Raw genomic sequence first — 57,671 nt, 5'->3', positions numbered from 1 at the left:
CTGCGCGAACAGCGCCAACTCCTCGGGGGAGACACCGCCTTCGGGACCGACGACCAGCACGATCTCGCCGGAGGCCGGGAGTTCGGCGGCGGCCAGCGGCTCGTCGCCGCTCTCGTGGAGCACGGCGGCGAAGTCGGCCTCGGCCAGAAGTGAGGCAACCCGCTTGGTCGTCGCCGCGTCCGCGACCTCCGGGAAGCGGACCCGGCGGGACTGCTTGCCGGCCTCCCGGGCCGTCGCCCGCCACTTGCCGAGCGCCTTCAGACCGCGGTCGCCCTTCCACTGGGTGATGCAGCGGGACGCGGCCCACGGCACGATCGCGTCGACGCCGACCTCGGTCATCGTCTCGACGGCCAGCTCACCTCGGTCGCCCTTGGGCAGGGCCTGGACGACGGTGATACGGGGCTGCTCCTCGGGCTCCTCGTGGACGCTCTCCAGGTCCATGACGACCAGGCGGTCCTTGCCCTCGGCGGCCTGCACCACGCCCTCGGCCCAGCGTCCGCGCCCGTCGGTGAGGACGACGTCCTCGCCGGGCCGCAGCCGCTTCACGGAGACGGCGTGCCGCCCCTCAGGGCCGTCGAGGACGTACTGGCCGCCCGGGAGGTCGTCGAGAGAGTCGACCACGAACACCGGCGCCGTCATCGGCCCGCACCTCCCGCCGTGTACCCCGACAAGTCCGTCCCGGCGGCCGTGAGTTCGGCCACCAGCACCTCCACCAGCTGCCCGGCGGGCAGCTCCCGGGCCATCCGGTGGCCCTGCCCCGCCCACAGCGCCAGGCCCTGGGCGTCACCCGCCTTGGCCGCCGCCTTGCGCAGCGGTGCGGTGAGGTGGTGGACGTCCGGGTAGGCGGCGGGCGCGTAGGGGCCGTGCTCGCGCAGGAAGCGGTTGACCAGGCCCCGGGCCGGGCGTCCGGAGAAGGCACGGGTCAGTTCGGTCCGGACGAACAGGGGGTTGGTCAGCGCCTGCTTGTGCAGGGCGTGCGCGCCGGACTCGGGGGTGGCGAGGAACGCGGTGCCGAGCTGGGCCGCGCTCGCGCCGGCCGCGAGCACCGCCGCGATCTGACCGCCGCGCATGATGCCGCCGGCGGCGACGACGGGCAGGCTCACCGCCTCGCGCACCTGGGCGACCAGCGACAGCAGCCCGATGCCGGCGTTGTCCGTCTCCGGGTCGTCCCGGTGGGTGCCCTGGTGGCCGCCGGCCTCCACGCCCTGCGCGATCACCGCGTCGGCGCCGGACCGCTCGACGGCCCGGGCCTCCTCGGGGGTGGTGGCGGTGACCAGGACGAAGGTGCCGGCGCGGTGCAGGGAGGCGACGACCTCGCGGCTGGGGACGCCGAAGTGGAACGACACCACCGGCACCGGGTCGTCCAGCAGCACGGCGAGCTTGGCGTCGTAGCCGTCGTCCCGGCCGCAGTCGGGATCGCCGAGCTCCGTCTCGTACCAGGCGGCCTCGCCGGCCAGCTGGTGGGCGTAGACACCGACGGCGGACGGGTCGGCCGTCTCCGGCTGCGGCATGAAGAGGTTGACGCCGAAGGGGCGGCTCGTCAGACCGCGCAGCTGCTTGATCTCCTGGTACATCCCGTCGGCGGTCTTGTACCCGGAGGCCAGGAACCCCAGCCCCCCGGCCTCGCAGACGGCACCGGCGAGCTGCGGCACGGAGACGCCGCCCGCCATGGGAGCCTGCACGATCGGCCAGGGGAAGAGATCGGTCAGTGCGGAGGACATGACCGCATGTTGTCACGTCCTCCGAACAAGTCCGAATCCGGGCTTCCGTCGGCATACGCCAGGAGCATCCGCACCCCGAACCTCCTGGCGACGGCCCCGTCAGCGACCGTTGAACGCGTCCTTCAGACGGGAGAACAGGCCCTGCTGGCCGGGCTGGAACTGGCCCTGTGGCCGTTCCTCGCCGCGGAGCTTGGCCAGCTCGCGCAGGAGGCGTTCCTGGTCGGGGTCGAGCTTGGTGGGCGTGGTGACCTCGACGTGGACGACGAGGTCGCCCCGGCCGCCGCCGCGCAGGTGGGTGACACCGCGGCCGTGCAGCGGGATCGACTGGCCGGACTGGGTGCCCGGGCGGATGTCGACCTCCTCCATGCCGTCGAGGGTCTCCAGCGGCACCTTGGTGCCGAGGGCGGCCGCCGTCATCGGGATGGTGACCGTGCAGTGCAGGTCGTCGCCGCGGCGCTGGAAGGTCGGGTGCGGCAGCTCGTGGATCTCGACGTACAGGTCGCCGGCGGGACCGCCGCCGGGTCCGACCTCGCCCTCGCCCGCGAGCTGGATCCGCGTGCCGTTGTCGACACCGGCCGGGATCTTCACGGTCAGCGTGCGGCGGGAGCGGATGCGGCCGTCGCCCGCGCACTCCGGGCACGGGGTCGGGACCACGGTCCCGAAGCCCTGGCACTGGGGGCACGGGCGCGAGGTCATGACCTGGCCCAGGAAGGACCGGGTGACCTGCGAGACCTCACCGCGGCCGCGGCACATGTCACACGTCTGGGCACTCGTGCCCGGGGCCGCGCCCTCGCCGTTGCAGGTGTTGCAGACGACCGCCGTGTCGACCTGGATGTCCTTGGTCGTGCCGAACGCGGCCTCGTCCAGCTCCACCTCGATACGGATCATGGCGTCCTGGCCCCGGCGCGTGCGCGAGCGCGGCCCGCGCTGCGACGCCGTACCGAAGAACGCGTCCATGATGTCCGAGAAGTTCCCGAAGCCGCCCGCGCCGAAGCCGCCGGCACCCCCGCCGCCCGACTGGGACAGCGGGTCGCCGCCGAGGTCGTAGACCTGCTTCTTCTGCGGGTCCGACAGCACCTCGTAGGCGGCGTTGATCTCCTTGAAGCGCTCCTGCGTCTTCGGATCGGGGTTGACGTCCGGGTGCAGCTCGCGTGCGAGCCTCCGGAACGCCTTCTTGATCTCGTCCTGGGACGCGTCGCGGCGCACGCCGAGTACGGCGTAGTAGTCCGTGGCCACCTACGACTCCGCCAGGATCTGTCCGACGTACCGTGCCACTGCGCGTACCGCTCCCATCGTTCCCGGGTAGTCCATGCGGGTCGGTCCGACCACGCCGAGCTTGGCAACCGCCTCGCCGCCCGAACCGTAGCCCACCGACACGACGGACGTGGAGTTGAGTCCTTCGTGGGCGTTCTCATGACCGATACGGACGGTCACGCCCGGATCCTTCGCCTCGCCGAGCAGCTTGAGGAGCACGACCTGCTCCTCCAGCGCCTCAAGGACGGGCCGGATCGTGAGGGGGAAGTCATGTCCGAAGCGGGTCAGATTGGCGGTGCCGCCGATCATCAGCCGCTCCTCGTTCTCCTCGACCAGCGTCTCCAGGAGAGTGGAGAGCACGGTGGAGACCGTACCGCGGTCCTCGGCCTCGAAGGCCTCCGGCAGATCCTCCACCAGGCTCGGCACGTCCGCGAACCGGCGGCCGGCGACCCGGCTGTTGAGCCGGGCCCGCAGATCCGCCAGGGACGCCTCGCCGAACGGCGCCGGGCAGTCGACCATGCGCTGCTCGACCCGGCCCGTGTCCGTGATCAGCACGAGCATCAGGCGCGCGGGCGCCAGGGAGAGCAACTCCACGTGCCGCACGGTCGACCGGGTCAGCGAGGGGTACTGCACGACGGCGACCTGCCGGGTCAGCTGCGCGAGCAGCCGCACGGTCCGGGCCACCACGTCGTCGAGGTCGACGGCGCCCTCCAGGAAGTTCTGGATGGCGCGCCGCTCGGGCGCGGTCATGGGCTTGACGCCCGCGAGCTTGTCCACGAAGAGCCGGTAGCCCTTGTCCGTGGGGATGCGCCCGGCGCTGGTGTGCGGCTGGGCGATGAACCCCTCCTCCTCCAGCGCCGCCATGTCGTTGCGCACGGTGGCCGGGGAGACGCCGAGGTTGTGCCGCTCGGTGAGGGCCTTGGAGCCGACGGGCTCCTCGGTGCCGACGTAGTCCTGGACGATGGCGCGCAGCACTTGGAGCCTTCGTTCACTGAGCATCGCGCACACCTCCTGGTCCTCCGCCGCTGTGTTCCCTGGCACTCGGCGCGTGGGAGTGCCAGACTTCCCCGGCCCAGTGTACGGCCGTGGGGTACGCACCCGGCAAGGCCGGGCCCGCGCCGACCCGCCCGGGAACGCACCACCGCTAGCGTCGCCGTCATGACGGTGACTTGGGAAGACCTGGGATGGGAGAGGGTGGCGGCCGGGGTGGGGCGCTGCCGACTGCCGGTGTGGGACTGCACGGCGGGGCTGGTCGTGGGCGACGGCGCGGCCCTGATGGTCGACGCCGGGTCGAGCCTCGGCGAGGGCGCACGGTTGCGCACGTGGGCGCAGGAACTCGCCGGTCACCGTGTGACGCATCTCGCGCTCACCCATCCCCACTTCGACCACGTCCTCGGCGCGGGCGCGTTCGCGGGGGCGGAGGTGTTCGGCGCGGTGGGCGTGGAGGCGGTGCTCGCGCGGGGGCGGGAGGCGCTGCGGGCCGACGCGGTGGCCCACGGTCTGGAGGCACGCGCGGCGGAGGAGGCGGTGGACGCGATGGCGCCCGTCCGCCACCAGGTGTGCGGCGAGTGGACGCTCGACCTGGGCGGCGGCCGGCAGGTCCTGCTGGCCAACGTGGGTCCCGGGCACACGGGCCACGACCTGGCGGTGCTGGTGCCGGGCGACCCGGAGGTCGTCTTCTGCGGCGACCTGGTCGAGGAGTCCGGGGACCCGCAGGCGGGTCCCGACGCCGTGCCGTCCCACTGGCCGGCCGCCCTCGACCGGCTGCTCGACCTGGGCGGCGAGGACGCGCTGTACGTGCCCGGTCACGGCGCGGTGGTGGACTCGGCGTTCGTCCGGGCGCAGCGGGACGCGCTGGCGGCCCGTTTCGGCGTGTCGCGCTGATCACGGCCCACGGGATCCTCGTATCGTCGTCAGAATGCGCCAGTACTCCGCCGACCTGACCCCTCCGTGGAAGAAATCGCAGCCGGTACCGGAGGTTCCGGCCGAGCCCGGCCTGGTGGTGGAGGAGCCCGGCACCGGCTTCTGCGGCGCGGTGACCGGCTGCGAGGCGGGCACGGTGACCCTGGAGGACCGCTTCGGCAAGCGCCGGGTGTTCCCGCTCCAGCCGCGCGGCTTCCTGCTGGAGGGCCGCGCGGTGACGCTCGTGAGGCCCGCCTCGGGCCCGGTACGGCCCACCCGTACGGCCTCCGGCTCCGTCGCCGTCCCCGGCGCACGCGCGCGCGTGGCGCGGGCCGGGCGCATCTACGTCGAGGGACGGCACGACGCCGAACTGGTCGAGAAGGTGTGGGGCGACGACCTGCGCATCGAGGGCGTGGTCGTGGAGTACCTGGAGGGTGTGGACGACCTGCCGTCGATCGTCGCCGACTTCGCCCCGGGGCCGGACGCGCGGCTGGGGGTCCTGGTGGACCATCTGGTGCCGGGTTCGAAGGAGTGGCGGATCGCGGAGTCGGTGACGAGCGAGCACGCGCTGGTCGTGGGCCATCCCTACATCGACATCTGGGAGGCGGTGAAGCCGACGTCGCTGGGCATCGACGCCTGGCCGCGGGTACCGCACGGCCAGGACTGGAAGACGGGGGTGTGCCGGGCCCTGGGCTGGCCGCCCGAGAACACGGGCGCGGTGTGGCAGGCGATCCTGGCCCGGGTGGGTTCGTACAAGGACCTGGAGCCGGAGCTGCTCGGGCGAGTCGAGGAATTGATCGATTTCGTGACGACCTGAGTTTTCGCCCCCGCCGCCGCTTCCCGTCCCTGGGGGCTCGGCCGAAGCGGGGGGCTGGGGGCGCAGCCCCCAGAGGTCGGGAATGGGAAGGGGCGGCGGGGGCGAGAACAGCGCGGTCAGTCCACCAGGTCGCGGACCACCGCATCCGCCAGCAGCCGCCCCCGCAGGGTGAGCACCGCGCTCCCCGCCTCGTACGCTCCCTCCTGCAGCAGCCCCTCCGACAGCGCCCGGCGCGACGCCGCGAGCCCGTCCTCCCGCAGCAGCGACAGCGGCACCCCTTCCCGCAGCCGCAGCTCCAGCAGGATCCGCTCCACCCGCCGGTCCTCGTCGGACAGGATCTCCCGCCCGGCCCCCGGCGACCGCCCCGCCGCCAGCGCCGCCGCGTACGCCCCCGGATGCTTCACGTTCCACCACCGCACGCCGCCCACGTGGCTGTGGGCGCCGGGCCCCGCGCCCCACCAGTCGGCGCCCCGCCAGTACAGCTCGTTGTGCAGGCAGCGCCCGGCCTCCGAGGTGGCCCAGTTCGACACCTCGTACCAGTCGAAGCCCGCCGCGGACAGCGTCTCCTCGGCGATCAGGTAGCGGTCGGCGTGCACGTCGTCGTCCGTCATCGGTATCTCGCCGCGCCGGATGCGGCGGGCGAGCTGGGTGCCCTCCTCCACGATCAGGGCGTAGGCGGAGACGTGGTCCGGACCGGCGCCGAGGGCGGCGTCCAAGGAGGCCCGCCAGTCGTCGTCGGACTCGCCGGGGGTGCCGTAGATCAGGTCGAGGTTGATGTGCTCGAAGCCGGCCGCGCGCGCCTGTGCGACGCAGCGCTCCGGGCGCCCCGGCGTGTGAGTGCGGTCCAGCACCTTCAGCACGTGCTGCCGGGCGCTCTGCATGCCGAAGGAGATCCGGTTGAAGCCGCCCTCCCGCAGGGTCGCGAGGTAGGCCGGGTCCACCGACTCCGGGTTGGCCTCCGTCGTGATCTCGGCGTCCGCAGCGAGGCCGAACTCGTCGCGGATCGCGTGCAGCATCCGTACGAGGTCACCGGCGGCCAGCAGGGTGGGCGTACCGCCGCCGACGAAGACGGTGCGGACCTCGCGCGGGTCGTCGCCGAGCACCTTGCGGGCGAGGCGGATCTCGTCGGTCAGCGTCTCCGCGTAGTTGTCGCGGGAGGCGAGCACACCGCCGGTGCCGCGCAGCTCGGTGGCGGTGTAGGTGTTGAAGTCGCAGTAGCCGCAGCGGGTGGCGCAGTACGGGACGTGGAGGTAGAAGCCGAGGGGGCGGTCTGCGGCCCCGGCCAGCGCGGACGCGGGCAGGGCGCCGTCGGCGGGGACGGGTTCGCCGTCGGGAAGTGCGGAGGGCATGCGTTCCATTGTCCCGCACCCGTGCCCTGCGCCCGCTCGTCACTGCGCCTGGAGCACCAGCAGCGCCAGATCGTCCTCCGGGGGGCGGGCCGCGAACTCGTGCACGAGCCTTCTGATGCGCTCGGCGATCAGCTCCGCGTCCAGTCCGGCGCACCCGGCGAGCGCCGCGGCCAGGCCGTCCCCGTCGTCGAACTGACGGGAGCCGGAGCGCCGCTCGGTGACGCCGTCCGTGACGCACAGCAGGGTGTCGCCGGGCCGCATCTCGAAGGTCTCGCTGATGTACGTCGCGTCCTCGACGACCCCGAGGAGGGTCTGCGGCTGCGCGACCGCGCGGACGGTCCCGTCGGGGCCGAGGAGCAGCGGCAGCGGATGGCCGGCGGAGGCGAGGGTGCAGCGGACGCCTCCGTCGAAGGGCTCCAGTTCGCCGTAGAGCAGGGACAGGAAGCGGGTCTGCGGGCCGTCGCCCGGGGCAACCGGAGGGCCGCCGACGGCCACCAGTGCGCGGGCGGCGGCGTCCGCGGCCTCGGTCGCGTCGTCGAGGAGGAGCTGGTTGAGGCGGTCGAGGACGTCGGGGACCCCGTACTGCTCGCGGGCCAGCAGCCGCAGCCAGGGCCGGGCGAGCCCGATGACGACGGCGGCCTCGGGTCCCTTGCCCTGGACGTCGCCGACGGCGAAGCACCAGCGCCCGTCGCCGGCCGGGAAGAGGTCGTAGAAGTCGCCGCTGGGGCCGCCCTTGTCGCACGGCTCGTAGACGAGGGCACTGCGCACACCCGGGATCTCCGCGACGGCGCCGGGCAGCAGGCCGCGCTGGAGGACGGCGCTGATGGTGGCCTGCCTGGCGTACTGGCGGGCGGCGCCGATGGCGAGGGCCACCCGGCGGCTGAGGTCCTCCACGAGGCCGGTGATCTCGTCGGGGAAGCACGGGGTGCCGGCCCGTCCGATGACGAGGCTGCCCAGCGGCCGGCCGCCGGCGACGAGCCGGTAGGCGAGCGCCGAACCGTGCGCCCCTCGCGGACCGAGCGCCTCGCCCGGCCAGGGGTGCTCGACGGGTCCGGAGCTCCACGGGTCGCGCGGGCGCGGCGGGTTCTTCTCCAGTTCGCAGCGCAGTTCCTCGATGCAGCTCTCGCTGCCGTGCCAGACACGGGCCAGCCGCGATCCCACGGCCGCACCCGGGTCGTCGCTCCAGGCGCCGCGGCCCAGTGACTCGTCCTCCAGCCACACCGCGCACCAGTCGGCGAGCCGGGGCACGATCAGCTGTCCGGTGAGGGAGGCGACCAGGTCCTCGTCGAGCTGTCCGGCGAGCAGGTCGGAGGCCTCCGCGAGGAAGGAGAGGGCACCGCGGCCCAGCCACTCGCGGTCGCGGACACCCCGCCAGTGGGGTCCGGCCGTGCCGTCCCGCCAGTCGGCCCAGTCCGGCCGGTCCTGCCGGTCCGGCGCGTGAGGGCCGTCGCGGTCGTCCGGTGCGGCCGGCGTGCCCGGGCGGTTGTCCGGGGCAACCGGTGGGTCGAGAGCCACCGGTCCCTCCGGGACGGCTGGTCTTTCAGGGACGGCTGTTGCGTGGGGGTGGCCCTTGGGGACGGGCAGCCCGTCCGGGCGGGTTTCCGAGCCGGACGGACGGGTCGCGGCGGGCGATCCCTCCGGGCGGGCTTCGGCGGCGGCCGAGCCGGGTGAACCGTCCGGACGAGCCACCCCAGCGGCCGCGGCGGGCGATCCGTCCGGGCGAGCCACCACGGCGGCCGAGCCGGGTGCACCGTCCGGACGAGCCACCCCAGCGGCCGCGGCGGGCGATCCGTCCGGGCGAGCCACCACGGCGGCCGAGCCGGGTGCACCGTCCGGACGAGCCACCCCAGCGGCCGCGGCGGGTGAACCCTCCGGACGAGCCACCCCAGCGGCCGCGGCGGGTGAACCCTCCGGGCGAGCCACCCCAGCGGCCGCGGCGGGTGAACCCTCCGGGCGAGCCACCACGGCGGCCGGGTCGGGTGAACCCTCCGGGCGAGCCACCACGGCGGCCGGGGCCTCCGCGGCGGGCGGTCCGTCCGGTGCCCCCGCGCGGGCCTCCGGGGTGGTGGCCGGTGCCTGCGGGGCGGCGTCCCGGCTCCCGGGGCGCCGCCGGCCCCGCCGGCCCTTCCCGGCCCGGGTGTCCTGCCGGTCCGCCCGGCCCCGCGTGCCCTGCCCGTTACCGCCGGCCGCGGGCGGCTGCGGCGCAAGGATCTCCGCGACGCGCAGCTCCCGGTCCAGGGCGCGCTCCTCGGCGTACGTCTCGATCTGCTCCGCGACCGCCTCGCCCTCGGCCGGCAACCGCGCCCAGACCGTCTTGGTGCCCGTGCGGTACGTGATGCCCCACGCCTCCGAGAGCGTGGCGACGAGCCGCAGCCCGCGCCCGTACTCGGGGATCTCGTACGGCGTCTCCGCCTCGGCGCCCCGCGGTGCGCGCGAGGGGTGGTGGTCGGAGACCTCCAGGACGAGCGCTCCGGTCTCCTCCAGCCGGCAGACCACCTCGACGTCGGTGCCGGCGTGGACGACGGCGTTGGTGACCAGCTCGCTGACGGCCACCAGGGCGTCGTCGGCGAGGCGGTCGGTCAGGTACCCGGTGCCGGGCAGGCCGCGGCCCGACCAGTCGGCGAGCGCGGCACGCACCAGCGCGCGGGCGCCGCCCGGCGCCAGGGAGCTTCCGGGCAGGACGGCGTGCGCCCGCACGCACTCCCGCGCAGGCGCATGCGAAGGGTGCGCAGGCGTCCCACTGACACAGGAGACGGTCTCCCGTTGCGTCGGAATGGCCCCCATGGACGGCTCCCCGGGCAGTTCGTACGAATACGCGCAGTCGATGCCGACAGAGTGACAGACTGACCGCGCTCATACGCGCCGAGTTACCGAAGTGGGCCGCCATGAGTGAGAACCGTGCTACACGGATGTGCGAAACCCGACCGGAAAGCGGGCGGATCCGACCGCCGGAGCCACCCGCTCCGCCCGCCGGCGGGCCGGTGGCGCCCTAGGCCTCGCGCGCCCCCTCGTACATCTCGTCGATCAGGTGCTTGTACTCCCGCTCCACGACGGGCCGCTTCAGCTTCAGGCTCGGTGTGATCTCACCGTGCTCGACGTCGAGGTCCCGCGGCAGCAGCCGGAACTTCTTGATGGTCTGCCAGCGCTGCAGGCCCTCGTTGAGCCGCTTGACGTAGCCGTCGATCATCTCGACCGTCGCGGGAGCCGCGACGACCTCCGCGTACGGCTTGCCGCCCAGCCCGTTCTCCTTCGCCCACTCCAGGATGGCGGGCTCGTCGAGGGCGATGAGCGCGGTGCAGAAGTTCCGGTCGGCGCCGTGCACCAGGATGTTGGAGACGTACGGGCACACCGCCTTGAACTGACCCTCGACCTCGGCCGGCGCGATGTACTTGCCGCCGGAGGTCTTGATGAGGTCCTTCTTGCGGTCGGTGATGCGCAGGTAGCCGTCGGGTGAGAGCTCGCCGATGTCGCCGGTGTGGAACCAGCCGTCCGCCTCCAGGACCTCGGCGGTCTTCTCCGGAAGCTTGTGGTAGCCCTCCATGATGCCGGGTCCGCGCAGCAGGATCTCGCCGTCGTCCGCGATGCGCACCTCGGTGCCGGGCAGCGGCTTGCCGACGGTGCCGGTGCGGTAGGCCTCGCCGGGGTTGACGAAGGACGCGGCGGAGGACTCGGTGAGGCCGTAGCCCTCCAGGATGTGGATGCCGGCGCCCGCGAAGAAGTAGCCGATCTCCGGCGCGAGGGCGGCCGAGCCGGACACGCACGCCCGCAGCCGCCCGCCGAACGCCTCGCGGATCTTCGCGTACACGAGGGCGTCGGCGACCTTGTGCTTGGCGGCCAGCCCGAAGGGCGCCGTGCGCGTGCCGGTGCGCTGGAAGTTGTCCTGGGTGACCCTGGCGTACTCCCGGGCGACCTCCGCCGCCCGCTGGAAGATCTTGTACTTGGCCGCTCCGCCGGCCCGGGCCTTGGCCGCGACGCCGTTGTAGACCTTCTCGAAGATGCGCGGCACGGCCGCCATGTACGTCGGCTGGACGACCGGCAGATTCTCGATGATCTTGTCGACGCGCCCGTCCACGGCGGTGACGTGGCCGGCCTCGATCTGGCCGGAGGTCAGCACCTTGCCGAAGACGTGCGCCAGCGGCAGCCACAGGTACTGCACGTCCTCGCCGGTGACCAGGCCGGTCGCGGCGATCGCCTTGGCCATGTACGACCAGTTGTCGTGCGGCAGGCGGACACCCTTGGGCCGGCCGGTGGTGCCGGAGGTGTAGATGAGGGTGGCGAGCTGGTCCTTGGTGAGCGCGCCGACCCGCCCCTTGATCAGCTCCGGGTCCTTCTCCAGGCGGGCCGCGCCCCGGCGCTCCAGCTCCTCAAGGGTCAGCACCCAGTCCTCGCCGGTGTCGGCACCGGTCGCGTCGATCACCACGACGTGTGTGAGGTCGGGCAGCTCGCCGCGCTTCTCCTTCGCCTTGGCGAGCTGGGCGGCGTCCTCGGCGATGAGCACCCTGCTCTCGGAGTCGGACAGGATGTACGCCGACTCCTCGGCGTTGGTCTGCGGATAGACCGTGGTCGTCGCCGCGCCCGCGCACATGATGCCGAGGTCGGCCAGGATCCACTCGATCCGGGTGGAGGAAGCCAGGGCCACGCGCTGCTCGGGCTCCACGCCGAGTTCGATCAGCCCGGCGGCGATCGCGTAGACCCGCTCGGCGGCCTGCGCCCAGCTCAGCGACTTCCAGTCGTCCGGGCCCTCGCCGGAGGCCGGCGGCACGGGGTAGCGGTACGCCTCCGCGTCCGGCGTGGCCGCCACGCGCTCCAGGAAGAGTCCCGCCACGGACGGCGGACGGTTCTCGATCAGTGTCTGTGTGTCGCTCACGACATCCTCCGGGCCCGCGACGGTGCGGCTGGCTCAGGTGCGGCTGGGGTTCACTCTCGGGCGGTTGTTTAACTCACGAGTAACTATCGAGCAGGCATCAGGGTAAAGGGCGACCGGCCTGCGCGTAAGACTCCGCGCCCGGTCACTTCCCCCGGAGGACGACCGGGTGCACACGAAGGGGCCCGCCGCACTTTCGTACGACGGGCCCCTGCGCGTCCGTTTTGCCGGGGGTGGGCGGGACGGGTCGCGGTTACTTCTTGCCCTTGCCCGAACCCGCGCTGTCATCGCTGGAGAGAACCGCGATGAAGGCCTCCTGGGGAACCTCCACGGAACCCACCATCTTCATCCGCTTCTTGCCTTCCTTCTGCTTCTCCAGCAGCTTCCGCTTACGGGAGATGTCACCGCCGTAGCACTTGGCGAGGACGTCCTTGCGGATGGCGCGGATGGTCTCGCGGGCGATCACCCGGGAGCCGATGGCGGCCTGCACCGGCACCTCGAAGTTCTGCCGCGGGATCAGTTCCTTGAGCTTGGCGACGAGCCGGACGCCGTACGCGTACGCCTGGTCCTTGTGGGTGATCGCCGAGAAGGCGTCCACCTTGTCGCCGTGCAGCAGGATGTCGACCTTGACGAGGCTGGAGGACTGCTCGCCCGTGGGCTCGTAGTCGAGGGAGGCGTAGCCGCGCGTCTTGGACTTCAGCTGGTCGAAGAAGTCGAAGACGATCTCCGCGAGCGGGAGGGTGTAGCGGATCTCGACCCGGTCCTCCGACAGGTAGTCCATGCCGAGCAGGGTGCCGCGCCGGGTCTGGCACAGCTCCATGATCGCGCCGATGAACTCGGTGGGCGCGAGGATCGTGGCGCGCACGACCGGCTCGTAGACCTCCTGGATCTTGCCCTCGGGGAACTCGCTCGGGTTGGTGACGGTGTGCTCGGTGCCGTCCTCCATGATCACTCGGTACACCACGTTGGGCGCGGTGGCGATCAGGTCGAGCCCGAACTCGCGCTCCAGCCGCTCGCGGATCACGTCGAGGTGCAGCAGGCCGAGGAAGCCGACGCGGAAACCGAAGCCGAGCGCGGCGGACGTCTCCGGCTCGTACACCAGCGCGGCGTCGTTGAGCTGGAGCTTGTCCAGCGCCTCGCGCAGCTCGGGGTAGTCCGACCCGTCCAGGGGGTAGAGGCCGGAGAAGACCATCGGCTTGGGGTCCTTGTAGCCGCCGAGCGCCTCCTCGGCGCCCTTGGACTGGCTGGTGACGGTGTCACCGACCTTGGACTGGCGGACGTCCTTCACACCGGTGATGAGGTAGCCCACCTCGCCGACGCCGAGACCGTCGGCGGGCAGCATCTCCGGCGAGTTGGTGCCGATCTCCAGCAGCTCGTGCGTGGCGCCGGTGGACATCATCCGGATCCGCTCGCGCTTGTTGAGCTGGCCGTCGATGACACGGACGTACGTCACGACACCGCGGTAGGAGTCGTAGACCGAGTCGAAGATCATCGCGCGGGCGGGGGCGTCCTTGACGCCGACCGGGGCCGGGATCTGCTCGACGACCTTGTCCAGCAGCGCCTCGACGCCGAGACCGGTCTTGGCGGAGACCTTGAGCACGTCACCCGGGTCGCAGCCGATGAGGTTGGCCAGCTCCTCGGCGAACTTCTCGGGCTGCGCGGCCGGCAGGTCGATCTTGTTCAGGACGGGGATGATCGTGAGGTCGTTCTCCATCGCCAGGTAGAGGTTGGCGAGGGTCTGCGCCTCGATGCCCTGGGCGGCGTCGACGAGGAGGATGGTCCCCTCGCACGCGGCGAGCGACCGCGAGACCTCGTAGGTGAAGTCGACGTGCCCCGGGGTGTCGATCATGTTGAGGATGTGCGTGTTGCCCTTGTCGTGGGTGGGGGCCCACGGCAATCGCACCGCCTGGGACTTGATCGTGATGCCGCGCTCGCGCTCGATGTCCATGCGGTCGAGGTACTGGGCGCGCATCTGCCGCTGCTCGACCACGCCGGTCAGCTGGAGCATCCGGTCGGCGAGCGTGGACTTGCCGTGGTCGATGTGCGCGATGATGCAGAAGTTGCGGATCAGAGCCGGGTCGGTACGGCTCGGCTCGGGCACATGGCTAGGGGTCGCGGGCACGCAGGGTCCTGATTCTTGAGGCGTCCGCAGTGTCTGCGGTCTCGGGTCGGATCGTCACGTAGCTTCCATGGTCCCACGGGCGCGGACCAGGGACGGGTTTGGGCCACTCAATGGGCCGCTGGTAGTGTGGGGGGCTGTGTCTCATGCCCTCTCAGCGCGAGGCACGCCCCCAAGAAATCACCCGGTCCGGGATCGTGCGGCATCGTGCGGCCCCGTGCCAGAACCTGAAAAGGCTCATTCGTGGCGAACATCAAGTCCCAGATCAAGCGGATCAAGACCAACGAGAAGGCTCGGCTGCGCAACAAGGCCGTCAAGTCCTCCCTGAAGACCGCGATCCGCAAGGCTCGTGAGGCCGCTGCCGCGGGCGACGTCGAGAAGGCCACCGAGTACCAGCGCGCTGCCGCGCGTCAGCTCGACAAGGCCGTCTCCAAGGGCGTCATCCACAAGAACCAGGCCGCCAACAAGAAGTCGGCGCTGGCTCAGAAGGTCGCCGCCCTCAAGGGCTGAACCGCTTATCTGGTCTGACCGCCGGAAGGACCCAGAGCGGGCCCTCTCTCATCCGCTCCCGACCGGCACCCCGGGTCCATGCGCGGCCTGCGTTCGCCACGCGGGCATGGATCCATCAGCTTCATCCGAGGTCCCGCCGTCCCACCCCTCCTCGGGGTGGACGGCGGGACCTTCGGCATGTCCCGGCCTCGTTCCCGGAACCGGCGGGCACGGGTCCGCTACGACCAGAAGTCGTTGCTCGCGTCGATGTCCTCGACGCACTCGTCGAGGTCCGTGACCTTGTCCCCGACGATCCGGAAGACGATGCACCCGGTCTGGTCCAGGCGCCTGCCGTTCCGCTGGGCGGTGAACCGGCTCACGCCGACCGCGTGGCCCCGGCCGTCGACGGCGATGCCGCTCAGCTCGACGCGGAAGGTGCCGCCGGTCTCCTCGGCGAGCCGCCGGTACAGCTCGATGATCGCGTCCTGGCCCTTGTAGTCGCCCGACAGCGGGTGACTGCCGGGCACATGGTGCGTGGCGTCCTTCGCCATCAGCTCCCGCAGAGTGTCCATGTCCCCGCGCGAGAAGGCCTCGTAGCCCTTGCGGACGAGTGCTGCGTGGGGGTGTTCGGCCATGTCGATCGCCACCCTTCTACTGCGTGGGCGATGTCAGCTGATACCTCCGATTCTCCTCCCCCGCACAGTCCCGGCGGACGACCCACCGGGCCCGCCGAGGGCCGTGCGGCACTGTCCGACGGCACGCGGTCAAGGGCCCGCGGCCTGTCCGACGGTACGCGGTCAAGGGCCCGCGGCCTGTCCGACGGCATGCGGTCGAGGACATTCCGGCCCGTCCGACGGCACACGGTCCAGGGCGTCCCGGCCCGTCCGACGGCACTCGGTCGAGGGCGTCCCGGGCTGTCCGGCGGCACGGGGCACGCGCCCCATCCCATCCGACGGCACACCGGTCGAGGGCGTCCCGGGGGCGTCCGACCGTACACGGCGGGCACCGCGGGGCCCGCCGTGCAGGGCGGGCGACGGGGTGCAGAGCAGGGGCTAGGTCCGCCCGCGCGACCGGGCCGCCCTGGCGATGGTCACGACCGCCTTTTCCAGGGCGTACTCGGGGTCGTCGCCTCCGCCCTTCACGCCGGCGTCCGCCTCGGCGACCGCGCGGAGGGCCACGGAGACACCGTCGGGCGTCCAGCCGCGCATCTGCTGCCGGACGCGGTCGATCTTCCAGGGCGGCATGCCGAGCTCTCGGGCGAGGTCGGCGGGCCGTCCCCCGCGCGCCGACGACAGCTTCCCGATCGCCCGCACGCCCTGGGCCAGCGCGCTGGTGATCATCACTGGCGCCACCCCTGTCGCCAGCGACCAGCGCAGTGCCTCCAGCGCCTCGGCCGCCCGCCCCTCCACCGCCCGGTCCGCGACCGTGAAGCTGGACGCCTCGGCCCGTCCGGTGTAGTACCGCCCGACGATCGCCTCGTCGATCGTCCCCTCGACGTCCGCGGCCAGCTGGGACACCGCCGACGCCAGCTCGCGCAGGTCGCTGCCGATCGCGTCCACCAGTGCCTGGCACGCCTCGGGCGTGGCCGAACGCCCGGCCGTGCGGAACTCCGCCCGCACGAACGCCAGCCGGTCCGCCGGCTTCGTCATCTTCGGGCAGGCCACCTCCCGCGCCCCCGCCTTGCGCGCGGCGTCCAGCAGGCCCTTGCCCTTGGCGCCGCCCGCGTGCAGGAGCACCAGGGTGATCTCCTCGGCGGGCGCCGCGACGTACGCCTTCACGTCCTTGACCGTGTCCGCGGACAGGTCCTGCGCGTTGCGTACGACCACGACCTTGCGCTCCGCGAAGAGCGACGGGCTGGTGAGCTCGGCGAGCGTGCCGGGCTGCAGCTGGTCCGGGGTCAGGTCGCGCACGTCCGTGTCGGCGTCGGCGGCCTTGGCGGCGGCCACCACCTCCTGCACGGCACGGTCGAGCAGCAGGTCCTCCTGGCCCACGGCGAGGGTCACCGGGGCGAGAGGGTCGTCGTTCGCAGTCTTCCTGGCCATCGCGACAAGCATCCCACGCACCACTGACAACGCCCCGCCCGCGTGGGCGCTACGGCTCCTCGCGCCAGCCGTCCCACTCCGCCGCGAACTCGTCCAGCGCGCCGGGGTCCAGCCGTTCCCCCTCGTCCCGCAGGACGAGGAGCCACTGGGCGTCCTCGGCGTCGTCCTCGCCGGCCAGGGCGTCCCGGACGAGCTGCGGCTCCTCGTCGACGCCGAACCGCTCGCCCAGCGCCTCCGCCGCCTCCTCCGCGGCCTCGCGGTCGGGCAGCACCAGCACATGTCTCACGTCACTCACGGGAGCCATTGTCGGGCACCGCGCGGGCAGCGAACCTGCCAGGTCAGCCCTTCGGGCCGGTCAGCCCTTGGGGACGATCTGCACGTCCAGGTCGATCCTGATGCTCGGCCCCACCACCGCGATGCCCCGGGCCAGCATGGTCTGCCAGCTCACCGTGAAGTCGTCGCGGTGCAGTTCCGTGGTGGCCCGGCAGGCCGCCCGCGTCTCGCCCTCCATGCCGTTGCCGAGCCCGAGGTACTCCGCGTCCAGCGTGACCGTGCGCGTCACGCCGTGCAGCGACAGCGCCCCGGTGACGGCCCACCGGTTGCCACCCCGGTGCACGAACCGGTCGCTGTAGAACTCCAGGGTCGGGAACCGCTGCACGTCCAGGAAGTCCGCCGACCGCAGGTGGTCGTCGCGCATCTTCACGTTGGTGTCGATGGACGCCGCGTCGATCACCACGTGCATCGCCGACTGCTCCATCGAGTCGGCGATCCGCACCGCGCCCGCGAAGGAGTTGAAGCGGCCGTGGATCCGGGCCAGTCCGATGTGCCGCGCGGTGAATCCGATCGAGGAGTGCGCGGGCTCGATCTCCCAGTCGCCCGGCGCGGGCAGCTCCGGCGGCTGGGCCACCTGCAACGTCACGTCGCCGAGCGAGGCGAGCGAGTTCTCGGTGACCGTGGCGACCGCCCGGTACGGCGTGTATCCCTCGGCGGACACGGCGAGCCGGTACTCGCCCGCCGGTACCGCGGTCACGAAGGAGCCGAAGGGGTCCGTCCCGCCGCCGACCACCTTGCGGCCCATGGCGTCGCTGATCGCGAACTCCGCGCCCGCCACCGGTTCGCTGACCGGGTCGAGCACCCTGCAGCTCAGCACCCCGGCGTTCGGCGGCGTCCGAACCGCTGCCAGGGGCCCCGTCCGCTGCATCCGCTTCGTTCGGTTCCCCAGCCAGCGGCCGATCATCTGCGACACCCTCTGCACGACGTTGAAACGTGAAACACCTTGCGGAGATGCATTCGATCACCATTGGGGTTTTCGAGGCAACACGAGCCCACATCGCGGGAATCCAGCGCATGTGCCGGTACTACGCACCAGTAGCACCCTGTGGCCCGAATTGGCCGAGCCCGTCGCGGTTTCTCACGGCCGGCACACGGCAGAGCCCGATGCCGAAGCGGTCCCGGTACGCCGCGAGCACCTCCTCGTCCGTCCCGAGCGTGCGCTCCTCCCGCCGTCCGTCCGCGGTCGTCAGCGTGAGTCTGCGGCCGCTGAGCGTGATGCGGCCGCCGTCCTCGGTGACGCGCGAACAGACCAGCGACTGAAGGAAGTGGGACCGGGGCGAGGTGCTGTGCCACCACGCCCCGGCCACGAAGTCGTCGAGCACCCGCGGACGCGGCTCCACCCGGTACACGCGCTTTCCGCCGCGCAGCACGTCCAGGTCCGCGGCCCGGGCCGAATCGTGCGCGCCCCGCACCCCGGCCGCGTCCGGCCCCGCCTCCACGATCCGGAACGTGCCCGCGGGGTCCTCCTGCTCACCCCGCTCCCCGAACGCCAGGGGCAGGTGGCTGTGCGCCCCGAAGCCCACGTCGGCCAGCCAGTCGCCCCCGTCCACCGTCCGTACCAGAAGCGCCATGTGGTCGTACGGGATCCCGAGCCGGTCCCCGTCTCCGTACACCCGTGCCGCGACCAGCGTGACCTCGTAGCCCAGGGCGGTGAGCAACGCCGCGAAGGCTCCGTTGAGTTCGTAGCAGAACCCGCCCCGCCGCGCGCCCACCACCTTGTCCAGCAGCCGCTCCTCCTCCAGCACGATCTCCTCGCCAAGATGGACGGACAGGTTCTCGAACGGCACGGTCCGCAGATGGCGCAGGTGCAGCTCGCGCAGGGCGTCAACGGTGGGCCACGCCGGGTACTCGGCTCCCAGACGACGGAGATAGGCATCGACCTGTGCGGAATTCATGGGCTCAGTCTCCCGCCACCCGCAGCGCGTCGCCCGCGCCCACGACCGCCAGCGCCCCGTCCCGGTCCGTGCGCAGCACCGCCGCCCCGTGGGCGTGCAGCGCCGCGACCGTGCCGGGCGCGGGATGCCCGTACGGGTTGTCGTCACCGCAGGAGATCAGTGCCAGCCGCGGAGCCACCCGGCGCAGGAGCCCGGGGTCCTGATGGGCCGAGCCGTGATGGGCCACCTTCAGGACGTCCACCCGTTCCAGCGCCGCTGCCGCGGGGGAACCCGCCAGTTCCCGCTGGGCCGGGGGTTCCAGATCCCCGAGCAGCAGCAGGCGCAGTCCGGCCGTGCGGACCAGCAGGGTGACGCTGGCGTCGTTGGGCCCCTCCACACCGGGCACCGCAGCCGGCACCCCGCTCGGCCCCGGGGCGGGTGGCGGACCAGGCCACGGTGCGGGCGGCGGAACGGATGACGGCTCGGGCGGCGGGGCGGGCGGAGGCCACACCACCTGCCAGGACAGCGCGCCGGACCGTCGCTGCTCCCCCGCGACGGCGTGCCGTACGGGGATGTGCCGTGCCGCCGCCTGGCGGCGCACGAACTCCGCCTGGTCCGCGGGTTCCTGAAGCCCGGTCGTCTCGATCGCGCCCACCGAACGTCCGCGCAGCACCCCGGGCAGTCCCGCCACGTGGTCGGCGTGGAAGTGGGTCAGCACGACGAGCGGGATCCGGGTGACGCCGAGCGCGCGAAGACAGCGGTCGACGAGCGCCGGATCGGGCCCGGCGTCCACGACCACACCCGTACCCGGGCCCGCCGCGAGCACCATGGCGTCACCCTGCCCCACGTCGCACATGACCAGCCGCCAGCCCGGTGGCGGCCACCCCGTGACCACCCGGGTCAGGGGCGGCGGCTGCACCACCGCGAGCGCCAGCAGCACCGCACACACGCCGCACCACCCGGGGTGCCGCAGCAGCCGGCGGCCGAGGAGCAGCACGCCCACCGTGAGGAGGGCGAGCAGCACGGCCCCGGTCCAGCTGCCCGGCCAGTCCACTCCCGCGCCGGGCAGCGCCGCCCCCGTGCGGGCGATCCCCGCGATCCACTCGGCCGGCCAACTGGCGCACCAGGCGACCCCCTTGGCCACCGGCATCGCCACCGGTGCCGTCGCCAGCGCCGCGAAGCCCAGCATCGTGGCCGGCGCGACGGCGAACTCCGCGAGCAGATTGCACGGCACCGCCACCAGGCTCACCCGGGCCGAGAGCACGGCGACCACCGGCGCGCACAGGGCCTGCGCGGCGGCAGCGGCGGCCAGTGCCTCGGCGAGCCGGGGCGGGACCCGGCGCCGGCGCAGCGCCGTGCTCCACCGGGGCGCGAGCGTGAGGAGGGCGCCGGTGGCCAGCACGGACAGCAGGAAGCCGTAACTGCGGGCCAGCCACGGGTCGTACAGCACCAGCAGCAGCACCGCCGTCGCCAGCGCGGGGATCAGGGATCTGCGCCGCCCGGTGGCGAGGGCGAGCAGGGCGACGGCTCCGCAGGCCGCGGCCCGCAGCACGCTCGGGTCCGGCCGGCACACGACGACGAATCCGAGAGCGAGCGCCCCACCGAGCAGCGCGGTCGTCCGCAGGGAGAGGCCGAGGCGGGGTGCCAGGCCCCGGCGCTCGCTGTGCTGGGCCAGTCCGGGCGGGCCGAGCAGCAGGGCGAGCAGGATCGTGAAGTTGGCCCCGGACACGGCCAGCGTGTGCGCGAGGTCGGTCTCCTTGAACGCCTCGTCCAGCTCCGGTGTGATCCGCGAGGTGTCGCCGACGACCAGCCCCGGCAGCAGTGCCCGCGCGTCCGCGGACAGACCGTCGGTGGCCTCCCGCAAGCCGGCGCGCAGACGTCCCGCGAGCCGCTGCGGCGCCGACGGCCCGGCCACCACCTCCGGTGCCTCCCGGCCCCGCACCCGCAGCACGGCGGCGATCCGGTCCCCGCCCACCGCCGGGGGTGCGGACCGCGCGACGACACGCAGCCGCGTGGTCGGCAGCAGCCGGAGCCACGGCGAGGTGCCCGGCGCACCGCCGGTGATCCGCGAGGCGTCGGGACCGGCAGCCGGTCCCCGCTCCGCCGCCTGCGCACCCACGTCGACGATCAACAGCACCGGAGTCCGTGTCGCCACGGCCGTGCCGCCCGCGTCCTCCACCCTCCGTACGTCGGCCTCGATCAGCACGGCGGGCGGCGCGGCGCGGTTTCCCCGGACGCGAGGCCGGGTGAGGCGTGGGTCGGCGGTGACCTCCACCTCCGCGGTGACGGTGGTGTATCTCCGCGCCAGCTCCGGCAGGGGCCCGCGGCGCAGGTCCGCGCCGTGCAGCGTGGCCGACGCGGCGGACGCGGCGATGCAGAGCAGTACGGTGGCGGCCGAGGCCCGGGCCAGTCCGCGCGCCGCGCGCCGCCCTGCCGTCAGCAGCACGCAGGCGGCCGCGAGGCAGACGGCCGCGGCCCCCATGGCCCACCCCGGCGACGCGTCCACCGCCAGGGCGGCCGTCCCCCAGGCCGCGAGCGCGGGCGGCACGAGCCGCAGATCCGCCGGGCCCTCCTGCCGGGGGCGGGCGGCACCGAGCCGATGCCCGGACGCGGCGTGCACGGCCGCGCGGGCGGCGGGCGGCGGACGGCCGTCGAAGGCGGCAGGATCCTGGCCGGCCGCCGGGGCGACGGAGGCCGCTCCATCGGAGGCGTCGGGGAGCCGCGTCATGGCCGTACGAGGTTGCGGAGGTCGGCGAAGCGGCGCTCGCCGATGCCGTTGACCTCGCGCAGCTCGTCCACCGAGCGGAAGCCGCCGTGCCGTGTGCGGTAGTCGATGATGTGCTGGGCCAGCACGGGTCCGACGCCCGGCAGCGTGTCGAGCTGGTCGGCGGTCGCCGTGTTGAGGGAGACCGGAGTGGCGGCTGCCGCTCCCGCCGCCGGGCCGGCCGGCCCACCGGGGGCGGGGGCGGCCGGGCCGGGTCCCGCGCCGGGGGCGGGAGCGGGCGCGCCGACGATCACCTGCTCGCCGTCCACGAGGAAGCGGGCCCGGTTCAGTCCGTCGGTCTTCGTGCCGGGGCGGACACCGCCAGCGGCGCGCAGGGCGTCCGCGACCCGTGAGCCGGCCGGCAGCCGGTGGACCCCGGGCTCGCGGACCCTGCCCCCGACGTCCACCACGATCTCGGCGCCGGCCGTGGTGCTCGGTGCCCCGGTCGGCGTGGCCGGGCCGGTCGCCGTGCCGGTGCCCCGCCCGTCCCCGCCGTACTCCGGCGCCTCCCGCACCACCTCGGGCGCTGCCACGGGCTGGGTCCGGCCGGTCCAGTAGTGCTGCACGGCGAAGACGGCGGCGACCACGAGCAGCACGGTGAGCGCGACCGCGCTGCGCCGCTCCATCCCGCACCTCGCCTGCAGCCACAGCGGCATCCGCTCCCGCAGCGCCGGCCCGACCCGCTCCCGCCAGGTCCCCACCACACCCTCGGCCTCGCCGTCCGTCCCACAGCCGGCGGTGACGTCCGCCCCGCGACCAACGGCACCACCCGGCCCGCGATCACCGAGGGCACTCCTCCCCCGATCGCGGGCCACCCCCGCCATCCCCGTCGCGCCTGGGACGGCGCCCCCGGCTCCCGGGGCGTCGGGCGTCCGGGTGGGTGGGCCCGTCCCCGACTCCGCCCGTTCTCCGAGAGGTTGGGAGCGGTCCGTGAAGAGGGCCTCCGCGCGGCGGCGCAGTTCCTCGGCCGGCGTCCGGCGGTGCCGTGACCGGTCACGGCGATGGCCATGACCATGGCCACGGGCATGCCGGCGGGTACGGCCGTCGGAGGCCGGACCGCGGCCCGGCCCGCTGGTCGCGGTCGCTGTGCGTGAACGTGATCGAAGAGCCATGCGCCGAGGATCCGGCACCTCGGCCGACCCGCGATGATCTTGGTCGATTCCCGGGGACTACCGGCGGGTTGTGGACAACCTTCTCACCCCTACGGGTGACGGACGCGCCCGCCCGTCCCACCTCACCGCGCAGAGACGACGGCCCCCAGCAGCCCAGGCCCCGTATGGGCGCCGATCACCGCTCCGACCTCGCTCACATGCAGGTCGACGAGGCCGGGCACCCGGTCGCGCAGACGCTCGGCCAGCGCCGACGCCCGCTCGGGGGCGGCCAGGTGGTGGACGGCGATGTCGACGGGGGCACTGCCCGCCCGGTCGGCGACGATCTCTTCCAGGCGGGCGATCGCCTTGGAAGCCGTCCGCACCTTCTCCAGGGGTTCGATCCGGCCGTCCTCCAGCTGGAGCAGCGGTTTCACCGCGAGCGCGGAACCGAGCAGCGCCTGCGCGGCCCCGATCCGTCCGCCGCGGCGCAGGTAGTCGAGGGTGTCGACGTAGAAGTAGGCGGAGGTGCCCGCGGCCCGCTTCTCCGCGGCCGTGACGGCTTCGTCCGCCGTGCCGCCCGCCTCCGCCGTCTCCGCCGCGGCGAGCGCACAGAACCCCAGGGCCATCGCGATCATCCCGGTGTCCACGACGCGGACCGGGACCGGTGCCTCGCGCGCGGCGACGACCGCCGCGTCGTGGGTGCCCGAGAGCTCGGCGGAGAGGTGGAGCGAGACGATGCCCTCGGCGCCGGACTCGGCGATCTTTCGGTACGTCTCGGCGAAGACCTCGGGGCTGGGGCGCGAGGTGGTGACGGGGCGTCGCTTCTGCAGCGCCTGGGCCAGGGAACGGGTCGAGATCTCGGTGCCCTCCTCCAGCGCCCGGTCGCCCAGGACCACGGTCAGGGGTACCGCGAGGATGCCGTGCCGCTCCATCGTCCGGGCCGGGAGGTAGGCCGTTGAATCGGTGACGATCGCGACATGGCGGGACATGAGCTGGAGGTTACCTGGCGTAGCGCCCGTAGGGCAGCCCGGCCCCGCGGACCGGGCGCGATGCCCGCCGCGCTCAGGTGGTGTTCTCCGGGCGGGCCTTCTTCTGCCAGGGGTACACGGGGCGCGGGCCGGGTGGGGTGATCGCGGGCCGCGTCGGTTCCTGCGCCGGCTCCGGCCGGTCGGTCCCGGGCCCGCTCCGGCGGGAGGCCGGCCCGTCGGCGGCCGGCGTCTCGGGCCAGGGCGGCGGCGCGGCGGCGGGTTCCGTCTCCGTCCAGTGCCGCAGGGCGCCCGCCTCGACGTCGATCTGCGCACTCAGCGTGTCCAGGTCGTCGTCCGCGAATCGGCGCGCCCGGTCGCGGGCCGCCCAGCGCAGGGCGTCCGCCGAACGGGTGATGCGCTCGGTGCGCTCGCGCAGGCCGGGGAGCCGGTCGCCGAGTGCGGCACGGTCGGGTTCGGACTCCAGTCGCCTGAGTTCGGCGTCCAGTTCGTGCCCGTGGGCGCTGAGCCGTTCGAAGAGGGCGAGGGACTCCTTGAGGGACTCGTCCTCGGCGACGCCCGCGTGCAGCGCGTCCTGCGTGGCCCGCATCGAGGTGCGCAGCGTCAGCCGGAGCTGTGCGAGCTCGGCCGCCGGGCCCATCTGGACGAGGGACTTGGCGCGCAGCGTGTGGTCCTCGACCGTGCGGCGGGCCTGGGTGATGCCGCGGTCCACGCTGCGCTTGGCGGCGCCGACGGCCTTCACCGTGGCATAGGCACCGAGCACGAGGGCGAGCACGAAGAGCAGGGCGAAGACTGCGATCACTGCTTCCACGAAGCTCCTCCTCGGACCGTCCGGTCCGCCGGCTGCGGCGGACCGCGGCACACACCGCGCCGCTCTTCCACGGTAAACGCAACGGGCAGGCCCGGAGTTCCGACAGAACCCCGAACCTGCCCGTAGGGGACTACCCCCAGCTCATCGGCGCCGTGGCCGGACCGTCACGCCGGGACGATGTTCACCAGCTTCGGCGCCCGCACGATGACCTTGCGGATCCCGGCCCCGCCCAGCGCGGCCACGACCTTCTCGTCGGCCAGCGCCGCCTTCTCCAGCTCCTCCTCGGAGATGGACGGGGAGACCTCCAGGCGCGCCTTGACCTTGCCCTTGATCTGGACGACGCAGGTCACGGTCTCGTCCACGACATAGGCGGGGTCGGCGACCGGGAAGTCCTGGTGGACGACCGAGTCGGTGTGGCCCAGCCGGCGCCACAGCTCCTCGGCGATGTGCGGGGCCAGCGGCGCGACCATCAGGACCAGCGGCTCGGCAACCGACCGCGGGACCGGACCGCCCGACTTCGTCAGGTGGTTGTTCAGCTCGGTGACCTTGGCGATGGCGGTGTTGAAGCGCATGCCCTCCAGGTCCTGGCGCACACCGTCGATCGCCTTGTGCAGGGCACGCAGCGTGTCCTCGTCGGGAGCGGCGTCCGACAGCGCCGCCTCGCCGGTGCTCTCGTCCACGACGTTGCGCCACAGCCGCTGCAGCAGCCGGAACTGGCCCACCACCGCGCGCGTGTCCCACGGCCGGGAGACGTCCAGCGGGCCCATCGCCATCTCGTACAGGCGCAGGGTGTCGGCTCCGTACTCGGCGCAGATCTCGTCCGGCGTGACGGCGTTCTTCAGGGACTTGCCCATCTTGCCCAGCAGCCGGGAGACCTTCTCGCCCTGGTAGTAGTAGGCGCCGTCGCGCTCCTCCACCTCGGCGGCCGGCACCGCGATGCCGCGGCTGTCGCGGTAGACGTAGGCCTGGATCATGCCCTGGTTGAACAGCTTGTGGAACGGCTCCGCCGAGGAGACGTGGCCCAGGTCGTACAGCACCTTGGACCAGAAGCGCGCGTACAGCAGGTGCAGCACGGCGTGCTCGGCGCCGCCGACGTACAGGTCGACGCCGCCGTGCGGCTGCCCCTCGCGCGGGCCCATCCAGTACTGCTCGATCTCCGGGTCGACCAGCTTCTCGGAGTTGTGCGGGTCCAGGTAGCGCAGCTCGTACCAGCAGGAACCGGCCCAGTTGGGCATGGTGTTGGTCTCGCGGCGGTACTTCTTCGGGCCGTCGCCCAGGTCCAGGGTGACGTTGACCCAGTCCTCGTTGCGCGACAGCGGCGTCTCGGGCTGGGTGTCGGCGTCGTCCGGGTCGAAGGTGCGCGGGGAGTAGTCCTCGACCTCGGGCAGCTCCAGCGGCAGCATCGACTCGGGCAGGGCGTGGGCGATGCCGTCCTCGTCGTAGACGATCGGGAAGGGCTCGCCCCAGTAGCGCTGGCGGCTGAACAGCCAGTCGCGCAGGCGGAAGTTGACGGTGCCCTCGCCGGTGCCGGTGCGCTCCAGCCACTCGGTGATGCGCGCCTTGGCCTCGACGACGCCCAGGCCGTCCAGGGAGACGCCCTCACCCGAAGAGTTGATGATCTTCGCGTCGTACGACGCGAAGGCGTCCTCCCAGGCCGAGGTGTCCGTGCCGCGGCCGTCGGTGGGCTCGACCACGCAGGTGATCGGCAGCTCGAAGGCGCGCGCGAACTCGAAGTCGCGCGTGTCGTGGGCGGGGACGGCCATGATCGCGCCGGTGCCGTAGCCCATCAGGACGTAGTCGGCGATGAAGACCGGGATCCGCTCGCCGTTGACGGGGTTGGTCGCATAGGAGCCGATGAAGACGCCGGTCTTGTCCTTGGCCTCGGCCTGGCGCTCCACGTCGGACTTGGACGCGGCCTGCGCACGGTAGGCGGCGACGGCCTCTGCCGGGGTGGCGTGACCGCCGGTCCACACGTCGTGGGTGCCCTCGGGCCAGGCGTCCGGGGTGAACTTCTCGACCAGCGGGTGCTCGGGCGCCAGCACCATGTAGGTCGCGCCGAACAGGGTGTCCGGGCGGGTGGTGAAGACGGTGATGCGCTCGCCGTCGATCGGGAAGTCGACGCGGGCGCCCTCGGAGCGGCCGATCCAGTTGCGCTGCTGCAGTTTGATGGCCTCGGGCCAGTCCAGCTCGTCCAGGTCCTCCAGCAGCCGGTCGGCGTAGGCGGTGATGCGCATGTTCCACTGGCGCAGCTTGGCCTTGAAGACGGGGAAGTTGCCGCGCTCGGAGCGGCCTTCGGCGGTGACCTCCTCGTTGGCCAGCACCGTGCCCAGACCGGGGCACCAGTTGACGGGCGCGTCGGAGGCGTAGGCCAGGCGGAACTCGCCCAGGACGTCGGCGCGCTCGGCGGCGTTCAGCTCGTTCCAGCCGCGCCCGGGGTGGCCCGGGATCGCCCGCTCACCGGATGCGAACTGGGCGACCAGCTCGGAGATGGGGCGGGCCTTCCTCGCCTCGTGGTCGTACCAGGAGTCGAAGATCTGCAGGAAGATCCACTGGGTCCACTTGTAGTACTCGGGGTCGATCGTGGCGAACGACCGGCGCTTGTCGTGGCCCAGGCCCAGCCGGCGCAGCTGGGCCTTCATGTTCTCGATGTTGGCCTCGGTGGACACGCGCGGGTGCGTGCCGGTCTGCACGGCGTACTGCTCGGCGGGCAGGCCGAAGGCGTCGAAGCCCAGGGTGTGCAGGACGTTGTGGCCGGTCATCCGCTGGAAGCGGGCGAAGACGTCGGTGGCGATGTACCCCAGGGGGTGGCCGACGTGCAGGCCGGCACCGGACGGGTAGGGGAACATGTCCATGATGAACTTCTTGGGCCTGGCGACCAGCTCCGGGTCGCCCGCCAGGTCACCCTTCGGGTTCGGCGCGGCGTACGTGCCCTCGGCGTCCCAGAAGTCCTGCCAGCGTGCCTCGATCTCGGCGGCCATGGCGGCCGTGTAGCGGTGCGGCGCGGCAACCTCGGAAGTCGCCGCGGGGTTCGTCTCGCTCATGATCCTCAAAGCTCCATCGATCGTCTCTGCCAGCGCTGCGACATTCAGGAAATGAAAAATCCCCTCGCACAGGAGGGGACGCCGCGCCGATTCCGACCACGAATCACCGGTGGTCGGTACTGATCAGCGCGGCTCGCTAAGCAGAAGGCGTACGGCACGCATGGCGTCAGGGTACCGCAGTCGCCTCGGAGGCTGCGACGGGCTTCCGGACCGGGTGGAACCTGAACCAAGGCCAAAGGTTACTTCGCGTAACGGCCACTATGGGGCATCACAACGACCGCATTGTCATTTGATAACAACGCAATAACTCAAACCTCGTACCCACGGGTATGGCGCCACTTAGAGTGCGGCAGCGGGACCGCTTTACCGAACCGCTCGGAGTCGCCCCCATGAACCCTCCCCTGCAGCCACCCCCCGGCAACCTCCCGCTGCCACCCCGCACCGCGACACGGGGAGGCCGGCCGTGACGACGGACAGCACGGCGGACGACTCGTTCGCGGCGTTCCTCGACTTCGGTGCCGGCGTCCTCGCGCTCGTCTGCCTCAGTTGCTCGGTGATCTGGGGACTCGTCGCGCAGGACCGGATCCTCCTCGACGCCCGCCGGCGGATCCTGGCCCAGGCGGTGCACCGGACCACCGCGGTCGCCTCGATCCTCTTCCTGCTGGTGCACATCGGGATCAAGCTGGCGCTGGAACACACCACCTGGGTCGCCGCGGTGATCCCCTTCGGCCTCCTGGCCACGGACGACGAGGCTTTCGGGGGCAGGGCCTTCCTGATCGGCCTGGGCACCCTGGCCGGACTGCTCATGCTGTTCGTGGGCGTCACCGGCGTCCTGCGCAACCGCTTCGCCTCCCCCGCGCCCGTCGCCGCCCGCTGGCGGGCCATGCACATGCTGGCCTACCCGGCCTGGTGCGCGGCCCTCCTGCACGGCCTCTACGCGGGTCGCGCGGCCAAGCCGCTGTTCACCTTCCTGTACGGCCTGTCCGTACTCGGCGTCATGGCGGCCCTGGCCCTGCGCGCGGCGCCCCGGCCGGTCAAGCGCAGGGTCGCCGACACCGTCACCGGGCTGTTCGCGACCGCCGGGACACCCGCCCGCGAGGAGCGCCTGGAGAGCCGGGCCGGGGCGACGGCGGGGTCCGCGCCGCCCGGCCGCGAGGACCGACGGGGCCCCCGGCCCGGCACACCGTCCCCGGCCGCGCCGCTGTACGAGCCCGCCGAGCGCCTCGCGCCCCAGCGGCCCGCGGGCGGCTTCGCGGCCGCCTACCGGGCCGTCTCCGGCCCCTCGCGCGCCAGCCGGCGGCCGCCCGCGGCCGGGCCGGCCACGCCGACGCAGCCGCCGCCGGACATGCGCCCGACCGAGGCGATACCCCTCGTCGACGGCGGCAACGGCACCTCGGGCAGCTGGCCGATCCCGTCGCCGCCGCCGGTCGGCGAGGCACCCCCCTCGGCCTACGACCCGCTCAACGACACCGGTTACACCGTCCCGGTCACCGGCGGCCCGGGCACCCCCGGGTACGGCGGGAGTGATGTGTACGACACCGGTGAGACGAACCCCCTCCACGGCACGTACATCCCGAACGACACGTACAACAGCGGTCCCGCCACTGATTCAACCCCCGGTGCGCTCTACGACCCGTCCCACGACTTCGGCGCACCGGGCTCGGGCGAACCTTGGAACACGCCTTCCGGAGGCCACAAGTGAACGAGGCCCTGCCCGACGTCCCCGAAGTCCGCGTCGTCGGCCTTCCCCAGCTCACGTCGGGTTTCGACCTTGTCGAAAGACTGGATCTGCCCATGCACCTGAAGGTGCACGGGCCGCTCGAACCGTTGGGCGGCGAGCAGCTCGCGCAGCTCGCCGAACGCATCAACCTCAGGGGCCGCGGAGGCGCGGGCTTCCCCTTCCACAAGAAGCTGCGCTCGGTCGCCGAATCGGCGATCAAGCGCGGCGTACGCCCGGTCGTCGTCGTCAACGGCAGCGAGGACGAGCCGGCCTGCCGCAAGGACACGGTGCTGATCAACCGCGCCCCGCACCTCATCCTGGACGGCGCCCTGCTGTGCGCCGAGGCCCTGGGCGCCCGCACCCTCGTGGTCGGGGTCACCCGGGAGTCCACGCAGCGCTCCATGGAGGCCGCGCTCGCCGAGCGGGGCCTGAGCAACGGACGCCGCTCGGCCCTCCGGGCGCGCGTGCAGCGCAATCCGGTGCGGATGGTCACCGGCGCGGCGGCCTCGCTGATCCGCTCCATCGACGGCGGCCCGGCGATCCCGCCCGGCCGCAAGATCAGCGCGTCGAAGAGCGGCGTCGGCGGCGCGCCGACGCTGCTGTCCAACGCCGAGACGTTCGCCCAGCTGGCGATCGCCGCACGCATCGGCCCCGAGCGGTACGGCAACACCGGCCTGTACGACGAGCCCGGCACCGTCATGCTGACGGTCTCCGGCGCGGTCGCCCGCCCCATGGTGATCGAGGTCCCCACGGGGGTGCCGCTGCGCTACGTCCTCCAGCTCGCCGGCGCCCCGCCGGTGACCCAGGGCGTGCTGACCGGCGGCTACCACGGCAAGTGGATCGACGCGGCGACGGTCGACGAGGCGATCGTCTCCCGCAACTCCCTGCAGCAGGTGGGCGGCTCGCTCGGCGCGGGCGCGATCCTGCCGATCGGTCAGGACACCTGCCCCCTGGGCGAGTCGCTGCGGGTGGCCCAGTGGCTGGCGGAGGAGAGCGCGGGCCAGTGCGGCCCCTGCTACCTCGGCCTGCCGGCCGCCGCGCGCGGCCTGGAGGACGTGCTGAACGGCGGCGGCCCGGCCGCCCTGGAGGCGCTCAAGCAGGTCGCGGGCAACGTCAAGCGGCGCGGCGCGTGCTCGCACCCGGACGGTTCGGCGATGTTCCTGGAGTCGACCCTCAAGGCGTTCACGGACGACCTCGCCGCCCATGTCCTCGGCAACGGCTGCGGGCGGCCCGTGACGGGCGTGCTGCCACTGTTCGAGGGGGGCAGGGCCCCGACGGGCGTCCCCGGCGGCGGTTCGGAGGAGAACGGGCCCAGCCGCCAGAAGATCTACGTCGACTGGACGCTGTGCCGCGGGCACGGGCTGTGCGCGGACATCCTGCCGGAGGTCTTCCAGCTCGGCGCCGACGGCTTCCCGACCGTGGCGCAGGCCGACGTGCCGCGCTTCGCGGAGGCCAAGGCCGTGCGCGCGGTGCGCCGCTGCCCGGCCCTCGCCCTGCGCATCGAGGAGGACACGCGCGCGCAGGCCCCGTCCTCGCGCACCAACCTGCCGGTCCTCTCCCAGGGCCGCGGACGCCGGGCACTCGGGCGCTGACACGAACAAACCCCCGGATCATCGATCCGGGGGTTTCCCTGTGGAGCTAAGGAGAATTGAACTCCTGACCTCCTGCATGCCATGCAGGCGCTCTACCAACTGAGCTATAGCCCCTTGCGGTCTCGCGGCTCGGCCGCTTGTCGTCCGCTCCGCCGGTTTTCCCCGGCGGCGACGCCAACATTACACGGTCCACCGGGTCCAGCACCAAATCGTTTCCACTATGTCCGATTTGTGGCAAAAATTCTTCGCCTAGGCCGTCACGAACGAGTAGAACCGCTTGAGCGTGCAGTGCTCCTCCAGCAGCCGGCCGTAGATCGGCTCGCCCTCGAGTTCGCGGTAGGTCTCGATCGGGTCGCCCTTTATGATCAGCGCTCGCGCGCACTCCTCGCACCAGTACTGGTAGTCCGGGTTGACCGGCTCCATGTCGCGGACGATCGGCGTGCCGCTGCCGCACCAGTCGCACTTCCGCCTGTGTGCACCCATCGATCAGCTCCAGCTGTGGCCGCAGGCCGTGCACACGTACGAGACCCCTCCGTTGTCACCCAGGACCTGGGCGACGTGCGCGGAACCGCAGGAAGGGCAGCTGAGGCGGGTGACCGTGTCCCGTGTCACCGCTGCTTCGAGGAGGTGCTCGACCTCCCCGAGCCCGCTCGCAGGCATCGTTACTCCTCCCGTCGGGCCGCGCCCCCTTCCGGCCGTTTGATTCTGCCACGGACGGACCAACACGGTCAGCGACGCCTCAGTACCAGTCCGGACACGGAGCCTCGCGGAGGTATACGCCCCGCGGGCGCCGGATGCTCAAGCGGGCACAACGAAAGATCCCGCCCCCCGGAGGGGACGGGATCTTCCTGTACCTGTGGAGCTAAGGAGAATTGAACTCCTGACCTCCTGCATGCCATGCAGGCGCTCTACCAACTGAGCTATAGCCCCTGGTGTTCTTCCGTTCTTCCCGCTCGGCGGGGCGAACAAGAAGAACTTTAGCCTGTGACCAGCCGGAAAGTGAAATCCGGGCCCGGGGGCCTGGTGGCGGCCCGGCCGGCCGCTCAGTCGTCGTCGCCCAGCACCGGCTCCGGGAGCGTGCCTGCGTTGTGCTCCAGCAGGCGCCAGCCGCGGGCGCCTTCGCCGAGGACCGACCAGCAGCAGTTGGTCAGGCCGCCCAGGCTCTCCCAGTTGTGCGGGTCCAGGCCGAGGAGACGGCCGATGGTGGTGCGGATCGTGCCGCCGTGGCTGACCACGACGAGCGTGCCGTCCTCGGGGAGCTTCCCGGCGTGCCCGAGCACCACGGGGGCGGCGCGGTCGGCGACCTCGGTCTCCAGCTCGCCGCCACCGCGGCGAACCGGCTCACCGCGCTTCCACGCCATGTACTCCTCGCCGTACCGGGCGATGATCTCGTCGTGCGTCAGCCCCTGCCAGACCCCCGCGTAGGTCTCCCGCAGCCCCTCCTCGAGGGTCACCTCCAGACCGGTGAGGGCGGCCAGCTCGGCGGCCGTGTGCGCGGCCCGCTTCAGGTCGGAGGCGACGATCGCGTCCGGCCCCAGGTTGGCGAGCAGCCTGGCGGCGCGCCGGGCCTGGGCGACACCGGTCTCGGTGAGCTCGACGTCCGTGGAGCCCTGGAAGCGGCGCTCCACGTTCCAGGAGGTCTGGCCGTGCCGCCAGAGGATGACGCGGCGGCCCCGGCCCGCCTTCCGGGCCGTCACCTCACCCGTGGCGCTCATCGCCACTCCCCGCCGGTCTCCGTCGCCTCCTCGGCGGCCTGCAGCCTCGCGTGCTCCTCGGCCTTGCCGCGGGTCGCCTTGGCGTCGGCGGGCAGCTCCAGCTCGGGGCAGTCCTTCCACAGCCGCTCCAGGGCGTAGAAGACGCGCTCCTCGCTGTGCTGGACGTGCACGACGATGTCGACGTAGTCGAGCAGGACCCAGCGGGCCTCGCGGTCGCCCTCGCGGCGTACCGGCTTGGCGCCGAGCTCCTTGCTGAGCCGCTCCTCGATCTCGTCGACGATCGCCTTGACCTGGCGGTCGTTGGGTGCGGAGGCCAGCAGGAAGGCGTCCGTGATGGAGAGCACATCGCTGACGTCGTAGGCGATGATGTCGTGCGCGAGCTTGTCGGCGGCCGCCTGCGCGGCGGTGTTGATGAGTTCCAGAGAGCGGTCGGTCGCGGTCACTGCGTGGCTTTCGGTCGGCGGTCGGTTGACCTCAAGGGTCTCACGACCGCCGACGGCTCCCCATGTGATGAACGACGTGACGGACGATCCGGCCCCTACGACGCCGGTTCGTAGTCCTGGCCGAGCACCACCGCGACGTTCGCGTTCGCCGAGACCTTGCCCTGGGCGACGGCGCCGGCGGGCAGGCCCAGGGTCTTGGCGACCTCGGTGGCGTTCTCCTTGTCCGCGGCGTCGGCGTAGAGCACCTTCGACGTGGGCTGGGCGGCGGAGGCGGTGCCGCCCTCCAGGAAGGTGAAGCCGCCGTTGAGGAGGACGACGCGGGCCTGGGCGGCGCGGTCCTTCACACCGGTCGCGTTCTGGACGGAGACGGAGACGGCCGCGTCCTTGTCGGGGCTCTTCGCGGTCCCGCCGAGGATGTCCTTGACCACCGTCTCACCGGTCTCGGCGCTCAGCGAGCCGTCGTCCTCGACGGGCAGCAGCTCCGTCCCGAAGTCGCCGCCCTTGGCGTGGTCGGCGAGCCCGGCGAGGAAGGAGCCGAGGTCCTTGTCGGTCAGCGGCGGGTCGAGGATCAGCCCGAGGGTCTGGATCGTGGTCGTCGCGGCCTGCGGATCGGACGACAGCTTGCGCAGCACGCCCTGCATGACCTGCCCGAACCGCTCCAGCTGGGCGTTGGCGGACTCGCCGGAGGCGTGGTGGGTGGCGTAGGCGACGGCCATCTTGCCGCTGAGGGTCTGGTTGTCGCCCTTGCGGACGAGGGGCGCGGCGCCCTTGCCCTTGGCCTCCGGGTCGGGGACGTCCGTGTCGGTGTCGACCTCGATGTTGCCGACGAGGTCGACGAGGATCTGGAGGTAGGGGGTGTCCAGCCGCCAGGTGCCCTCGATGGCGGTGCCGAGGACGGAGTCGAGCGCGGTGCGGGTCGCGTCCGGTCCTGCGTCGTCGACCGATTTGGCGAGCGTGGTCGTGGTGCCGTCGTCGCCGGTCAGGCCGAGGGAGTTGGGCAGCAGCACGGCGGTGCCGCGCTTGGTGGTCGTGTTGTCGACGAGCAGCACCGTGGAGGTGCCGCCCTGCTTGGTGTCGTGCAGGTGGACGGCGATCACGTCGCGCTTCTGGGCGCCCGCGGCCGTCGCACCGCCCTTGCCGGAGTCGGAGGAGGACAGGCCGGGGAGCTTCCCGGCGTACCAGAGGTAGCCGACGCCGCCGGCCGCGACCAGGGCCAGGACGACGACCAGGGCGATGACGCGGCTGCGGGCGCGGCGCCTGGCCTCCTCGCGGCGCTCGGTGCGGTTCTCGGTGAACTTCAGCCAGTCGATGACGTCCTCGGAGTCGTCGGTCGGCTCCTCGACGAAGGCGAACTGCTCGGTCCGGTACTCCGGGGCGGCGGACTCGGGGGCGGGCCGCTCCTGCGGTTCCGCGGGCGGGCCGGCCTGCTGCGGGATGTAGGCGGTCTGCTCGGCGACCCGCGGCTGCCGCCCGCTCGTCGCGGCCTGTCCGTAGGGGTCGTACGGCTGCTGCGCGGCCCGGCCGCCCTGGGGCGTGCCGTAGCCGTCGTACGGGTCGTGGGCGGGGGCGGGCGGCTGCGGGCCGGTGTCGTGGCCGCCCTGGGTGCCGTAGGCGTCGTAGGGGTCGTACGACGGGGCGGGCTGCTGTGCGCCCGTGGCGTACGGGTCGTAGCCGTAGCCCTGCTGCTGGCCCTGCTGACCCTGCTGCGCGTACGGGTCGTACGACTGGCCGGGCCGGTCCGGGGTCTGGCGGTACACCGGTCGGCCGTACTCGTCGTAGCCGACGAGCTCGTACTGGTCGCCCCCGTAGCCCGGGTCGTATCGGTCGTTCACCGGTGCCCCTCTCGGCTCACTCGCCGCGGTACAGCTGGCGCTTGTCGATGTAGCGCACGACTCCGTCGGGCACCAGGTACCACACGGGGTCTCCGTTGGCGACTCTCGCACGGCAGTCCGTGGAGGAGATGGCGAGGGCCGGGACCTCGACGAGCGAGACGCCGCCTTCGGGCAGCCCGGCGTCCGTCAGGTGGTGGCCCGGCCGGGTGACGCCGATGAAGTGGGCCAGGGAGAACAGCTCCTCGCTGTCCCGCCAGGTGAGGATCTGGGCGAGGGCGTCGGCACCGGTGATGAAGAACAGGTCCGTGTCCGGGTTGAGCGCGCGCAGGTCGCGCAGAGTGTCCACGGTGTAGGTGGGGCCGCCGCGGTCGATGTCGATGCGGCTCACCGAGAACTGCGGGTTCTCGACGGTCGCGACCACGGTCATCAGGTAGCGGTCCTCGGCCGCGGAGACCGTGCGGTGGCTCTTCTGCCAGGGCTGCCCGGTGGGGACGAACACCACCTCGTCGAGGTGGAACTGCGCGGCGACCTCGCTGGCCGCCACGAGGTGCCCGTGGTGGATCGGGTCGAAGGTGCCGCCCATGACGCCGAGGCGGCGCTTGCCCGATCGCGCCGGGCCGTTGCCGGGGCCGGTGAGGTGACCGGGCTCCGGGCGGTGCTGCGCACCGGTCGCCGTGTCCTTCGCCGGACCGGTAGGCATGTCCTGCTCTCCCATGCGTGCAGACCCTACCGGCCCGGTCCCGGGGCCCCGGCCGCCAGGTCCTTCGGCCCCGGATTCCGCCGCGTTCAGCGGTCGCGATTGAAACGGGTGGTGATCCACAGCAGAAGCATGAGGGCGACGAACGCGCCGCCACCGGTGAGGTAGGGGCTGAGGCTCTCGTGGTTGCCGCTGTGCTCCTGGCCCTCGGCGGCGAGGGTGACCAACTGGGCAGCAGTGCTGTGGAAGCTCATCTTCGGCAGGACCTATCAGGTGTGGGCGGGATAAAGACGTCGGCTCATCGTATGCGGGCGCTCCGCGGGCGATCACGCCGACTCCGCCGTCGGCGAGGCACCGGGAACCTTCGGCCCGCCTCAGTCGTCCTTCCGCTTGTAGCCCCGCAGCAGGAACCACGCGGTCAGCACACAGCCCACCAGCATCACGAGCAGGACGACCCGGAAGAGATTCCCCGGCCCTTGCTGCCCGGCGGCGGCCGCGGCCTCGGCGAGCCAGGCGGCGCGGGGGATGTACTCCATGACGTGGACTCCTTCGCTGTACTGCCCGTCCACGGTAACTCCGCCTAGGCTGGGCCCTGCTTCGGGGGCGCAAAGGACCGCGCAAGGTTCGCAGAGGGCCATACACACGCACATGGGGGAAGACATGTCCGACGGCCACCAGCACAACGGGCACGAGAGCGTGCCGAGCCGGCAGCGCAGGCGCTTCCCGGGGATCTCCTCACGTGCGTACGAGCACCCGGCCGACCGCTCCGCCCTGGTGGCGCTGCGCAGGCTGAGCGGCTTCGACACGGTCTTCAAGGCCCTCAGCGGCCTGCTGCCCGAGCGGAGCCTGAGGCTGCTGTTCCTGTCCGACTCGGTGCGGGTCTCGGACCGGCAGTTCGCCCATCTGAACGACATGCTGCGGGACGCCTGCTACATCCTGGACCTGGAGAAGGTCCCGCCGATGTACGTGACCCAGGACCCGACGCCCAACGCGATGTGCATCGGCCTGGACGAGCCGATCATCGTCGTCACCACGGGCCTGGTCGAACTGCTCGACGAGGAGGAGATGCGGGCGGTCATCGGGCACGAGGTCGGGCACGCGCTGTCCGGACACGCCGTGTACCGGACGATACTGCTGTTCCTGACGTCCCTCGCCGTCCGGGTGGCCTGGATCCCCCTGGGCAACTTCGCGATCATGGCGATCGTGACGGCGCTGCGCGAGTGGTTCCGCAAGTCGGAGCTGTCCGCCGACCGCGCGGGGCTGCTGGTCGGCCAGGACCTCCAGGCGTCCATGCGGGGCCTGATGAAGATCGCGGGCGGCAACCACCTGCACGAGATGAACGTGGACGCCTTCCTGGAGCAGGCCGACGAGTACGAGGCCGGGGGCGACCTGCGCGACTCCGTGCTGAAGATCCTCAACGTGCTGCCCCGCTCCCACCCCTTCACCACGGTGCGGGCGGCCGAGCTGAAGAAGTGGGCCGCCTCCCGCGACCACCAGCGGATCATGGACGGCCACTACCCGCGGCGCGACGAGGACCGGGACACGTCGGTCAGGGACTCCTTCCGGGAGTCGGCGTCCAGCTACGCCACGCACGTGCGCACCTCGAAGGACCCGCTGATGAAGCTGGTGAACGACATCGCGGGCGGCGCCGGCGACCTCGGGGAGCGGATGCGGCGGGGCTTCGGCGGCTTCACGTCCTCCCCGCCGAGGCCGCCCAAGGGCACGGACGGCCCGGAGGGGACCGCCGGCCCGGAGGACGGGGACGACCGCCCGCCGCGCGACGGGTCCTGACGGACGGCGGGCGTCCGGCCCGGGCCCGGCCGGGCGGAGAGGCCGCCCGGGGCGTCAGACCTTCGGCTGGGCGCCCGGTGCCAGGGCGCCGCACAGGGCCGTGGCGTTGTCCGTGGTGTACGGGTCGGTGCCGGCCGGGCCGCCCGCCTTGGCCGTCTGGCCGGCGAGCAGCGGGCGCAGGTGGTTCGCCGAGTCCTCGGCGCAGGACAGCGGTCCCGCCTGGACGTAGGAGACGGCGAGCCGGGTCTGGCTCAGGCGCAGGTCGTCCCGGTCGAAGCGGAAGTGCAGCTCGCGCCGGACGGTGAACAGCGACACCTCGGCCCGCTCGTCACCGGTGGGCCGCAGGGGGTAGACGGTGGTGTGGTCGGCGACGACCTCCAGGGTGGACGCGTCGCTCTCGGCCACCCGCAGGCTGCCCCGTACGCGGATCGCCTCGTCGGCCAGTTCGACCCTGGACGGGTCGAAGCGCACCAGCCATCCGGTGGGCGCGTGCCGGCCGTCGGCGGCGGGGTGCTCGAAGCTCTCGTCGAACTGGTCGAGCTGCTCCGGGTCCAGCAGCACCCGTACGGAGCGGGTCTCCTCGCCGACCAGCACCTCCGGGTCCAGCGCGGACCGCACGACGTAGTCCTTGGCGGTCGTCAGGGCGTTGAACACCTGGTCGTCCGAGAAGTGCGCGGTGCGCCGGGCGGCGGGCAGCGGCACCCCCTGGGCCCCGGAGCGGAAGTGCGCGGCGGGGCTGTGCGCGTACAGCTCCTCGGCGTCGGCGGCGCCGGGCACCTTCCCCTGCGGGGCCAGCGGGATGACGGTCATCCGCACGAGCTCGGCGGGCTGGCGCGCGGCGGGGCCCTGGTAGGGGTTCCGTACGCCCATGTAGATCGCGGTGCCGAAGGCGACGGCGATGAGCACGATCAGGATCAGTGCCTGCCGGGACAGGTTCCGGCGCAGCGGCGCACGGCGGCGGACGGCGGGCGTGTGGTCGGCCATGCGCTCCTGTGCGGAGTACTCCTGGAGGCGCGCAGCGCGCACGAACGACTCGTCGAAGACGACGGATCGGTACTCGTCCTCTCCGCCTCCGGGGGCGCCCTCGGGTGTCCCCTCAGGCGGGTCGCCAGGCCCTCCCATACTTTGAGAGTAGGTCTCCGAAAGCCCGTATAAACGCCCCGGTACACGACAACTTCGGACAGGTTTTCACCCGCCGCACGGCAGGTCAGGGGCTGCGCGGGATCACCGGGACGGCCGGCTGGGAGTAGTCGGCGGAGGCCGAGGGGGTGACCCCTCCGCCCTGCTCGGGGCCGGTCGAGGCGGGCGGCGGAACCTGTCCCGGGCTGCCGCCCGAGGACGCGCCCCGGTAGACGGCCGTGAAGGCCAGCGCCACCATGCCGATGCCCATCACGAGGGCGAGCATCCAGGCGACGGGCCGGTGCCAGCGGACCTGCTTGCCGTAGGTCCCGGGGGCGCCGTAGGGGCGGTCGAGGGGGTCGATGTCCTCGTCCGGGTCGTCGAGGCCGGGGTCGTCGGGGTCCCGGCCGTAGCCGCCGTAGCCGTCGTCGTAGCGCTCGCGTCTGCCGTGCGCGCGGCGGGCCGCCTCGGCCTCGGATGCCTCGGCCCTCGCCTCGGCCGCGGCCAGCAGGCGTTCGACCGCGGTCGGCTCGTGCACCGCCGCCGCCTGTACGAAGGCCTCGTCGAAGACCACGGAGGCGAACTCTTCGTCCGACACCCCGCGGTCGTGGTCGTCGTCGGGCTCCCAGCCGTCAGGGAACGGCATACCCCCCACGTCCTCCGGCACGGATCCAGAGTAGACCTGGGGGGTCAATTTGGGCAGACGGTATGGAAATTCATCCCGTGGGCGAGATGCCCCGACCGGGTTACGGACGGCCCCGGGGGCGCATGCCGTGCGTTCAGCGCCGTACGTGCCCGTCGCCGGTGACGATGTACTTGGTGCTGGTCAGCTCCGGCAGGCCCATCGGGCCCCGGGCGTGCAGCTTCTGCGTGGAGATGCCGATCTCGGCGCCGAAGCCGAACTGGCCGCCGTCGGTGAAGCGCGTGGAGGCGTTCACCGCAACCGTGGTGGAGTCGACCAGCTGGGTGAAGCGGCGGGCGGCCTGCTGGGAGGTCGTCACGATCGCCTCCGTGTGACCCGAGGTCCACAGCCGGATGTGCTCGACCGCCTTGTCGAGGGAGTCGACGACCGCGGCGGCGATGTCGTACGACAGGTACTCCGTCTCCCAGTCCTCCGGCACGGCCTCCACGACCGTCGCCCGGGAGTCCTTCGCGTAGGCCATCACCCGCTCGTCGGCGTGCACGGTGACGCCGGCGTCGGCGAGGGCGTCCAGGGCGCGGGGCAGGAACTCGGCGGCGATGTCCTGGTGGACCAGGAGCGTCTCGGCGGCGTTGCAGACGCTGACGCGCTGCGCCTTGGAGTTGACCAGGATGTCGACGGCCATGTCGAGGTCGGCCTGCGCGTCGACGTAGACGTGGCAGTTGCCGGTGCCGGTCTCGATGACCGGGACGGTGGACTCCTGGACGACGGTGTTGATCAGGGAGGCGCCGCCGCGCGGGATGAGGACGTCGACCAGGCCCCGGGCGCGCATCAGCTCGCGCACGCTCTCGCGGCTCTCCCCGGGCACCAGCTGCACGGCGTCGGCGGGCAGTCCGGCGCCGCCCACGGCGTCGCGGATCACCCGGACGAGGGCGGTGTTCGACTGGTAGGCGGAGGACGATCCGCGCAGCAGCACGGCGTTGCCGGACTTCAGGCACAGGGCGGCGGCGTCGACCGTGACGTTGGGCCGGCCCTCGTAGATGATGCCGACCACGCCGAGCGGCACCCGCACCTGGCGCAGGTCGATGCCGTTGGGCAGCGTGGAGCCGCGCACGACCTCGCCGACCGGGTCGGGCAGCGCGACGACGTCCCGCACGTCGGAGGCGATGGCGCGGACCCGCTCCGGGGTGAGGGTCAGCCGGTCGACGATGGCCTCGGACGTCCCGGCGGCGCGGGCCCTCGCCACGTCCTGGGCGTTGGCCTCGACGATCTCGCTGGTACGGACCTCCAGCGCGTCCGCGACGGCGAGCAGCGCGTCGTCCTTGGCGGCCCGCGGCAGCGGCGCGAGGTCGGCCGCGGCGGCCTTGGCCCGGTAGGCGGCCCGGGTGACCGGGGACATCGAGTCGTACGGCGAGAGCGTGGTCATGAGGGAAGGGTAGTGCGCCGGTCAGGGGCGTTCGTCGGCCGTCCCACGACCCGAGACACCGCGTGGGCGTGTCTCAGAAGGGGTGAACCCCGACGGGCGTGGCCGGTGCCGGCCCGTATCCCGCGGCGATGCGCTGGTGGTAGGTGACGCGGTCGATGACCTCCAGGCCGACGATCTCCCAGGGCGGCAGCCCGGCGGTCTGCCGGTGCTCGCCCCACAGGCGCAGGGCGACGGCGGCGGCGTCGTGCAGGTCGCGGGCCTCCTCCCAGTACCGGATCTCCGCGTGGTCGTCGGCGTACCTGCTCGTCAGCAGGAAGGGGTGGTCGTGGGCGAGCTGCTCCAGGGCGCGCCGCACCTCGGTGAGCGGCGCCCGGGCGCCGGAGACGCTGAGGGTGACGTGCCACAGGCGAGGGGTGTGCGCCGGCTCCTCGCCCCGGAACCGGTCCCCGGCGGCGACGCTCGTCAGGGTCCGCTCCTCACCGGCACCGGCCGCGCGAGGGCCGGTGCCACCGCGTGAACCGGCACCGCCCCGCGAGCCGGCACCACCGCGGGACACCGGTGTCCCAGGGCGCACTCCGCTCACGACGGCCTCCTTCACGCACGCGCATGCGACCCGGCGGTCGGCCGGGCCCGTCCTGAGGAAAGTTGAGCAGGCGACGGAAGATCGCGGGGCGGTTTTGCGGAACGTCCACCACCGATTCGGGGACGATTCGACCGATTACGGGTGCAGGATCACCAGATCGTCCCTGTGTACGACCTCGCGTTCGTACGCCGGTCCGAGTTCGCGCGCCAGTTCCCGGGTGGAGCGGCCGATCAGGCGGGGGATCTCCTTGGCGTCGAAGCTGACCAGCCCCCGGGCCACCGCACGGCCCTCGCCGTCCCGCAGCTCGACCGGGTCGCCGGCGCTGAACTCGCCCTCCACGCCGGCGATCCCGGCCGGCAGCAGCGACTTGCGGCCCTCCACGACCGCGCGCACCGCCCCGTCGTCGAGCGTGATCGCCCCCTGCGGGGTGGACGCGTGCTGGAGCCACAGCAGCCGGTCGGCCGAGCGCTTGCCGGTGGGATGGAAGTAGGTGCCCGTGTCCCCGCCTACCAGGGCGTCGGCCGCGTGGACCGCGCTGGTCAGCACCACGGGGATGCCGGCGGCGGCGGCGATCCGGGCCGCCTCGACCTTGGTGACCATGCCGCCGGTGCCGACGCCCGCCTTGCCGGCGCTGCCGATCTCGACGTCCGCCAGGTCGGCCGGTCCCCGCACCTCCGCTATCCGCGAGGTGCCGGGCTTGCCCGGGTCGCCGTCGTAGACGCCGTCCACGTCGGACAGCAGCACCAGCAGGTCGGCGTGGACCAGGTGGGCGACGAGGGCGGCGAGCCGGTCGTTGTCGCCGAAGCGGATCTCGTCGGTGGCGACGGTGTCGTTCTCGTTGACCACCGGCAGGGCGCCCATCGCGAGCAGCTTGTCCAGGGTGCGGGAGGCGTTGCGGTGGTGGGAGCGGCGGCTCATGTCGTCGGACGTCAGCAGCACCTGGCCGACCCGGACCCCGTACCGGGCGAAGGACGCGGTGTAGCGGGCCACCAGCAGGCCCTGGCCGACGCTGGCGGCGGCCTGCTGGCGGGCCAGGTCCCTGGGCCGGCGGCGCAGGCCCAGCGGGGCGAGTCCGGCGGCGATGGCCCCGGAGGAGACGAGGACGATCTCCCGCTCCCCGCCGCTGCGCACCTTGGCCAGCACGTCGACGAGCGCGTCCACGCGGTCGGCGTCCAGCCCGCCCGACGCGGTGGTCAGCGAGGAGGAACCGACCTTGACCACGATCCTGCGGGCCTCGCCCGCGGCCTGCCTTGCCCCTGCCACTGTGCTGTCTGTCCTCTCGCGTCGCCACGCGCCGGTCCGCACGCTCGCCAGGCAATCTACGCGAACGGGATGGCCGGCGGCGCCGCGGTCCAGGCTGCGGACAGCCGGGCCACGGCACCTCGTCGTCACGGGGCGCCCGGACAACACCCGCGTGTCGTCGGCAGGTCGGCGGGCGTTAACCCGGATGTCCGATGCGCGACCAGCCTGGAGCGAACCGCAGTGCCCCTACCCGTGCCCCGCCGCCTCCCCCGTCGGCAGACCGTCGTGAAGCTGCTCGTCCTGGGCGGGCTGGCGGCCGCCTTCCTCGCACAGGCCGTGGGCGCGCTGCTGCCGCACGTGCCGCTGCTGCTCGCCGCGACCGCCGGTTCGGTGGCCGCCGAGGGGGTGGTGTACCGCTGGCAACGGGGCATGCTGTCGCTGTTCGCCAAGTCCCACGCCGACCTCACGGTGCGGCACGTGCTGCGGGACCTGCTGCTCGTGGTGGGCCTGCTGCGGCTCGGCGAGCAGGACCGGGAGACGGTCTACGCCCCGCTCGTCGCCGGTCTGCTCGCCTTCTACGGGCTGCACTGCGCCATCCAGGCGGTCTCGGTCCTGGTCCGGCGCAGCCGGACGCTGCCCGTGGTGACCCGGAACATCGACGCCTCGGCGCTGCGGCTGTCCCCGGCGCCGCCCGTGCTGCTGCGCCGTCCCGGACACCGGCTGCCGGTCTTCGGGCTGCCGTCGACGGCCGGACTGCTGGCCACGGCGGCCACCGACGCGCCGGTGTACGGCGCGGCCGGCCTCGCGGTGTCCCTGACGGCGGCGCTGGCCGGCCTCGGCACGCTGCTGCTGAGGCTGCTGCCGGGGCGCCGCCCGGCGGGCGAGCAGGAGGTGCTCGACTGGTTCGAGGGGTGGCTGGCGGAGTACCGGCCCACCGTCGGTCTGTACTTCTCCGGCGGCGCGTCCTCGGCGTACCAGGCGAACATGTGGCTGGAGCCGCTGGCGAGGCTGAAGGGGCGTCCGCTGATCGTGCTGCGCGAGCGGTTCATGGTGCAGCGCATCGCGGCGACCGACATCCCCGTCGTGTGCCTGCCGAAGGTGTCGACGCTGATGCGCCTGGAGCACTCCACCCTGGAGGTCCTGCTGCACCCCTCGAACTCCGGCAAGACCTCCCAGGTGCTGCGGATCCCCACGATCAAGCACGCGTTCGTCAACCACGGGGAGAGCGACAAGCTGTCCTCGTGCAACCCGTACGCGAAGGCGTACGACGAGGTGTGGGTGGCCGGGCCGGCGGCGCGGGAGCGGTACGCGCTGGCCGAGGTCGGCGTCGAGGACAAGGACGTGGTGGAGATCGGCCGCCCGCAGCTGGAGGCCGTACGGCCGTACGCCGGGCCGCCCGCCGGCCCGTACACGACGGTGCTGTACGCGCCGACCTGGGAGGGCTGGGACGGCAACCCCGGCAACACGTCGGTGGTCACGGCGGGCGAGAACCTCGTGCGGGCGCTGCTCGCGGACCCGGGCGTGCGGCTGCTGTACAAGCCGCATCCGCTGACCGGTTCGGTGGATCCGCGGGCCCGCGCCGCCGACCTGCGCATCCGTGAGCTGGTGCGGGCGGCGAACCGGGAACGGACGGGGCCGCGCCCGCCGGCGTCCGCGGCGGCGGAACTGCAGCGCCGGACGGCGGAGCTGGGACGGCTCACCGCCACCGGTCTGCGGCCCACCGCCGACCAGGTGGAGCGGATGCTGCGTCAGTCGGAGCCGGCACCGGGGCGGGCCGGTGAGGTGGCGCGGGCGACCGCCGCGTGGGAGGAGGCGTACTGGGCCTCGCTGCCCGAGTGGGAGCACCAGGTCGTCACGGACGCCCGGCCCGCGCTCTACTCCTGCTTCAACCGGGCCGACTTGCTGATCAGCGACGTGTCGAGCGTGATCAGCGACTTCCTGGCGAGCGGCAAGCCGTACGCGGTGGCGAACACCGGCGGGCTCACGGAGGACGCGTTCCGCAGGGCCTGCCCGACGGTGGCGGCGGCGACCGTGCTGACGCCGGACGCGGCCGGGGTGCCGCGGCTGCTGGACGCGGTCCGGCACCCGGAGCGGGACGAACTGGCCGGGGCGCGCGCCGCCCTGACGCTACGGCTGCTGGGTCCGGCCGAGCCGTCCTCGCAGGAGCGCTTCGCGCGGGCCGTACGGGCGCTGCGCGCGGCGGCCGGGGAGCACCGGGCGCGGATGGCCCGGCGGCTGGCCGCGGAGCCCACGGCACCCTGGCAGACGGAACTTCCCGCGCCGCGGCACGAGACCGCACCGCTGACCACCACCGCCCCGCCGGAGGGCCCCGGCCCCCGCTAGCGGCACCACCGGCACGCGGGGCGGCAACGCGCGCCGGGGGCGCGGGAAGTGGGGTACGTCACCTCGGGCGTACGGAGTGCCCTCCTGTCGTCTCCGGCCGGCTCAGCCGCGTCGGTGGCACCAGCCCTGCCAGGCCGACTCGATCATGTCGTCGAGGCCGTGCCGGGCCGACCAGCCCAGCTCCTCGCGGGCGCGGTCGGCGGAGGCGACGACGCGGGCCGGGTCGCCGGGCCGGCGGGCGGTCACCTGGGGGGCGACGTCCTCCTGGCCGGTGACCTTGAGGATGCGGTCCACCATCTCCCGGACCGAACTGCCCTCACCGCGTCCGATGTTGAGGGTGAGCGCCGTTCCGGCCGGGGCGTCCGTCAGCCGCCGGGCCGCCGCGAGGTGGGCGGAGGCGATGTCCAGGACGTGGATGTAGTCCCGTACGCAGGTGCCGTCGGGCGTGTCGTAGTCGGCGCCGAAGATCCGCGGGGCGTCACCGGCCTCCAGGCGCTCGAAGACCATGGGAATGAGGTTGAACACACCGGAGTCGGCCAGTTCGGGGGCGGCCGCGCCGGCGACGTTGAAGTAGCGCAGCGACGCGGCGCGGACGCCGTGGGCGCGCGCGGCGGCACTGATCAGCCACTCGCCGATCAGCTTGCTCTCGCCGTAGGGGCTCATCGGCGCGCACGGGGTGTCCTCCGTGACGAGGTCCACGTCCGGCATGCCGTAGACGGCGGCGGACGAGGAGAAGACGAGCCGGTCCACCCCGCAGGCCGTCATGGCCTCCAGGAGGGTCTGCAGGCCCGTCACGTTCTCCCGGTAGTAGCGCAGGGGCTGCTCGACCGACTCCCCCACCTGCTTCTTGGCCGCGATGTGCACCACACCTGTCACAGCATGGTCACGAATGGCCCGCTCCAGGAGGGCCGGGTCCAGCACGCTGCCGACGACCAGCGGCACCCCGGCGGGCACCCGGTCGGCGCTGCCGGTGGACAGGTCGTCGTACACGACCACGCGCTCACCGCCCTCGACCAGCGCGCGCACCACATGCGCGCCGATGTACCCGGCTCCGCCCGTGACCAGCCAGCTCATCCTCATGCCTCCCAGGTCTCCGTCTCTGGGTGCAGACTCGTTCCTGGGCTCGCGAAAATCGAGTCGGGCGCATGGGACGGAAGTCAATAAAAGGGGACAGGGGGGATTGAATGTGAGGAAGTTCTCCAGCCGCTTCCAAGGGACCGATTCAAGCCTCCGGATCCGGCCATTTCCGGCAGTGGCAAGCCACAGACTGTCCGGCTACCGTGCCCGCGGAAACTTCACGTGAATCCTTTACGCTGATCCGGCGGCGCGCTCCCGGCCCACCGGCGCCCGGAGCGCGTTCCGGTACCAGCCCGCGGTCCCGTGGTCAGTTCTCGGAACAGGTTGTAAGGATGCCCAAACTCTCTCTCGTCGTCCCCGTGTACAAGGTGCAGGGCTATCTGCCCGAGTGCCTTGACTCCGTGCTCGGACAGGACTACACGGACTTCGAGATCATCGCGGTCGACGACTGTTCGCCGGACGGGTCAGGGGCCATTCTCGACGAGTACGCGGAACGGGACACGCGGATTCGTGTGATTCACCTCACGGAAAACGTGGGGCTGGGGCGGGCGCGCAACGCCGGACTGGAAAAGGCCGAGGGCGATTACGTCCTGTTTCTGGACAGTGACGACACGCTGTCCGCCGGTGCGCTCACGGCGATATCCGACCGGCTCGAAGCCACCGGCAATCCCGAGATACTCATCTACGACTACGCCCGCACCTACTGGGACGGCAGGATCCGCCCCAACCTGCGGGCGGACCTGCTCAAGAGCGACGACGAGACGCGGACCTTCTCCCTCGCCGAGCGCCCGAAACTGCTCGACCTGCTGCAGATCGTCTGGAACAAGGCCTACCGGCGCGACTTCATCGCCCGTACCGGCCTCACCTTCCCGCCCGGCTACTACGAGGACGCCCCCTGGACGTTCTGCTCCCTGATCAGCGCCGAGCGGATCGCCCTGCTGGACCGCGTCTGCGTGCACTACCGGCAGCGCCGCGAGGGCGGCAACATCCTCAAGACGGTCAGCCGCAAGCACTTCGACGTCTTCGACCAGTACCGCCGCGTCTTCGACTACCTCGACGCGCACGAGGAACTGGCCGAGTGGCGCGGCCCGTTGTTCCGCAAGATGGTCGACCACTACCTGACCATTCTGGAGCGCCCGGGCCGCCTGCCGCAGGACGCGCGGGCGGAGTTCTTCCACCGCGCCTCGGCCGACTACCGCGCCCGCCTGCCCGAGGGCTTCGAGCGGCCGGGCGGCGGCCGCGGCCACAAGTACGGGATGCTGGAGCGCGACGCGTACGCGACCATGGTGAGCGCCATGACCGCGGTGAAGCTCCGCCAGACGGCCAGGACCCGCGCCCGCACCGCCATCAACCGGTCCAAGCGCAGCGCGATGGGCGTCTTCTACCAGTCCCAGCTGAGGATGCCGCTGGACGAGAACCTGGCCCTGTTCTCCGCGTACTGGAGCCGCAGCGTCTCCTGCAACCCCGCCGCCATCGACGCCGAACTGGCCCGTCTCGCCCCGCACGTGCGCCGCGTGTGGGCCATCCGGCCGGACGCCGTGGCCCGGGTGCCCAAGGGCGTGGACTACGTCCGCGTGGGCTCCCGCGAGTACTGGGCGGCCCTGGCCCGTGCCAAGTACCTGGTGAACAACGTCAACTTCGCGGACGCCGTGGTCAAGCGCGAGGGCCAGATCCATGTGCAGACCCACCACGGCACTCCGCTGAAGACCATGGGCCTGGACCAGCAGAAGTACCCGGCCTCCACGGACATGGACTTCGTCAAGCTGCTGGAGCGCTGCGACCGCTGGGACTTCAGCATCAGCTCCAACCGGTTCTCGACCGTGGTCTGGGAGCGGGTCTACCCCTGCTCCTACACCACGCTGGAGACCGGCTACCCGCGCAACGACGTCCTCGTCAACGCCGGCCCCGAGGACGTGCGCCGGGCCCGTGCCGCTCTCGGACTGGCCGACGGCACCAAGGCGTTCCTGTACATGCCGACCCATCGCGAGTACCAGCCGGGCTTCACCCCGCCCCTGGACCTCGCCCGGTTCGCGAAGGAACTCGGCCCCGACGTGACCCTGCTGGTGCGCGGCCACTACTTCTACGGCAGCTCCCCGCACGTCGCCGAACTGCGCCGCACCGGCCGGATCGTCGACGTCTCCGGGCACCCCCGGGTGGAGGAGCTGTACCTCGCCGCGGACGCCCTGATCACGGACTACTCCTCGGCGATGTTCGACTACGCCGTGCTGGACCGTCCGATCATCAGCTACGCCCCCGACTGGGACGTCTACTCCGCCGTGCGCGGCACCTACTTCAACCTGCTCGAGGAGCCGCCGGGCGCGGTGGCGACCACCCAGGCCGAGCTGCTCCGGCTCCTCGCCTCCGGCGAGTACGACAACCCGGAGACCGCCGAGCGCCGGGACGCCTTCCGCCGGCGTTTCTGCGAATTCGACGACGGACACGCAGCCGAACGCGTCGTGCGGCGCGTCTTCCTCGGTGAACGGACGCCGCTGCCCGTCGTCCCGTTCGACGAACGCCCCCACGCCCCGACTCCCGCCCAGGCGCTCGAACTGGTCGAGCGGGCCTGACCTTGATAGGAGATCACCAAGCCATGGCCCCTCGGCTCAGTGTCATCGTCCCCATCTACGACGTGGAGCGTTATCTCCCCGCCTGTCTGGACTCGCTGGCGGCACAGACGTTCCGCGACTTCGAGGTGCTGATGGTGGACGACGGTTCGCCGGACGGCTCCGCCGCCATCGCCGAGGAGTACGCCTCCCGCGACCCGCGCTTCAAGCTCATACGCAAGGAGAACGGCGGTCTCGGCGCCGCCCGCAACACCGGCATGGCCCACCTGGCGCCGGAGTCGGAGTTCCTGACCTTCGTCGACAGCGACGACCTCATACCCCCGGACGCCTACCGGCTGATGGTCGGCAGCCTCGACGAGAGCGGCTCCGACTTCGCCACCGGCAACGTCTTCCACCTCAGGGGCGAGAAGACCTGGCAGGTACCGCTGATGCGGATGCTGGCCGGCGAGGCCCGGGTGGGCACCCACATCTCCCGCTACGCCAAGCTCGTCGCCGACCGCATCGCGTGCAACAAGGTCTTCCGCCGCACCTTCTGGGAGAAGCACGGCTTCGCCTTCCCCGAGGGCCGGCTCTACGAGGACACGCCGGTCACCATGCGGGCCCACTACCTCGCCGAGAGCGTCGACGTCATCTCGGAGCCCTGCTACTTCTGGCGGCTGCGCGAGGGCGAGTCCGCCCCGTCCATCACCCAGCGCCGCACCGACCCGGCGGGTGTGCGCGACCGCGTCACCTCCGTGATGGAGATCAGCGCCTTCCTCGCCGAGCAGCCCGGCGAGACCTACGCCCGGCTCAAGCGCGAGTACGACACCCGTGTCCTGAGGGACGACCTGCGGCTGTTCCTCAACGTGGTGCCGGACGGCGACGAGGAGTACCGGGCGGAGTTCCTGCGCTCGGCCAACCGCTTCCTCGACAGCATCGACCCCAAGCTCGTCATGGACCTCCCGGCCGAACTGCGCGTGCAGTGGCTGCTGGTGCGCAAGCACCAGATGGAGGAGCTGATCGCGCTGCTGGCCGGCCAGCGGCGCCGGGAGACGCCCGAGGTGAGCGGTCTGGTCCGCAAGTACGCCTCCTGGCCCTCTCTGGAAGGTGCCGATCTGCACCTGCCCAAGGAGGCGCTGCGCATCGACCAGCACCTGCGCATGCGCGCCCCACTGCAGCAGGTGCAGTGGTCCGGCGGCAAGCTCGTGCTGTCCGGCAACGCCTGGATCGACAAGATCGACCTGCCCTCCCGCAAGTCCTCGGTCAAGGTGCTCCAGCTGCGCAAGGACCGCTCCCGCCGGCGCATCCTGCTCCCCGCCCGCAACCTGCTGCGGCCCGAGGTCACCACCGACTCCGGTCAGGACCGCTACAACTACGACTGGGCCGGCTGGGAGGTCACCATCGACCCCGCCCGCCTCCGCAAGGGCGGCGAGTGGCAGGAGGCGCTGTGGCACGTGGGCCTCGGCATCTTCTCCTCCGGCCTGGTCCGGCGCACCGCCGTCCACTCCAGCGGCGGCGCGGCCTGCAACTTCCCGCCGTACCACTGGCTGAGCCCGGACTTCCGGCTGCTGCCGTCCATCGAGCGGGGCGCTCTGAAGCTGCGCATCGAGAAGGTCCGCGCCCTGATCACCGGCCGCTCCCTGGAGGGCGACCGGATCAAGGTGACCGGTGAGATCCGCGAGCCGCTGGCCGCCGACGAGCAGGTGGTGCTGCGGGTCAAGAACCAGAAGGGCGCCGAGACGCTGGAGTACCCCGTCTCCGTGTCGCGCGACGGCTCCGGTCAGGCGTTCTCGGTCGAGGTGCCGGTGGCCGACGTGGCGCTGGTCTTCCACGAGGGCGTGGACGCCGAGGCCCAGCCGGAGAAGCGGACCTGGTCCACCGTGCTGGTCGCGACCGACCGGGCGGGCAAGGAGCGCCGCTTCGGCACGGTGATGCAGGAGGGGCTGTCCGACGCCGAGTTCCCGCTGCCCGCGTCGCTGGGCGACCAGGCGCACCGGTGCGAACTGGCCGTGGTGGCGGGTCACACCGGCTTCCTGAAGTTCTCCGGCCGCACCCGGCGCGCCGTGATCGACGGTGCGACCGTGCGCGACGGCCGGATCGTCCTCACCGCGCACGCCGATCCGCGGCTGTCCGGCTCCCGCTTCCTGCTCAAGCCGCGCAACCGCTACGAGGAGCGGTTCGTCGAGACCCGCTGGTTCGACGGCGGCCGCTTCGAGGTCTCCTTCGACCCCTCGACGCTCGGCGGCAACGGCACCGTGCCGCTGCGCGCCGGCCGCTGGAACCTCTTCCTGCGGCCCGAGGAGGCCGACGCCGCCGACGTCCCCTTCGTGGTCGACCGGCTGGCCACCGACGCCTTCCCGGTCCAGGCCGAACTCGGCGGCCGCCGCTACTGGCTGGAGAACCGCTGGGGCGACTTCCCGCAGCTCAACGCGCGTTCCGAGCTGAGCGACCTGGAGCGCGGCCCGTTCCGTCAGCGGCAGCTGCGCCGTGAGGTGTACGAGCCGCTCTTCCAGCAGCCGCTGAAGGACCAGGTCTTCTACCTGAGCTACAACGGCAAGCAGTTCTCGGACAGCCCGCGCGCGATGTACGAGGAGCTGATGCGCCGCGGCTCCGACCTGAAGCACCTGTGGGCGGTCCGCGACGGCCAGGTCGTGCTGCCGGAGGGCATCGAGCGGGTCCGCATGTGGGGCCGGGAGTGGTACGAGGCCCTGGCCTCCAGCCGCTACATCGTCACCAACGCCCACCTCCCCGACTGGATCGAGCGCCGGCCCGGCCAGGTCATCGTGCAGACCTGGCACGGCACGATGCTGAAGAAGATCGGGCACGACATCGACACCCTGCACTTCGACCGGCGCTACCAGGAGAAGCTGGCGCTGGAGGCGAAGCAGTGGAGCCTGGTGGTGTCCTCCAACCGCTTCAGCACGCCGATCCTGAAGCGGGCGTTCTCCTACGACGGTGAGATCCAGGAGGCGGGCTACCCGCGCAACGACTACCTGTACTCGCCCGACCGGGACAAGATCGCCGAGCGGGTGAAGAAGCAGCTGGGCCTGCCCGAGGGCAAGAAGGTCGTCCTGTACGCGCCGACCTGGCGGGACGACCAGTCCCACAGCGCCGGGCAGTACCTGTTCGACCTGCGCATCGACCTGGAAGACGCCCAGCGCCGCCTGGGCGACGACCACGTGCTGCTGATCCGCCGCCACTCCAACGTGGTGGACGCGGTGCCCGGCGCGGGCAACGGCTTCGTGTTCGACGTCTCGGAGTACCCGGACATCGCGGACCTGTACCTCGCGGCGGACATCATGATCACGGACTACTCGTCGGTGATGTTCGACTACGCGCACCTGAAGCGGCCGATGCTGTTCTTCACGTACGACCTGGAGCACTACCGGGACACGCTGCGCGGGTTCTACTTCGACTTCGAGCAGGACTCCCCCGGTCCGCTGATCAACAACTCCAAGGAACTGGTCGACGCCATCCGGGACATCGACCGGGTCCAGGCCGAGTACCAGGAGCGCTTCGACCGCTTCCACCACCTGTTCTGCGACCTGGACGACGGTCACGCCTCCGAGCGTGTCGTCGACCGGATGCTGGAGCAGGCGCGGGAGATCTGACCCGCGCGGAGCGCACAGAGGGCGGGGCCCGGAGGAACGTCTCCTCCGGGCCCCGCCCTCGTTCGTGCCGTGGATGCCGGGGTCAGAGCCGGACGGTCTTCACCGCGAACTGGCTCAGCGCCGTGAAGTAGGGCCGCAGCTCCGTGCGGACGCGCGCCGGGGGCCGCGGCGCGGGCGTCTGGCCCAGCGCCTTGCGGGACTTGCGCACCACCCGGGTCAGCACGGTGGGCGAGGGAGCGGCGGGGCCGCTGATGACCGGACGCGGGAAGGTGAAGACGTTGATCGGCTCCAGCACGTCGGTGGCCAGCTTGGCCAGCGGCACCAGGGGCGCGCCGGAGGCGGGGCGCAGGAAGAAGTCCCAGATGACTTCCTTGTCGTCGGCGTCGCCGTGCTCCCGCACCAGTGCCGGGCAGTCGATGTCCGTCTCCACCCAGCCGTCGCCGGCGACCCGCAGCGGGAAGGACAGCACCCGCTCCTTGTTCCTGCGGTGCACGGCCTCCACGACCGCGCCGTCGGCGGGCTCCGCACCCCACAGCTCGGCCCGCAGGGCGATGACCTGCTGGTCGACCCGGACCGGCCCCACCTCGGCGTGGACGTCACGCCGGGCACTGCGCAGCCGCAGGCCGCCGTCCTCGTGCCGGTGCGGCAGCAGCAGCGCCAGGGACGGCCCCTCGGTGCGGGGCAGTTCGACGGCGAGCAGGTCCCGGGTGTCGCAGCCGTAGCCGTCGGTGCCGAGCGCCACCTCCCGGCCCGTGTGGGTGGCCAGGGACAGCTCCCATACGCCGTGCGGCACACCGGCGTCCCACGGCACCAGGGCGTCGCCCCCCGGGGAGAAGGCGAAACGGAACTCGTCGCCGCCGGCGCCCGCCTTGCGCAGCACCAGGTCGGTCGGGCCCGCGCTGGCCGGCAGCGGGCCCACGGCGACGTGGACCGAGCCCTCCCGGTCCACCCGGGCCGTGGCGTGCCGGGGCAGTTCCTTGCGGGCGAACGCCTCTTCGAGAATGGCCTCGAAGCGCTCGCGGCTCGCCCTCTCGTGGAAGCGTTCGGCGTTGCGCACGGCGGCGGCGGCCATCTTCAGGCGCAGCTCGTCGTCCTGGACGAGCCGCCGGATCGCGTCGGCCATCGCGTCGACGTCGCCGCGCGGCACGAGAAGACCGTCCTCGCCGTCGGTGAGGATGTTGCGCGGCCCGTGGTCGGCGTCGGTGGCGACGACGGGCAGCCCGGCGGCCATCGCCTCGACGACGACGTTGCCGAACGCCTCCCGCTTGGACGGCAGGACGAAGATCGAGCCCTTGCCGAACTCCGGGGTCACCGGGGAGGTCTGGCCCATCAGCAGGATGCTGTTCGACAGCCCCAGTTCCTCGATGCGGGCCCGGAGCTTCTTCTTCTCGGCGCCGTGGCCGTAGATGCGCAGCGTCCAGTCCGGGGCGACGGCGTGGACCTTGGCGAACGCCTCGATCAGGAGGGCGTGGTTCTTGTTGTCGGTCAGGTGGCCCGCGGACACCACGACCTTGTTGGTGCCGGTGGACCGGATCGGGGAGGCGGGAACACAGTTGGGCATCACCGCGAGACGGTTGCGCACCGCGGGCACCTGCTTGGCGATGCTGGCGACCTCCTCCGGCGTGAGGGCCGTCAGGGCGTCCAGGTGCCGGTAGGCCGGGAAGAGGCGCTCCTTGATGTCCGTGGCGTAGATGGCGGGCATCGAGTGCTCCTGGGTGACCTTCAGGTAGTCACCGCGCGCCTGCGCCAGCATGATCGTGTTGCGCGGGCTGGAGCTGACCACCACGTCGGCGTCGGTGGTCTCGAGGTACTCCAGCAGCCGGAGTTCCGCGAGCCTGCTCACCACCGGCGTCTTGGCGCCGGCGTTGAGCGGGTAGATCAGCGGGAACTTGTCGGAGAGCGGGTCGTCCACGTCGGAGACCGGGGAGTGCGGCCGCATGTCGCTCAGCACCCGCACCGACACCCGCGGGTCCAGCGGGAAGTACGACTCGTCCCGTACCTTGCGCAGCGCCACGATCTCGACCTCGTGCCGCTCGGCCAGCGCCCCGGCGAGGTTCTGCGTCGCGCTGACCACGCCCCCCATGTGGCACAGGTCCCGGACGAGAAATGCAATCTTCACTTTGCGGGCTTCTCTCTGCTACGGGGAAACGGCTGGTCCTTCCGCCCCCACCCCTGGCCGACCACAGGCGGCCACATCCTCACCACAAAGTACACACAGCCGTTCGACCGGAGGTCACGGACTCGACACACCTCCGCAACCCTGCGGGCAGCGCTCGCGCGCCGGCCCGCGGGTGCGGTCACCCTGGTAGACGGGAAAAGGCCTAGAAGGGTTCAAAGTCGTCGAACTCGAGCTGCGCCTCGTCCCGTTCGGCCTGCCGGTCCCGGCGTCGCTGGGCGGCCGGGCGCGGGGCCTCGAAGCGGTGGTCCTCGCCACGGCGGCCGAGCATCTCGGCGCCGGCCGTCATCGACGGCTCCCAGTCGAAGACGACCGCGTTCTCCTCGGGTCCGATGGCCACGCCGTCGCCGCCGCGGGCGCCGGCCTTGACCAGTTCCTCCTCGACACCGAGGCGGCCCAGGCGGTCGGAGAGGTAGCCGACGGCCTCGTCGTTGTTGAAGTCGGTCTGCCGCACCCAGCGCTCGGGCTTCTCGCCGCGCACCCGGAACAGGCCGTCCTCCTCGCGGGTGACGGTGAAGCCGGCGTCGTCGACGGCCTTGGGCCGGATGACGATGCGCGTGGCCTCTTCCTTGGGCCGGGCCGCACGGGCCTTGGCCACCAGCTCGGCCAGCGCGAAGGACAGCTCCTTCAGCCCGATGTGGGCGACCGCGGACACCTCGAAGACCCGGTAGCCGCGGGCCTCCAGGTCCGGCCGGACCATCTCGGCGAGGTCCTTGCCGTCGGGCACGTCGATCTTGTTCATGACGACGATCCGGGGCCGGTCGTCCAGGCCGCCGTACTCGCGCAGCTCGGCCTCGATGACGTCCAGGTCGGAGAGCGGGTCCCGGTCGGACTCCAGCGTGGCGGTGTCCAGGACGTGCACCAGCACGCTGCACCGCTCCACGTGCCGCAGGAACTCCAGGCCCAGCCCCCTGCCCTGGCTGGCGCCGGGGATGAGACCGGGGACGTCCGCGACGGTGTAGACCGTCGAACCGGCCGTCACCACGCCCAGGTTCGGCACGAGCGTCGTGAAGGGGTAGTCGGCGATCTTCGGCTTGGCCGCGCTCAGCACGGAGATGAGCGAGGACTTGCCGGCGCTCGGGTAGCCGACGAGTGCCACGTCGGCGACGGTCTTCAGTTCCAGGACGATGTCCTGGAGGTCCCCGGGCTCGCCGAGCAGCGCGAAGCCGGGGGCCTTGCGGCGGGCGGAGGCCAGCGCCGCGTTGCCGAGGCCGCCCCGGCCGCCCTGCGCGGCCACGTAGGAGGTGCCGTGCCCGACCAGGTCCGCGAGGACGTTGCCGGCCTTGTCGAGGACCACCGTGCCGTCGGGGACGGGCAGGATCAGGTCCTGGCCGTCCTTGCCGGAGCGGTTGCCGCCCTCGCCGGGCTTGCCGTTGGTGGCCTTGCGGTGCGGGGAGTGGTGGTAGTCCAGCAGGGTGGTCACGGACTGGTCGACGGTGAGGATCACGTCGCCGCCACGGCCGCCGTTGCCGCCGTCCGGGCCGCCCAGCGGCTTGAACTTCTCACGGTGGACGGAGGCACAGCCGTGGCCTCCGTTACCCGCGGCGACATGCAGTTCGACGCGGTCCACGAAGGTGGTCATGGTTCGGTGCCTCCAGAAAGTACGGAAAGTACAGAGAAGTACGGGAATGTCTTAGCTGTAACACGTCAAAGGCGGACCCTCTTCCCCGAACGGGAAGTGAGGTCCGCCTCGACGAATCGCTCTACGGAAGCCCTGGTCTAAGAGACTCAGGCGACCGGAACGATGTTCACGACCTTGCGGCCACGGCTGGTGCCGAACTGCACCGAGCCGGCCTGCAGCGCGAACAGCGTGTCGTCGCCGCCGCGGCCGACGCCCGCGCCCGGGTGGAAGTGGGTGCCGCGCTGGCGGACCAGGATCTCACCCGCGCTGACGACCTGACCGCCGAAGCGCTTCACGCCGAGCCGCTGGGCGTTGGAGTCGCGACCGTTCCGGGTGGACGATGCGCCCTTCTTGTGTGCCATCTGTTCTCAGTCCCTTACTTCGCAGCCGTGGGGATCTCAGTGACCTTGATCGCCGTGTACTGCTGGCGGTGGCCCTGACGACGACGGTAGCCGGTCTTGTTCTTGTAGCGCAGAATGTCGATCTTCTGGCCCTTGTGGTGGTCCACGACCTCGGCCTGGACCTTGATCCCGGCCAGCACCCACGGGTCGCTGGTCACGGAGTCGCCGTCGACAACGAGCAGGGTCGAGAGCTCGACCGTGTCGCCGACCTTGGCGGTGGAAATCTTGTCAACCTCGACGATGTCGCCGACAGCAACCTTGTGCTGACGACCACCGCTGCGCACGATCGCGTACACGCGGAACTCACTCTCTCGCTCGGGAACGGCACCCCCGCAGTCCAGCCGCCCGGCGACAGACGCGGGCGGCCTCTCCCGGTCACTCGCATGCCCGGGAGGAAGAGGTTTACGGGGATGTGGCGGGTCAGTCGACACGCCGACGGTCAAGAGTACGGGGCCTGCCCCACAAGGGTCAAACCGGGCTCCGGGCCCCGGAGCGCCGGCTCAGCCGCCCACCGACGCGACATACTCGGCGTACGCCTCCTTGATCCGCGCCGGCGGCAGTTCGAGGTGCTCCAGGATCGTGTACCGGCCGGGCCTGGTCCGCGGGGCGTACTCCACGGCCCGGACGAACTCGTCGTCGCCGAACCCGATCTCCTGCGCCACCACCGGCAGCCCGTGCCGGCGCAGCGCCCCGGCCATCAGCCGGGAGCCTTCGTGGTCGCCGCGCAGATGCGTCGCGAAGGCCGCGCCGAGGCCCACCTGTTCGCCGTGGCTGGCCGCGCGCCCCGGGTACAGCAGGTCGAGCGCGTGGCTGATCTCGTGGCAGGCGCCGGAGGACGGCCGTGTGTGCCCGGCGATCGACATCGCGATCCCCGACAGCACCAGCCCCTCGGCCAGTACGGTCAGGAACGCGTCGTCGCCGCAGCCGCCGGGGTGGCGCAGCACGGCCTCGCCGGCCTGGCGGGCCATGGCGGCGGACAGGCCGTCGACCTTCTCGCCGTTGACCCGGTGGGCCAGCTCCCAGTCCGCGACCGCGGAGATGTTGGAGACGGCGTCGCCGATCCCGGAGCGCACGAACCGGATCGGCGCCTCGCGGATCACCGCGAGGTCGACGAGGAGCGCGATGGGCGTCGGTACGCCGTACGAACCCCGGCCCGCGTCGTTGTCGAGGATCGACACGGGCGAGCAGATGCCGTCGTGGGACAGGTTGGTGGCCACGGCCACCATCGGCAGGCCGACGCGCGCCGCGGCGAACTTGGCGCAGTCGATGATCTTGCCGCCGCCGAGCCCCACCACCGCGTCGTAACGGCCGCCCTTGACCGCGTCGGCGAGCCGCACGGCGTCGTCGATGGCACCGCCGTCGACCTCGAACCACTCGGCGCCGGGCAGCGACGGGGACAGCCGCTCGCGCAGCCGTGCCCCGGAGCCGCCGCTGATCGCGACGGCGAGCCTGCCCGACTGCGAGATCCGCTGGTCGGCGAGGACACTCGCCAGGTCGTCGAGGGCTCCCGGGCGGATGTCGACGACGACCGGCGACGGGATGAGCCTCGTCAGTACCGGCACGCGATCTCCCGGCCCTCGGCGAGGTCGTCGTGGTTGTCGATCTCGACCCACTTGACGTCGCCGATCGGCGCCACGTCGAC

Annotated in this window: 46 protein-coding genes, 2 tRNA genes and 1 pseudogene (1 of these 49 running past the window's edge); 9 read left to right on the top strand and 40 right to left on the bottom strand. The window is 72.3% G+C overall.

Annotation, left to right across the window (positions count from 1 at the left end; all coding sequences use genetic code 11):
- The 4 genes from H0H10_RS39045 to hrcA form a co-directional block, all read right to left on the bottom strand.
- Window positions 1–639, bottom strand: partial view of a 16S rRNA (uracil(1498)-N(3))-methyltransferase gene (locus tag H0H10_RS39045; protein WP_188185982.1) — the 5' portion only. The gene continues 105 nt to the left of window position 1, outside the view; the window shows 639 of its 744 coding nt (coding positions 1–639); it begins with the start codon at window positions 637–639; its stop codon lies off the left edge, out of view.
- Window positions 636–1,721: a nitronate monooxygenase gene (locus tag H0H10_RS39040; protein ID WP_188185981.1), complete on the bottom strand. Its 1,086-nt coding sequence runs from the start codon at window positions 1,719–1,721 to the stop codon at window positions 636–638. The genes H0H10_RS39045 and H0H10_RS39040 overlap by 4 nt, the downstream gene beginning before the upstream one ends.
- Window positions 1,722–1,820: 99 nt before the next feature.
- Window positions 1,821–2,957: a molecular chaperone DnaJ gene (gene dnaJ / locus H0H10_RS39035; protein WP_188185980.1), complete on the bottom strand. Its 1,137-nt coding sequence runs from the start codon at window positions 2,955–2,957 to the stop codon at window positions 1,821–1,823.
- Complete coding sequence (hrcA, locus tag H0H10_RS39030; RefSeq protein ID WP_188185979.1) at window positions 2,958–3,974, bottom strand: heat-inducible transcriptional repressor HrcA; 1,017 nt, start codon at window positions 3,972–3,974, stop codon at window positions 2,958–2,960.
- 159 nt (window positions 3,975–4,133) lie between these two features.
- On the opposite strand from hrcA, the gene H0H10_RS39025 reads away from it, so the two are divergent.
- The gene (locus tag H0H10_RS39025; protein WP_188185978.1) at window positions 4,134–4,859 is read left to right on the top strand and encodes an MBL fold metallo-hydrolase; all 726 of its coding nucleotides are present in this window, start codon (window positions 4,134–4,136) and stop codon (window positions 4,857–4,859) included.
- A 34-nt stretch (window positions 4,860–4,893) separates the two neighbouring features.
- Window positions 4,894–5,694 carry a DUF3097 domain-containing protein gene (locus H0H10_RS39020; RefSeq protein WP_188185977.1) on the top strand — a complete coding sequence of 267 codons (801 nt, stop codon included), beginning with the start codon at window positions 4,894–4,896 and terminating at the stop codon, window positions 5,692–5,694.
- A 116-nt stretch (window positions 5,695–5,810) separates the two neighbouring features.
- Here the strand turns inward: H0H10_RS39020 and hemW are convergent, their stop codons facing one another.
- The 4 genes from hemW to lepA all read right to left on the bottom strand — a co-directional run bounded on the left by hemW (window position 5,811) and on the right by lepA (window position 14,029).
- Complete coding sequence (gene hemW / locus H0H10_RS39015) at window positions 5,811–7,043, bottom strand: radical SAM family heme chaperone HemW (protein ID WP_188185976.1); 1,233 nt, start codon at window positions 7,041–7,043, stop codon at window positions 5,811–5,813.
- 39 nt (window positions 7,044–7,082) lie between these two features.
- On the bottom strand, window positions 7,083–9,827 hold the full coding sequence (locus H0H10_RS40410; RefSeq protein ID WP_223181093.1) for a SpoIIE family protein phosphatase: 2,745 nt from the start codon (window positions 9,825–9,827) through the stop codon (window positions 7,083–7,085).
- Between the two features lie 205 nt (window positions 9,828–10,032).
- Window positions 10,033–11,910: an AMP-dependent synthetase/ligase gene (locus tag H0H10_RS39000; RefSeq protein WP_188185975.1), complete on the bottom strand. Its 1,878-nt coding sequence runs from the start codon at window positions 11,908–11,910 to the stop codon at window positions 10,033–10,035.
- A gap of 250 nt (window positions 11,911–12,160) precedes the next feature.
- Window positions 12,161–14,029, bottom strand: a complete 1,869-nt coding sequence (gene lepA, locus H0H10_RS38995; RefSeq protein WP_188185974.1) for a translation elongation factor 4 — start codon at window positions 14,027–14,029, stop codon at window positions 12,161–12,163.
- Between the two features lie 240 nt (window positions 14,030–14,269).
- Between lepA and rpsT the strand changes: the two genes are divergently transcribed.
- Window positions 14,270–14,536 (top strand): 30S ribosomal protein S20, encoded by a 267-nt coding sequence (gene rpsT, locus H0H10_RS38990; RefSeq protein ID WP_010042013.1) that lies wholly within the window; start codon window positions 14,270–14,272, stop codon window positions 14,534–14,536.
- A gap of 218 nt (window positions 14,537–14,754) precedes the next feature.
- Here the strand turns inward: rpsT and H0H10_RS38985 are convergent, their stop codons facing one another.
- The 10 genes from H0H10_RS38985 to leuS form a co-directional block, all read right to left on the bottom strand.
- On the bottom strand, window positions 14,755–15,150 hold the full coding sequence (locus H0H10_RS38985; RefSeq protein ID WP_188185973.1) for a nuclear transport factor 2 family protein: 396 nt from the start codon (window positions 15,148–15,150) through the stop codon (window positions 14,755–14,757).
- Window positions 15,151–15,567: 417 nt separating this feature from the next.
- A complete protein-coding gene (gene holA, locus H0H10_RS38980) occupies window positions 15,568–16,557 on the bottom strand; it encodes a DNA polymerase III subunit delta (protein WP_188185972.1) in 990 nt (329 codons plus the stop codon).
- Window positions 16,558–16,606: 49 nt separating this feature from the next.
- Window positions 16,607–16,852 (bottom strand): hypothetical protein, encoded by a 246-nt coding sequence (locus H0H10_RS38975; RefSeq protein WP_188185971.1) that lies wholly within the window; start codon window positions 16,850–16,852, stop codon window positions 16,607–16,609.
- A gap of 60 nt (window positions 16,853–16,912) precedes the next feature.
- On the bottom strand, window positions 16,913–17,794 hold the full coding sequence (locus H0H10_RS38970; protein ID WP_188186065.1) for a YceI family protein: 882 nt from the start codon (window positions 17,792–17,794) through the stop codon (window positions 16,913–16,915).
- A 121-nt stretch (window positions 17,795–17,915) separates the two neighbouring features.
- Window positions 17,916–18,785, bottom strand: a complete 870-nt coding sequence (locus H0H10_RS38965) for an arylamine N-acetyltransferase family protein (RefSeq protein WP_188185970.1) — start codon at window positions 18,783–18,785, stop codon at window positions 17,916–17,918.
- Between the two features lie 4 nt (window positions 18,786–18,789).
- A complete protein-coding gene (locus H0H10_RS38960) occupies window positions 18,790–21,492 on the bottom strand; it encodes a ComEC/Rec2 family competence protein (RefSeq protein WP_188185969.1) in 2,703 nt (900 codons plus the stop codon).
- Window positions 21,489–22,640 carry a ComEA family DNA-binding protein gene (locus H0H10_RS38955; RefSeq protein ID WP_188185968.1) on the bottom strand — a complete coding sequence of 384 codons (1,152 nt, stop codon included), beginning with the start codon at window positions 22,638–22,640 and terminating at the stop codon, window positions 21,489–21,491. Before H0H10_RS38955 ends, H0H10_RS38960 begins: the two co-directional genes overlap by 4 nt.
- Window positions 22,641–22,762: 122 nt before the next feature.
- Complete coding sequence (locus tag H0H10_RS38950) at window positions 22,763–23,608, bottom strand: DegV family protein (protein ID WP_188185967.1); 846 nt, start codon at window positions 23,606–23,608, stop codon at window positions 22,763–22,765.
- Window positions 23,609–23,681: 73 nt separating this feature from the next.
- Window positions 23,682–24,416: a hypothetical protein gene (locus H0H10_RS38945; protein WP_188185966.1), complete on the bottom strand. Its 735-nt coding sequence runs from the start codon at window positions 24,414–24,416 to the stop codon at window positions 23,682–23,684.
- Window positions 24,417–24,580: 164 nt separating this feature from the next.
- The gene (leuS, locus tag H0H10_RS38940) at window positions 24,581–27,457 is read right to left on the bottom strand and encodes a leucine--tRNA ligase (protein ID WP_188185965.1); all 2,877 of its coding nucleotides are present in this window, start codon (window positions 27,455–27,457) and stop codon (window positions 24,581–24,583) included.
- A 463-nt stretch (window positions 27,458–27,920) separates the two neighbouring features.
- On the opposite strand from leuS, the gene H0H10_RS38935 reads away from it, so the two are divergent.
- Window positions 27,921–29,159: a ferric reductase-like transmembrane domain-containing protein gene (locus tag H0H10_RS38935; protein WP_188185964.1), complete on the top strand. Its 1,239-nt coding sequence runs from the start codon at window positions 27,921–27,923 to the stop codon at window positions 29,157–29,159.
- A complete protein-coding gene (locus tag H0H10_RS38930) occupies window positions 29,156–30,769 on the top strand; it encodes an NADH-quinone oxidoreductase subunit NuoF family protein (RefSeq protein ID WP_188185963.1) in 1,614 nt (537 codons plus the stop codon). Before H0H10_RS38935 ends, H0H10_RS38930 begins: the two co-directional genes overlap by 4 nt.
- Before the next feature lie 41 nt (window positions 30,770–30,810).
- Here H0H10_RS38930 and H0H10_RS38925 read toward each other — a convergent pair.
- The 10 genes from H0H10_RS38925 to H0H10_RS38880 all read right to left on the bottom strand — a co-directional run bounded on the left by H0H10_RS38925 (window position 30,811) and on the right by H0H10_RS38880 (window position 35,992).
- A tRNA-Ala gene (locus H0H10_RS38925) sits at window positions 30,811–30,883 on the bottom strand.
- Between the two features lie 135 nt (window positions 30,884–31,018).
- Window positions 31,019–31,252, bottom strand: a complete 234-nt coding sequence (locus H0H10_RS38920) for a hypothetical protein (RefSeq protein ID WP_003976229.1) — start codon at window positions 31,250–31,252, stop codon at window positions 31,019–31,021.
- A gap of 3 nt (window positions 31,253–31,255) precedes the next feature.
- A complete protein-coding gene (locus tag H0H10_RS38915; RefSeq protein ID WP_188185962.1) occupies window positions 31,256–31,429 on the bottom strand; it encodes a hypothetical protein in 174 nt (57 codons plus the stop codon).
- Between the two features lie 197 nt (window positions 31,430–31,626).
- A tRNA-Ala gene (locus H0H10_RS38910) sits at window positions 31,627–31,699 on the bottom strand.
- Window positions 31,700–31,812: 113 nt separating this feature from the next.
- Window positions 31,813–32,484, bottom strand: a complete 672-nt coding sequence (locus H0H10_RS38905) for a histidine phosphatase family protein (RefSeq protein ID WP_188185961.1) — start codon at window positions 32,482–32,484, stop codon at window positions 31,813–31,815.
- On the bottom strand, window positions 32,481–32,927 hold the full coding sequence (rsfS, locus tag H0H10_RS38900; RefSeq protein WP_188185960.1) for a ribosome silencing factor: 447 nt from the start codon (window positions 32,925–32,927) through the stop codon (window positions 32,481–32,483). Before rsfS ends, H0H10_RS38905 begins: the two co-directional genes overlap by 4 nt.
- 95 nt (window positions 32,928–33,022) lie before the next feature.
- On the bottom strand, window positions 33,023–34,759 hold the full coding sequence (locus H0H10_RS38895; protein WP_188185959.1) for an LCP family protein: 1,737 nt from the start codon (window positions 34,757–34,759) through the stop codon (window positions 33,023–33,025).
- 16 nt (window positions 34,760–34,775) lie between these two features.
- Entirely contained in the window at window positions 34,776–35,474 is a 699-nt protein-coding gene (nadD, locus tag H0H10_RS38890; RefSeq protein ID WP_188185958.1) for a nicotinate-nucleotide adenylyltransferase, read from the bottom strand.
- A 71-nt stretch (window positions 35,475–35,545) separates the two neighbouring features.
- Window positions 35,546–35,710, bottom strand: a complete 165-nt coding sequence (locus H0H10_RS38885; RefSeq protein WP_188185957.1) for a hypothetical protein — start codon at window positions 35,708–35,710, stop codon at window positions 35,546–35,548.
- 120 nt (window positions 35,711–35,830) lie between these two features.
- Window positions 35,831–35,992, bottom strand: coding sequence for a hypothetical protein (locus H0H10_RS38880; RefSeq protein ID WP_188185956.1), 162 nt, complete (start codon window positions 35,990–35,992; stop codon window positions 35,831–35,833).
- Window positions 35,993–36,116: 124 nt separating this feature from the next.
- Between H0H10_RS38880 and H0H10_RS38875 the strand changes: the two genes are divergently transcribed.
- Window positions 36,117–37,247 (top strand): M48 family metallopeptidase, encoded by a 1,131-nt coding sequence (locus tag H0H10_RS38875; RefSeq protein ID WP_188186064.1) that lies wholly within the window; start codon window positions 36,117–36,119, stop codon window positions 37,245–37,247.
- Between the two features lie 54 nt (window positions 37,248–37,301).
- Here H0H10_RS38875 and H0H10_RS38870 read toward each other — a convergent pair whose 3' ends face one another.
- From H0H10_RS38870 to proB, 5 genes are all read right to left on the bottom strand, one after another.
- The gene (locus H0H10_RS38870) at window positions 37,302–38,369 is read right to left on the bottom strand and encodes an SCO2583 family membrane protein (RefSeq protein ID WP_188185955.1); all 1,068 of its coding nucleotides are present in this window, start codon (window positions 38,367–38,369) and stop codon (window positions 37,302–37,304) included.
- 85 nt (window positions 38,370–38,454) lie between these two features.
- Window positions 38,455–39,033, bottom strand: coding sequence for an SCO2584 family spore wall biosynthesis protein (locus H0H10_RS38865; protein WP_444875700.1), 579 nt, complete (start codon window positions 39,031–39,033; stop codon window positions 38,455–38,457).
- Between the two features lie 112 nt (window positions 39,034–39,145).
- The gene (locus tag H0H10_RS38860; protein ID WP_188185953.1) at window positions 39,146–40,432 is read right to left on the bottom strand and encodes a glutamate-5-semialdehyde dehydrogenase; all 1,287 of its coding nucleotides are present in this window, start codon (window positions 40,430–40,432) and stop codon (window positions 39,146–39,148) included.
- Window positions 40,433–40,505: 73 nt separating this feature from the next.
- A complete protein-coding gene (locus H0H10_RS38855; protein ID WP_188186063.1) occupies window positions 40,506–41,006 on the bottom strand; it encodes a DUF8830 family protein in 501 nt (166 codons plus the stop codon).
- A gap of 144 nt (window positions 41,007–41,150) precedes the next feature.
- Complete coding sequence (proB, locus tag H0H10_RS38850; RefSeq protein WP_188185952.1) at window positions 41,151–42,278, bottom strand: glutamate 5-kinase; 1,128 nt, start codon at window positions 42,276–42,278, stop codon at window positions 41,151–41,153.
- A gap of 264 nt (window positions 42,279–42,542) precedes the next feature.
- Between proB and H0H10_RS38845 the strand changes: the two genes are divergently transcribed.
- Window positions 42,543–44,600 carry a hypothetical protein gene (locus H0H10_RS38845; protein WP_309142009.1) on the top strand — a complete coding sequence of 686 codons (2,058 nt, stop codon included), beginning with the start codon at window positions 42,543–42,545 and terminating at the stop codon, window positions 44,598–44,600.
- Between the two features lie 102 nt (window positions 44,601–44,702).
- Here the strand turns inward: H0H10_RS38845 and galE are convergent, their stop codons facing one another.
- Window positions 44,703–45,674: a UDP-glucose 4-epimerase GalE gene (galE, locus tag H0H10_RS38840; protein WP_188186062.1), complete on the bottom strand. Its 972-nt coding sequence runs from the start codon at window positions 45,672–45,674 to the stop codon at window positions 44,703–44,705.
- Between the two features lie 335 nt (window positions 45,675–46,009).
- Here galE and H0H10_RS38835 point away from each other — a divergent pair, with 335 nt between their 5' ends.
- Window positions 46,010–48,244, top strand: a complete 2,235-nt coding sequence (locus tag H0H10_RS38835) for a bifunctional glycosyltransferase/CDP-glycerol:glycerophosphate glycerophosphotransferase (RefSeq protein WP_188185951.1) — start codon at window positions 46,010–46,012, stop codon at window positions 48,242–48,244.
- A 23-nt stretch (window positions 48,245–48,267) separates the two neighbouring features.
- The gene (locus H0H10_RS38830) at window positions 48,268–51,831 is read left to right on the top strand and encodes a bifunctional glycosyltransferase/CDP-glycerol:glycerophosphate glycerophosphotransferase (RefSeq protein WP_188185950.1); all 3,564 of its coding nucleotides are present in this window, start codon (window positions 48,268–48,270) and stop codon (window positions 51,829–51,831) included.
- Between the two features lie 82 nt (window positions 51,832–51,913).
- Here the strand turns inward: H0H10_RS38830 and H0H10_RS38825 are convergent, their stop codons facing one another.
- The 6 genes and pseudogenes from H0H10_RS38825 to H0H10_RS38800 all read right to left on the bottom strand — a co-directional run.
- Window positions 51,914–53,950, bottom strand: coding sequence for a glycosyltransferase family 4 protein (locus tag H0H10_RS38825; RefSeq protein ID WP_309142008.1), 2,037 nt, complete (start codon window positions 53,948–53,950; stop codon window positions 51,914–51,916).
- Between the two features lie 202 nt (window positions 53,951–54,152).
- Complete coding sequence (obgE, locus tag H0H10_RS38820) at window positions 54,153–55,589, bottom strand: GTPase ObgE (protein WP_188185949.1); 1,437 nt, start codon at window positions 55,587–55,589, stop codon at window positions 54,153–54,155.
- Window positions 55,590–55,735: 146 nt separating this feature from the next.
- Complete coding sequence (rpmA, locus tag H0H10_RS38815; RefSeq protein WP_188185948.1) at window positions 55,736–55,990, bottom strand: 50S ribosomal protein L27; 255 nt, start codon at window positions 55,988–55,990, stop codon at window positions 55,736–55,738.
- 14 nt (window positions 55,991–56,004) lie between these two features.
- On the bottom strand, window positions 56,005–56,325 hold the full coding sequence (gene rplU / locus H0H10_RS38810; RefSeq protein WP_004001309.1) for a 50S ribosomal protein L21: 321 nt from the start codon (window positions 56,323–56,325) through the stop codon (window positions 56,005–56,007).
- Between the two features lie 204 nt (window positions 56,326–56,529).
- The gene (locus tag H0H10_RS38805) at window positions 56,530–57,591 is read right to left on the bottom strand and encodes an iron-containing alcohol dehydrogenase family protein (RefSeq protein WP_188185947.1); all 1,062 of its coding nucleotides are present in this window, start codon (window positions 57,589–57,591) and stop codon (window positions 56,530–56,532) included.
- Window positions 57,579–57,671, bottom strand: a pseudogene (locus H0H10_RS38800) (phosphocholine cytidylyltransferase family protein); the annotation flags it as partial. The gene H0H10_RS38805 and the pseudogene H0H10_RS38800, both read right to left, overlap by 13 nt.

Source organism: Streptomyces griseicoloratus (genome assembly GCF_014534645.1).
Taxonomy (GTDB): Bacteria; Actinomycetota; Actinomycetes; order Streptomycetales; family Streptomycetaceae; genus Streptomyces; species Streptomyces griseicoloratus.
The sequence above is the reverse complement of the archived record's forward strand: the minus strand, read 5'-3'. Positions and strand labels throughout refer to the sequence as shown.

Bases quoted from the DNA above. Each gene is read 5' to 3' on its own strand.
- H0H10_RS39025 (WP_188185978.1), top strand. From the start codon at position 4,134: ATGACGGTGACTTGGGAAGACCTGGGATGGGAGAGGGTGGCGGCCGGG.
- H0H10_RS38955 (WP_188185968.1), bottom strand. From the start codon at position 22,640: ATGGCTCTTCGATCACGTTCACGCACAGCGACCGCGACCAGCGGGCCG.
- H0H10_RS38915 (WP_188185962.1), bottom strand. From the start codon at position 31,429: ATGCCTGCGAGCGGGCTCGGGGAGGTCGAGCACCTCCTCGAAGCAGCG.
- obgE (WP_188185949.1), bottom strand. From the start codon at position 55,589: ATGACCACCTTCGTGGACCGCGTCGAACTGCATGTCGCCGCGGGTAAC.
- H0H10_RS38830 (WP_188185950.1), top strand. From the start codon at position 48,268: ATGGCCCCTCGGCTCAGTGTCATCGTCCCCATCTACGACGTGGAGCGT.
- hemW (WP_188185976.1), bottom strand. From the start codon at position 7,043: ATGCCCTCCGCACTTCCCGACGGCGAACCCGTCCCCGCCGACGGCGCC.
- H0H10_RS38860 (WP_188185953.1), bottom strand. From the start codon at position 40,432: ATGACCACGCTCTCGCCGTACGACTCGATGTCCCCGGTCACCCGGGCC.
- galE (WP_188186062.1), bottom strand. From the start codon at position 45,674: ATGAGCTGGCTGGTCACGGGCGGAGCCGGGTACATCGGCGCGCATGTG.
- H0H10_RS38960 (WP_188185969.1), bottom strand. From the start codon at position 21,492: ATGACGCGGCTCCCCGACGCCTCCGATGGAGCGGCCTCCGTCGCCCCG.
- holA (WP_188185972.1), bottom strand. From the start codon at position 16,557: ATGGCCAGGAAGACTGCGAACGACGACCCTCTCGCCCCGGTGACCCTC.
- H0H10_RS38835 (WP_188185951.1), top strand. From the start codon at position 46,010: ATGCCCAAACTCTCTCTCGTCGTCCCCGTGTACAAGGTGCAGGGCTAT.
- H0H10_RS38920 (WP_003976229.1), bottom strand. From the start codon at position 31,252: ATGGGTGCACACAGGCGGAAGTGCGACTGGTGCGGCAGCGGCACGCCG.
- H0H10_RS38950 (WP_188185967.1), bottom strand. From the start codon at position 23,608: ATGTCCCGCCATGTCGCGATCGTCACCGATTCAACGGCCTACCTCCCG.
- H0H10_RS38875 (WP_188186064.1), top strand. From the start codon at position 36,117: ATGTCCGACGGCCACCAGCACAACGGGCACGAGAGCGTGCCGAGCCGG.
- H0H10_RS38970 (WP_188186065.1), bottom strand. From the start codon at position 17,794: ATGATCGGCCGCTGGCTGGGGAACCGAACGAAGCGGATGCAGCGGACG.
- H0H10_RS38965 (WP_188185970.1), bottom strand. From the start codon at position 18,785: ATGAATTCCGCACAGGTCGATGCCTATCTCCGTCGTCTGGGAGCCGAG.
- H0H10_RS38870 (WP_188185955.1), bottom strand. From the start codon at position 38,369: ATGGGAGGGCCTGGCGACCCGCCTGAGGGGACACCCGAGGGCGCCCCC.
- H0H10_RS39020 (WP_188185977.1), top strand. From the start codon at position 4,894: ATGCGCCAGTACTCCGCCGACCTGACCCCTCCGTGGAAGAAATCGCAG.
- H0H10_RS38905 (WP_188185961.1), bottom strand. From the start codon at position 32,484: ATGAGCGCCACGGGTGAGGTGACGGCCCGGAAGGCGGGCCGGGGCCGC.
- leuS (WP_188185965.1), bottom strand. From the start codon at position 27,457: ATGAGCGAGACGAACCCCGCGGCGACTTCCGAGGTTGCCGCGCCGCAC.
- H0H10_RS38880 (WP_188185956.1), bottom strand. From the start codon at position 35,992: ATGGAGTACATCCCCCGCGCCGCCTGGCTCGCCGAGGCCGCGGCCGCC.
- rpmA (WP_188185948.1), bottom strand. From the start codon at position 55,990: ATGGCACACAAGAAGGGCGCATCGTCCACCCGGAACGGTCGCGACTCC.
- H0H10_RS40410 (WP_223181093.1), bottom strand. From the start codon at position 9,827: ATGGGGGCCATTCCGACGCAACGGGAGACCGTCTCCTGTGTCAGTGGG.
- H0H10_RS38985 (WP_188185973.1), bottom strand. From the start codon at position 15,150: ATGGCCGAACACCCCCACGCAGCACTCGTCCGCAAGGGCTACGAGGCC.
- H0H10_RS39040 (WP_188185981.1), bottom strand. From the start codon at position 1,721: ATGTCCTCCGCACTGACCGATCTCTTCCCCTGGCCGATCGTGCAGGCT.
- hrcA (WP_188185979.1), bottom strand. From the start codon at position 3,974: ATGCTCAGTGAACGAAGGCTCCAAGTGCTGCGCGCCATCGTCCAGGAC.
- H0H10_RS38885 (WP_188185957.1), bottom strand. From the start codon at position 35,710: ATGAGCTTCCACAGCACTGCTGCCCAGTTGGTCACCCTCGCCGCCGAG.
- nadD (WP_188185958.1), bottom strand. From the start codon at position 35,474: ATGGGAGAGCAGGACATGCCTACCGGTCCGGCGAAGGACACGGCGACC.